The sequence below is a fragment of the Amycolatopsis sp. NPDC059027 genome (genome assembly GCF_042739735.1).
Lineage (GTDB): Bacteria > Actinomycetota > Actinomycetes > Mycobacteriales > Pseudonocardiaceae > Amycolatopsis.
In genome coordinates this window covers 1-49,120 of the sequence record NZ_JBHYIK010000021.1, presented here as the reverse complement: position 1 = coordinate 49,120, position 49,120 = coordinate 1, and the positions used below count along the sequence as shown (strand labels likewise).

51 protein-coding genes, 2 tRNA genes and 1 pseudogene are annotated in these 49,120 nt (G+C 69.0%); 31 read left to right on the top strand and 23 right to left on the bottom strand.

Translation table 11 applies throughout. The annotated features are described in order from the left end of the window. Positions 1-110: 110 nt before the first annotated feature. Positions 111-1,211: a S1 family peptidase gene (locus ACFWY9_RS16670; protein WP_378327453.1), complete on the bottom strand. Its 1,101-nt coding sequence runs from the start codon at positions 1,209-1,211 to the stop codon at positions 111-113. Between the two features lie 444 nt (positions 1,212-1,655). Between ACFWY9_RS16670 and ACFWY9_RS16665 the strand changes: the two genes are divergently transcribed. Further along, positions 1,656-4,475, top strand: coding sequence for an ATP-binding protein (locus ACFWY9_RS16665; RefSeq protein WP_378327454.1), 2,820 nt, complete (start codon positions 1,656-1,658; stop codon positions 4,473-4,475). Between the two features lie 85 nt (positions 4,476-4,560). Next, positions 4,561-5,169 (top strand): hypothetical protein, encoded by a 609-nt coding sequence (locus ACFWY9_RS16660; protein WP_378327484.1) that lies wholly within the window; start codon positions 4,561-4,563, stop codon positions 5,167-5,169. Here the strand turns inward: ACFWY9_RS16660 and ACFWY9_RS16655 are convergent. From ACFWY9_RS16655 to ACFWY9_RS16635, 5 genes are all read right to left on the bottom strand, one after another. Beyond that, entirely contained in the window at positions 5,162-6,352 is a 1,191-nt protein-coding gene (locus ACFWY9_RS16655; protein ID WP_378327455.1) for a diguanylate cyclase, read from the bottom strand. The two genes, ACFWY9_RS16660 and ACFWY9_RS16655, sit on opposite strands and share 8 nt — an antisense overlap. Positions 6,353-6,588: 236 nt before the next feature. Then, positions 6,589-7,845 carry an MFS transporter gene (locus ACFWY9_RS16650; protein WP_378339197.1) on the bottom strand — a complete coding sequence of 419 codons (1,257 nt, stop codon included), beginning with the start codon at positions 7,843-7,845 and terminating at the stop codon, positions 6,589-6,591. 173 nt (positions 7,846-8,018) lie between these two features. Continuing rightward, positions 8,019-9,074: an ABC transporter substrate-binding protein gene (locus tag ACFWY9_RS16645; protein WP_378339196.1), complete on the bottom strand. Its 1,056-nt coding sequence runs from the start codon at positions 9,072-9,074 to the stop codon at positions 8,019-8,021. A 1-nt stretch (position 9,075) separates the two neighbouring features. After that, positions 9,076-9,963 (bottom strand): ABC transporter permease, encoded by an 888-nt coding sequence (locus tag ACFWY9_RS16640; RefSeq protein WP_378327458.1) that lies wholly within the window; start codon positions 9,961-9,963, stop codon positions 9,076-9,078. Then, positions 9,953-10,762 carry an ABC transporter ATP-binding protein gene (locus ACFWY9_RS16635; RefSeq protein WP_378327459.1) on the bottom strand — a complete coding sequence of 270 codons (810 nt, stop codon included), beginning with the start codon at positions 10,760-10,762 and terminating at the stop codon, positions 9,953-9,955. The genes ACFWY9_RS16640 and ACFWY9_RS16635 overlap by 11 nt, the downstream gene beginning before the upstream one ends. A gap of 221 nt (positions 10,763-10,983) precedes the next feature. On the opposite strand from ACFWY9_RS16635, the gene ACFWY9_RS16630 reads away from it, so the two are divergent. Further along, positions 10,984-12,573 (top strand): ATP-binding protein, encoded by a 1,590-nt coding sequence (locus ACFWY9_RS16630; protein WP_378339195.1) that lies wholly within the window; start codon positions 10,984-10,986, stop codon positions 12,571-12,573. Then, positions 12,570-13,226 (top strand): response regulator, encoded by a 657-nt coding sequence (locus ACFWY9_RS16625; RefSeq protein ID WP_378327461.1) that lies wholly within the window; start codon positions 12,570-12,572, stop codon positions 13,224-13,226. The genes ACFWY9_RS16630 and ACFWY9_RS16625 overlap by 4 nt, the downstream gene beginning before the upstream one ends. A gap of 173 nt (positions 13,227-13,399) precedes the next feature. Here ACFWY9_RS16625 and ACFWY9_RS16620 read toward each other — a convergent pair whose 3' ends face one another. Beyond that, positions 13,400-14,023 carry a hypothetical protein gene (locus ACFWY9_RS16620; RefSeq protein WP_378339194.1) on the bottom strand — a complete coding sequence of 208 codons (624 nt, stop codon included), beginning with the start codon at positions 14,021-14,023 and terminating at the stop codon, positions 13,400-13,402. A 203-nt stretch (positions 14,024-14,226) separates the two neighbouring features. Continuing rightward, entirely contained in the window at positions 14,227-15,051 is an 825-nt protein-coding gene (locus ACFWY9_RS16615; protein WP_378327463.1) for an SDR family NAD(P)-dependent oxidoreductase, read from the bottom strand. 165 nt (positions 15,052-15,216) lie between these two features. Here ACFWY9_RS16615 and ACFWY9_RS16610 point away from each other — a divergent pair, with 165 nt between their 5' ends. Continuing rightward, complete coding sequence (locus tag ACFWY9_RS16610) at positions 15,217-16,017, top strand: trypsin-like serine peptidase (protein ID WP_378339193.1); 801 nt, start codon at positions 15,217-15,219, stop codon at positions 16,015-16,017. Here ACFWY9_RS16610 and ACFWY9_RS16605 read toward each other — a convergent pair. After that, positions 16,014-16,964 carry an Ldh family oxidoreductase gene (locus tag ACFWY9_RS16605; RefSeq protein ID WP_378327465.1) on the bottom strand — a complete coding sequence of 317 codons (951 nt, stop codon included), beginning with the start codon at positions 16,962-16,964 and terminating at the stop codon, positions 16,014-16,016. The genes ACFWY9_RS16610 and ACFWY9_RS16605 overlap by 4 nt on opposite strands. Before the next feature lie 114 nt (positions 16,965-17,078). On the opposite strand from ACFWY9_RS16605, the gene ACFWY9_RS16600 reads away from it, so the two are divergent. Then, positions 17,079-17,360 carry a DUF2277 domain-containing protein gene (locus ACFWY9_RS16600; protein ID WP_378327466.1) on the top strand — a complete coding sequence of 94 codons (282 nt, stop codon included), beginning with the start codon at positions 17,079-17,081 and terminating at the stop codon, positions 17,358-17,360. A gap of 3 nt (positions 17,361-17,363) precedes the next feature. Here ACFWY9_RS16600 and ACFWY9_RS16595 read toward each other — a convergent pair whose 3' ends face one another. Both ACFWY9_RS16595 and ACFWY9_RS16590 read right to left on the bottom strand, forming a co-directional pair. Continuing rightward, complete coding sequence (locus ACFWY9_RS16595) at positions 17,364-18,215, bottom strand: hypothetical protein (RefSeq protein WP_378327467.1); 852 nt, start codon at positions 18,213-18,215, stop codon at positions 17,364-17,366. Positions 18,216-18,600: 385 nt separating this feature from the next. After that, a tRNA-OTHER gene (locus ACFWY9_RS16590) sits at positions 18,601-18,680 on the bottom strand. A 146-nt stretch (positions 18,681-18,826) separates the two neighbouring features. Here ACFWY9_RS16590 and ACFWY9_RS16585 point away from each other — a divergent pair. Next, positions 18,827-19,123, top strand: coding sequence for a hypothetical protein (locus tag ACFWY9_RS16585; RefSeq protein WP_378339192.1), 297 nt, complete (start codon positions 18,827-18,829; stop codon positions 19,121-19,123). Position 19,124: 1 nt separating this feature from the next. Here ACFWY9_RS16585 and ACFWY9_RS16580 read toward each other — a convergent pair whose 3' ends face one another. Both ACFWY9_RS16580 and ACFWY9_RS16575 read right to left on the bottom strand, forming a co-directional pair. Continuing rightward, complete coding sequence (locus ACFWY9_RS16580; protein WP_378339191.1) at positions 19,125-20,063, bottom strand: NAD(P)-dependent oxidoreductase; 939 nt, start codon at positions 20,061-20,063, stop codon at positions 19,125-19,127. After that, the gene (locus ACFWY9_RS16575; RefSeq protein ID WP_378339190.1) at positions 20,063-20,920 is read right to left on the bottom strand and encodes a GntR family transcriptional regulator; all 858 of its coding nucleotides are present in this window, start codon (positions 20,918-20,920) and stop codon (positions 20,063-20,065) included. Before ACFWY9_RS16575 ends, ACFWY9_RS16580 begins: the two co-directional genes overlap by 1 nt. A gap of 191 nt (positions 20,921-21,111) precedes the next feature. On the opposite strand from ACFWY9_RS16575, the gene ACFWY9_RS16570 reads away from it, so the two are divergent. The 17 genes from ACFWY9_RS16570 to ACFWY9_RS16490 all read left to right on the top strand — a co-directional run bounded on the left by ACFWY9_RS16570 (position 21,112) and on the right by ACFWY9_RS16490 (position 33,262). Further along, entirely contained in the window at positions 21,112-21,429 is a 318-nt protein-coding gene (locus ACFWY9_RS16570) for a hypothetical protein (RefSeq protein WP_378339189.1), read from the top strand. Continuing rightward, on the top strand, positions 21,426-21,689 hold the full coding sequence (locus ACFWY9_RS16565; protein WP_378339188.1) for a hypothetical protein: 264 nt from the start codon (positions 21,426-21,428) through the stop codon (positions 21,687-21,689). The genes ACFWY9_RS16570 and ACFWY9_RS16565 overlap by 4 nt, the downstream gene beginning before the upstream one ends. Positions 21,690-21,870: 181 nt before the next feature. Beyond that, positions 21,871-22,590 (top strand): NUDIX domain-containing protein, encoded by a 720-nt coding sequence (locus tag ACFWY9_RS16560; RefSeq protein ID WP_378339187.1) that lies wholly within the window; start codon positions 21,871-21,873, stop codon positions 22,588-22,590. A gap of 1 nt (position 22,591) precedes the next feature. Then, the gene (locus ACFWY9_RS16555; RefSeq protein ID WP_378339186.1) at positions 22,592-22,765 is read left to right on the top strand and encodes a hypothetical protein; all 174 of its coding nucleotides are present in this window, start codon (positions 22,592-22,594) and stop codon (positions 22,763-22,765) included. Between the two features lie 166 nt (positions 22,766-22,931). After that, entirely contained in the window at positions 22,932-23,357 is a 426-nt protein-coding gene (locus ACFWY9_RS16550) for an RRQRL motif-containing zinc-binding protein (protein ID WP_378339185.1), read from the top strand. Continuing rightward, positions 23,354-23,602, top strand: coding sequence for a hypothetical protein (locus ACFWY9_RS16545; RefSeq protein WP_378339184.1), 249 nt, complete (start codon positions 23,354-23,356; stop codon positions 23,600-23,602). The genes ACFWY9_RS16550 and ACFWY9_RS16545 overlap by 4 nt, the downstream gene beginning before the upstream one ends. Beyond that, the gene (locus tag ACFWY9_RS16540) at positions 23,595-23,867 is read left to right on the top strand and encodes a hypothetical protein (protein WP_378339183.1); all 273 of its coding nucleotides are present in this window, start codon (positions 23,595-23,597) and stop codon (positions 23,865-23,867) included. Before ACFWY9_RS16545 ends, ACFWY9_RS16540 begins: the two co-directional genes overlap by 8 nt. Beyond that, positions 23,867-24,178, top strand: coding sequence for a hypothetical protein (locus tag ACFWY9_RS16535; protein ID WP_378339182.1), 312 nt, complete (start codon positions 23,867-23,869; stop codon positions 24,176-24,178). Before ACFWY9_RS16540 ends, ACFWY9_RS16535 begins: the two co-directional genes overlap by 1 nt. Next, positions 24,175-25,332 carry a hypothetical protein gene (locus ACFWY9_RS16530; RefSeq protein WP_378339181.1) on the top strand — a complete coding sequence of 386 codons (1,158 nt, stop codon included), beginning with the start codon at positions 24,175-24,177 and terminating at the stop codon, positions 25,330-25,332. The genes ACFWY9_RS16535 and ACFWY9_RS16530 overlap by 4 nt, the downstream gene beginning before the upstream one ends. Before the next feature lie 98 nt (positions 25,333-25,430). After that, complete coding sequence (locus ACFWY9_RS16525; RefSeq protein WP_378339180.1) at positions 25,431-27,662, top strand: FtsK/SpoIIIE domain-containing protein; 2,232 nt, start codon at positions 25,431-25,433, stop codon at positions 27,660-27,662. A 263-nt stretch (positions 27,663-27,925) separates the two neighbouring features. Beyond that, the gene (locus ACFWY9_RS16520; RefSeq protein ID WP_378339179.1) at positions 27,926-28,198 is read left to right on the top strand and encodes a hypothetical protein; all 273 of its coding nucleotides are present in this window, start codon (positions 27,926-27,928) and stop codon (positions 28,196-28,198) included. A gap of 69 nt (positions 28,199-28,267) precedes the next feature. Further along, on the top strand, positions 28,268-28,465 hold the full coding sequence (locus ACFWY9_RS16515; protein WP_378339178.1) for a hypothetical protein: 198 nt from the start codon (positions 28,268-28,270) through the stop codon (positions 28,463-28,465). A 114-nt stretch (positions 28,466-28,579) separates the two neighbouring features. Continuing rightward, complete coding sequence (locus tag ACFWY9_RS16510; protein ID WP_378339177.1) at positions 28,580-28,966, top strand: hypothetical protein; 387 nt, start codon at positions 28,580-28,582, stop codon at positions 28,964-28,966. Between the two features lie 101 nt (positions 28,967-29,067). Next, complete coding sequence (locus ACFWY9_RS16505) at positions 29,068-29,988, top strand: bifunctional DNA primase/polymerase (protein ID WP_378339176.1); 921 nt, start codon at positions 29,068-29,070, stop codon at positions 29,986-29,988. Continuing rightward, positions 29,988-31,376 carry a DUF3631 domain-containing protein gene (locus ACFWY9_RS16500; protein ID WP_378339175.1) on the top strand — a complete coding sequence of 463 codons (1,389 nt, stop codon included), beginning with the start codon at positions 29,988-29,990 and terminating at the stop codon, positions 31,374-31,376. Before ACFWY9_RS16505 ends, ACFWY9_RS16500 begins: the two co-directional genes overlap by 1 nt. A gap of 179 nt (positions 31,377-31,555) precedes the next feature. After that, the gene (locus ACFWY9_RS16495) at positions 31,556-31,846 is read left to right on the top strand and encodes an excisionase family DNA-binding protein (RefSeq protein ID WP_378339174.1); all 291 of its coding nucleotides are present in this window, start codon (positions 31,556-31,558) and stop codon (positions 31,844-31,846) included. Positions 31,847-31,855: 9 nt separating this feature from the next. Next, on the top strand, positions 31,856-33,262 hold the full coding sequence (locus ACFWY9_RS16490; protein ID WP_378339173.1) for a tyrosine-type recombinase/integrase: 1,407 nt from the start codon (positions 31,856-31,858) through the stop codon (positions 33,260-33,262). Between the two features lie 77 nt (positions 33,263-33,339). On the opposite strand, the gene ACFWY9_RS16485 is transcribed toward ACFWY9_RS16490, so the two are convergent. Continuing rightward, positions 33,340-33,424: transfer RNA gene (locus ACFWY9_RS16485), tRNA-Ser, on the bottom strand. Further along, entirely contained in the window at positions 33,425-33,922 is a 498-nt protein-coding gene (locus ACFWY9_RS16480; protein WP_378327468.1) for a MarR family winged helix-turn-helix transcriptional regulator, read from the bottom strand. Between the two features lie 528 nt (positions 33,923-34,450). On the opposite strand from ACFWY9_RS16480, the gene ACFWY9_RS16475 reads away from it, so the two are divergent. Next, positions 34,451-35,389, top strand: coding sequence for a neutral zinc metallopeptidase (locus ACFWY9_RS16475; RefSeq protein ID WP_378339172.1), 939 nt, complete (start codon positions 34,451-34,453; stop codon positions 35,387-35,389). Between the two features lie 87 nt (positions 35,390-35,476). On the opposite strand, the gene ACFWY9_RS16470 is transcribed toward ACFWY9_RS16475, so the two are convergent. After that, entirely contained in the window at positions 35,477-36,988 is a 1,512-nt protein-coding gene (locus ACFWY9_RS16470) for a M28 family metallopeptidase (protein ID WP_378339171.1), read from the bottom strand. Between the two features lie 81 nt (positions 36,989-37,069). Here ACFWY9_RS16470 and ACFWY9_RS16465 point away from each other — a divergent pair, with 81 nt between their 5' ends. Then, on the top strand, positions 37,070-38,047 hold the full coding sequence (locus tag ACFWY9_RS16465) for an NAD(P)H-quinone oxidoreductase (RefSeq protein ID WP_378327471.1): 978 nt from the start codon (positions 37,070-37,072) through the stop codon (positions 38,045-38,047). A gap of 548 nt (positions 38,048-38,595) precedes the next feature. Here the strand turns inward: ACFWY9_RS16465 and ACFWY9_RS16460 are convergent. Beyond that, complete coding sequence (locus ACFWY9_RS16460; RefSeq protein WP_378327472.1) at positions 38,596-39,795, bottom strand: cysteine desulfurase-like protein; 1,200 nt, start codon at positions 39,793-39,795, stop codon at positions 38,596-38,598. 134 nt (positions 39,796-39,929) lie between these two features. Here ACFWY9_RS16460 and ACFWY9_RS16455 point away from each other — a divergent pair, with 134 nt between their 5' ends. Next, on the top strand, positions 39,930-40,514 hold the full coding sequence (locus ACFWY9_RS16455; protein WP_378327473.1) for a bacterial proteasome activator family protein: 585 nt from the start codon (positions 39,930-39,932) through the stop codon (positions 40,512-40,514). A 102-nt stretch (positions 40,515-40,616) separates the two neighbouring features. On the opposite strand, the gene ACFWY9_RS16450 is transcribed toward ACFWY9_RS16455, so the two are convergent. Next, a complete protein-coding gene (locus ACFWY9_RS16450; protein WP_378339170.1) occupies positions 40,617-41,780 on the bottom strand; it encodes an epoxide hydrolase family protein in 1,164 nt (387 codons plus the stop codon). A gap of 175 nt (positions 41,781-41,955) precedes the next feature. Between ACFWY9_RS16450 and ACFWY9_RS16445 the strand changes: the two genes are divergently transcribed. Genes ACFWY9_RS16445 through ACFWY9_RS16435 form a run of 3 tightly spaced genes read left to right on the top strand, consistent with a single transcriptional unit; the run spans position 41,956 to position 44,633 of the window. Continuing rightward, on the top strand, positions 41,956-42,906 hold the full coding sequence (locus ACFWY9_RS16445) for an ABC transporter permease (protein ID WP_378327475.1): 951 nt from the start codon (positions 41,956-41,958) through the stop codon (positions 42,904-42,906). 3 nt (positions 42,907-42,909) lie between these two features. Next, on the top strand, positions 42,910-43,725 hold the full coding sequence (locus tag ACFWY9_RS16440; RefSeq protein ID WP_378327476.1) for an ABC transporter ATP-binding protein: 816 nt from the start codon (positions 42,910-42,912) through the stop codon (positions 43,723-43,725). Beyond that, a complete protein-coding gene (locus tag ACFWY9_RS16435; RefSeq protein WP_378327477.1) occupies positions 43,725-44,633 on the top strand; it encodes a glycosyltransferase in 909 nt (302 codons plus the stop codon). Before ACFWY9_RS16440 ends, ACFWY9_RS16435 begins: the two co-directional genes overlap by 1 nt. A 93-nt stretch (positions 44,634-44,726) precedes the next feature. Here ACFWY9_RS16435 and ACFWY9_RS16430 read toward each other — a convergent pair whose 3' ends face one another. From ACFWY9_RS16430 to ACFWY9_RS16415, 4 genes are all read right to left on the bottom strand, one after another. Then, positions 44,727-46,214, bottom strand: a complete 1,488-nt coding sequence (locus ACFWY9_RS16430; RefSeq protein ID WP_378327478.1) for a hypothetical protein — start codon at positions 46,212-46,214, stop codon at positions 44,727-44,729. Positions 46,215-46,226: 12 nt separating this feature from the next. Beyond that, on the bottom strand, positions 46,227-46,796 hold the full coding sequence (locus ACFWY9_RS16425) for a DUF3558 domain-containing protein (RefSeq protein WP_378339169.1): 570 nt from the start codon (positions 46,794-46,796) through the stop codon (positions 46,227-46,229). A gap of 5 nt (positions 46,797-46,801) precedes the next feature. Then, positions 46,802-47,278 (bottom strand): hypothetical protein, encoded by a 477-nt coding sequence (locus ACFWY9_RS16420; protein ID WP_378327480.1) that lies wholly within the window; start codon positions 47,276-47,278, stop codon positions 46,802-46,804. A gap of 146 nt (positions 47,279-47,424) precedes the next feature. Continuing rightward, positions 47,425-48,201: an ESX secretion-associated protein EspG gene (locus ACFWY9_RS16415; RefSeq protein WP_378327481.1), complete on the bottom strand. Its 777-nt coding sequence runs from the start codon at positions 48,199-48,201 to the stop codon at positions 47,425-47,427. A gap of 141 nt (positions 48,202-48,342) precedes the next feature. Here ACFWY9_RS16415 and ACFWY9_RS16410 point away from each other — a divergent pair, with 141 nt between their 5' ends. Continuing rightward, positions 48,343-48,588 (top strand): hypothetical protein, encoded by a 246-nt coding sequence (locus ACFWY9_RS16410; RefSeq protein WP_378327482.1) that lies wholly within the window; start codon positions 48,343-48,345, stop codon positions 48,586-48,588. A 99-nt stretch (positions 48,589-48,687) separates the two neighbouring features. Here the strand turns inward: ACFWY9_RS16410 and ACFWY9_RS16405 are convergent. Next, a pseudogene (locus ACFWY9_RS16405) lies at positions 48,688-49,120 on the bottom strand (glycosyltransferase family 2 protein); the annotation flags it as partial.

Below are 49,120 nucleotides of genomic sequence, written 5' to 3'. Positions count from 1 at the left end.
TCTCCCGCCGCCCCCCCCCGGCGCGGCGGGGGTGTGGGATGGGGGGGGGGGGGGTGTTGGGGGCCCCCACCCCACCCCCCCCCCCCCCCTTCGGTGTTCCGCGGGAGGGATCAGCCGAGGACGATCGACGTGCCCGTTGCCGAGATCGCCTTGTTCACCAGGTAGAAGTAGGTCGTCGAGGAGTCGCCGCCCGAGGTGAGCCCCTGCGCCTGGTTGCCACTGATGAACGACCCACCGGAGTCACCGCCCTCGGCGTGCGCGCTGGTCTGCGTCATCCCGCGCACGGAGCCCTGCGGGTACCGCACCGTCTGGTTCTTGGCCTGGATCGTGCCGCAGGTCCAGCCGGTGGTCGAGCCCGCCTTGCACACCGAGGCGCCGACCGCGGCCTCGGTGGTCCCGGACACCCGCGTGCCGTTGTTGATCTGCCCCACCGGCGTCCAGTTGCTGTTGACGGTCGCCGAAGCGTAGTCCTCGCCGGGGAACACGTACTTCCCGAACCGGCCCATCGCGACGTGGTTGTATCCGCTCAGCGCGCCGCCGCCGGTCAGCGCGGCACAGTGCCCGGCGGTGAGGAATCCGCCGCGGACCGAGAAACCCACCGAGCATCGCGAAGAACTGCCGATGTAGTACGCGTCGCCACCGCGGACGTCGTAGAACGGCATCGGTTTCGCGGCGACCTCGGCGATCGTGACCGCTGAGCGGTCGACGCCGGATTTCGCCACATACGACTCGGCGACCTCACGTTGCCCGCGGAGCACCGAGAGCGTTACCCGGTTGGCGGCCGTGTCGACGCCCCATCCGGTCACGGCATCCGGTGCGGACCGTTCGTTCGTGTTCAAAATGTCCACAGTGGAATCCAGTTGCCGTGCACTGAACCGGACCAGCTCGGCCTCCGCGCCGCCCGCGCGTACCCGGTCGAGCAACGCCGGATCGGTCACGCCGATGTGCGCTTTGCCGGTCGCTGCGTGATAGCTGACGCCGCCCAGCCGATCTCCGAGCGCGCCGACGATCGACCGCGCGACCCGGCCGGCGGCCTCCTCGCTGCCGAGCCGGGCGAGCGCCTGGCCTTCGCTCAGCCCCAGATCGCGTTGGAGGGCGGGAACCATACCGGGGTTCAGCGGAGTGAGTTCCGCGGCGGCCGGAGTGGCCGCCAGTACGCCGGTCGCCAGTACCGCGACGGCCACACCACCGAAGGACTTCGTGATCTTCATACTTCTCCCTCGCCGACTGGCACGCGGCCGGAGTGGCCACGTGGGCCGAACGCGAGCCTTCGCGTAGCGGACGGCACGCACAATCCGGGCTCCGCGCAGATAGGTATACGCATTCCCCCGCGGACCAACCCATTGCTCCACCTGCCGCCGTCCCACTGCTCTTCACCCGGACGGCCAAGTCCTTAAGTAGGGTTTCTTACCAACACGACGCGTAGCGCCCGCCTGCCTCCAAGCGTGTCCGTCCGTGCTGCATTCGGGGAAATCGCCGACATTTCGTACGCATCGTGATTTTCCACCCGCTCGCGGTCTGCCAACCGGTGCCGAGGACGCGCAGACGTGTGAGCGCACCAACCCGCACGGCCGACGACGTCCGGTTTACGGCTACGTGAAGCACTGCTTACGCTCCCCGCACACCGGACGCAGCCGCTTGCCGAGGAGGCCGTCATGTGGCCGGCCATCCCCCGTTCGACCTCGATCTCCGTCCGTACCGGTCCGCCCGCGTTCGTCGGCAGGGAGCCCGAGCTGGACGCCGTCGTCGAGGTCCTTCGCCATCGCCCCGCCGCCGTCCTGATCGAGGGCGAACCCGGGATGGGCCGTACCCGGTTGCTGGCCGAGCTGGCGCGCCACCGGGAGTTCGCGGGCGGAAGGGTGCTCGCCGGGGCCTGCCAGCGCTTCCGCGAACCCTTCCCGTACGGCCCCGTGCTGGAAGCGCTGCGCTCCGCGGCCGACCATGCGGTCGGCCCGCTCAGCCCGGTCGCCGGAGTGCTGCGGCCGCTCCTGCCGGAGCTGGCGGAAATCCTTCCCCCGCAACCGGATTCACTTCCTTCCCCCGGCGCGGAGCGGCACCGCGTGTTCCGCGCGATTCGCGAGTTGCTGGGCGCCTGCGGTCCTGCGCTCCTGCTCGTCGACGACCTGCACTGGGCCGATGAGGACACCTGTGACCTGCTGCGGTTCCTGGCCACCGCCATGCCCGCCGAGCTCGCCCTCGTCGTCGCCTACCGGTCGCCGCTACGGGCACCGATCCGTGTCGCGCCCACCGTCCACACGGCACGCGTGTCCCTCGGCCCGCTCGACGCCCGCGCGGTTCGCCAGCTGGCCGCCGAGCTGCTCGAAAACCCCGGTGTCACCGAGGAATTCGCGACACGGCTGCGCGAATGCACCACCGGAATTCCGTTCGTCGTCGAGGAAACGCTGCGCGCGCTGCACGACACCGAGGACAGGCCGCCGACCGGCGAACTCGTGCTGGACAGCCTCGAAGTGCCCGCCGCGCTACGCGAGACGATCACCGAACGGCTGGCCGCGTTGCCCGGCGCGGCGGCTCGGCTGGTGCGCGCCGCCGCGGTGCTCGGCATCGAGGCCGAGGCCCCGTTGCTGGGCGAACTGGCCGGACTCACCGGAGAAACGCTCCGCCCGGCACTGCTCGCCGCACTGACCGGCGACCTCCTTGCCGATCTCGGCGAGGGACGTTACGGATTCCGGCACCCGCTGGCACGCAAGGCCGTCCGGGACACTGTGGACAGTCCGGAAAGGACGATCCTGCACACGGAGTCGGTACGGCTGCTCGCGACCCGGCCCGCACCGCCGCTCAGGCTGCTCGCACAGCACGCGCGGGCGGCAGGCGACGTCGGCCGGTGGCGAAGATACGCCGAGGCGGCCGCCGGCGAGGCGATCGCACACGGCGAGCCGGTGGCGGCGGTCGAGCTGCTGCGTGACGTGCTGGCCGACCCGGGCGAAAGCGCTTCCGGGCTCGCGCGGACCGCCACGAAACTGAGTGAGGTCACCCGGCGGGGCTTCCATCCCGGTGCCATCACCACCTTGGACCGGGTCCTCCGAAGACCGCTCGACACCGACGTCCGTGGCGTCGTCCGGCTGAGCCTCGGCGCGCTGCTCGCCCGAACCACCGGCGGTCTGTGCCGTGGCCGCGCCGAGCTGGAACGCGCGGTCGCCGAACTCGGTGACAGGCCGGACCTCGCCGCCCACGCCGCGCTTCTGCTCGCCCGGCCGCACGACGGGCTGACCCCGCTGTCCTGGCACGAAGAATGGCGACGGCGGGCGGAGGAACTCGCCGCCGGAACGAGCAACCCCGAACTGCTCCGCGAACTCACCGCCGCACGGATCGCCACGGCGGCCTGCCTCGGGGACCCCGCCGCGTGGCCGGAGTTCCAGCGGCTCCCGGCGACCGACGCGGATCATCTCCGAGGTGACCTCACCGACGCCATGATCTGGGCCGGACACCTCCAGCGCGCGGAACGGCTGCCCGCCGGGCAGAGCGCGGAAACGCACAGCATCCGGCTCCGGCTGGACTGGCTGCTCGGCCGCTGGTCCGGACTCACCGAAAAGGCCGGGAAACTCCTGAGTGGCAACACCGAACTCGCCCCTGTCGTGGCCGAAACCGCGCTCGTGCTCGGCAACCTGGCCGCCGTGCGCGGCGAATTCGTCACCGCGCGACAGCATCTCGCGGCGACCAAGGTGCACGAGCCCAGCCAGGGCCGGATCCCGCTCGTGCTGGCCGCGGCCGCCACACTGGTCGCCGTCCTGCTCGCCACGGACGACGTCGACGCCGCGTGCCGCACCGCCGACGACGCGATGGACTCGGCCCGCCACAAGGGAATCTGGGTCTGGGCCGCGGCGTTGGTGCCCACGGCCGCGGAGGCCTACACCCGGGCCGGCCGGTGGCCGGACGCGGACACCGTGGTCGAGGAGTTCGCCCGCGGTGTCGGCACCCTGGACGCGCCGATCGCGACCGCCGCACTGGCTGCGGGTCGCGCGACCCTGCTCAGCGCTCGCGGCAAGTATCCCGCTGCCGCGGTGTTGTTCGACGAGGCCGCGGCGGCGTACGAGCGGCTGCCGATGCCCTACCTCGCCACCGGGGCCCGCGAACGCGCCGCGCTGAACCGGCTGAAGGCGGGCCACCGCGACACCGTCGCCGATCTGGCCGCCACCGCGACGACGTACGAATGTCTCGGCGCGACCCGTGACGCCGGGCGTTGCCGGCACGTCCTCCGCGAACACGGCGCGTGGGCGCCGTCGCAACGCGGACGGCGTGGCTACGGCCGCGAGCTGTCACCACGCGAGCGCGAAGTCGCCGGAATGCTGGCGGAAGGCCGGACGAACCGGGAAATCGCGGACGGTTTGTTCCTTTCGCCACGCACCGTGGAACAGCATGTCGCGAAGGTGCTCCGCAAGCTCGGCGCCCGGTCACGCACCGACGTGGCCCGCCGGCTGACGGCCACTGGCGGCGCCGCGGCGGACGCCCTACCGTGACGCGGTGAACTCAGCAGCCGCAGCGGAGCCGGAGGAGATCCCGGCCTGGCGACGCGCCACGACCGGCGAATCCCGCTGGCCCGCGATGATCGTCGTGGTCGCGACACTCGCCTTGCAGCTGGCGTTGCCTGGCGAAATGGTGCTGCGGCCGTGGTGGCTGCTGCCCGCGGTGTCCGCGCTGCTGGTGGTCGCACTGCTGCTGATCAACCCGCGCCGGGTGGACGACTTCAGCCGCCTCGAACGCGGCCTCTCCCTGGCCATGGTCGCGCTGGTGTCCGTCGCCAACGGCGCTTCGGCCGTCCGGCTGGTGATCGGGATCGGCACCGGGACCGTTGGCGGTCATCCGGCGCAGGTGCTGATCACCGGTGGCATCGTGTACTGGACCAATATCGTGGTGTTCTCCTTGTGGTACTGGGAATTCGACCGCGGCGGGCCGGGCCGGCGCGCGCTCGGCACCGCGCAGCACGCCGACCTGCTGTTCCCGCAGATGGACCTGCCGAGCCGCGCGGCCAGGAGCTGGGAGCCGCGCTATCTCGACTACCTCTACATGTCGTTCACGAACGCCGCCGCCTTCAGCCCCACCGACGTCATGCCGCTGCGGATCTGGGCGAAGATGACGATGATGCTGCAGGCGGCGATCTCGCTCATGCTGGCGCTGATGGTGGTCGCCTGGGCCGTCGGCGGCCTCAAGTAGCCGCCGCCACGGCCATGCTCACCACCTGGTTGCGGCCGGTGTTCTTCGCTTGGTACAGCGCGGAATCCGCGACATGCAGCAGCCGCTCGACGGCGTGCCCCGCCGCCGGGTACATGGCCACCCCGATCGACGCCGACAGCCCGCGGATCTCCTGCGACGGCTCCGTGCCCGGCACGTCGACCACGAGTTCCTGTACCGCGTGGCGAATCCGTTCCGCCACGGTGAGCACATCCGGTTCCGGCGCCCCCGGCAGCAGCACGACGAACTCCTCGCCGCCGAACCGGCCGACCGAGTCGTAGTCGCGGACCTGCTCGGAGATCGTGGTCGCGACCGCCTTCAGCACCATGTCCCCGGCGAGATGACCGTAGGTGTCGTTGACCCGCTTGAAGTGGTCGAGGTCGAGCATCAGCACGCCGAACGTGCCCTTCGCGCCCGCCGCCTCGGCGAACTCCCGCTGCGTCAGCTCGTGCCACGCCCGCGCGTTGAGCACCCCGGTCTTGGTGTCGGTGCTCGCCGCGACCTCCAGCTGCCGCACCAGGACGCTGCGATGCAGCACCAGCACGGGCAGCAGCACGAACGGCACCAGGAACGGCTCGTACAGCAGCCCCAGCGCCGTCATCCCGCCGAGCACCAGCGTGGCGAACTCCAGCAGGTTGTCCTCGACACCCCCGAACAACGACCGCGGCGAGCGGCCATCGGTGTGCAGATACACCGAGATCGCGATGATCCCGGCGTTGGTCACGGTGTACACCAGCGCCGCACCGACGACGAGCACCGATCCGCCCAGCCCGGTCTCGAGCCGGTCGCCGACGAGCTCTCCCGCCGCCAGCGCCGAGAGCACCACCGCGGCCGCGCAGTAGACCACCCGGTACGTCGGCCGGTTCGGCATGTCGCGCCACAACCGCAACCACAGGTGCCCGTAGACGAGCACCGCCAGCAGCGCGGCGAGCCCCGCGGGCAGCACCAGCGCGCCGCCGAACGTCCACACCGAGGTCATGTTGATGTGCGGGGCGTCGGCGATCGTGCGCCGGATGCGCTCGACGTTCCTCGACAGCTCCGCCTGCACCACCGCCAGCGCCAGCAGTGCCGCGAAGTAACCGAAATCCGAGATCCGATAGTCCGAACGGGTCAGTGCCCACGCCGTCAGCGCGAGCGCTATCCCTTCCACCCCAAGAAAAGTCATCCAGACCGCTCGTGGTCCGGACCGGTTTGACCAGCGCGTGGAACGAGCTACCATCCCTGCGCTGGGTACTCCGGCTGGTTCTGAATCCCCCAGATTCATATGACCGGCCCCCTTCCGCTCACGACTCAGGGTATCCCCGGTCGCACGGTGAGTGGCCCGGCGGCAAGAGCGAACACTCGAATGGAGCAGTGGAGGGGAGACACCATGTACAGCCGGGAGGACTGAGCCAGCGACCATCAGCCCGCCCGTTCGGGCGGGAACCAGACGTCGGGCCGCGCCGTGGTGACGCGTTGCCACGCGACCGCGAGCGGCACGGCCAGCAGGACACCGGCCGCGCCCGCCAGCCCCAGGGTGAGAGCGGGCGCGGTCAGCTGGGCGACCAGCCCGGCCAGCATGATCCCGACCCCCTGCACCGTCACCAGGCTCGTCGACATCAGGCCCATGACCTGCGCACGTACCCGGTCCGGCACCGTACGGGCGGTCAGCGCGACGGCCTGCATGTGGTACGGCGCCGAACAGGCCCCGCTCAGCGCGACGAGCGCGAGACTCACCGGCAGCGGCGGACGCAGCACGAGGAACACCAGCGGCACCAGCGAAGCGACGGCCAGCAACCCGATCGACGACGTCTTGCGTGGCGCGGGCACCCAGCGCGTGAAGACCCACGCGCCCACCACCGAACCGACCGGATCACTCGCCAGCAACAGCCCGACCGCGAACGAACCCACCCCGAGCTCGGCGGTGAACGGCGCCGCCACCCCCTCCGGCGCGACCGCGAGCCCCGCCAGCATCTTGAGCGCGAAAAGCACGCGAATTCCCTGATCGCGCATGAGAATCCGGGCCCCGTCCGGGCTGAAAGCACGGCGCAGCCGGGTTTTCGCCGATGATTCGGCGGTGTCCGCCGCGGGCCGGTGCCGGACCCCGGACCACACCAGCGCCGCGGAAGCCACGAAGGTGACGGCGTCGGCGAACAGGCCCCAGTACGGGTTGATGATCCCCACGACCAGCCCACCACCGGCGAATCCGGCCAGCTGCGCGGTCTGGATCGTGATGTTCCGGACGGCCAGCCCGGCGACGTACCGCTCGCCCTCCAGCACGTCCGGCAGCAGCGCGAGCTGTGCGGCGCGGAACGGGCCGCCCGCGATGGTCAGCGCGACCAGCAGTGCGCACAGCACCGGCAGCGGAGTGCCCGGGATCGCCATCACCGCGGCGATCACCGCACGCAGGAGGTCGCAGGCGATCATCACCGCGCGGCGCGGGAACCGGTCGGCGAGCCCCGCCAGCAACGTGCCGCCGAGCAGTGTCGGCAGATACGTCAGGCCGTAGGTGAGCCCGGTGAGCCCCGCCGACGACGTCCTTTCCCAGACCAGCAGCGACAGCGCGACCCTGGCCAGCTGGTCCCCTGCCTGCGAAAACGCCTCGGCCGCCCACAGCGCGCGGAACTCCCCCACCGCGAGCGCCTGGCGAAACTCGATCCCCGTCCCCCGTTGCCCCATGTCGCTCCACGGTAGCCATCCGGCTCCGTTCTGTCAGCGGCCGGACGGACCCGTTCGGTGAACGCGGGGCTGCCCGAAAAGCCCGTGGAGGACCCCTTCCCGGCGGGGGGGGACTCGGAAGGGATCCTCCACGGAACCGCGCTCATCCGCCGCCCGGACGGATGAGCAGGTCCTTACCGCGCGACCTGGGCGTGTGCCGTGTCGACGAACCGGGTCGTGTAGGTCTGCGACAGGTCGATCCGGTCCTTGTGCGGCTTCACGTTGCTGGACGATTCGCCGAGCACCTTGAGCACGTTCTTCGCGCCGTCGGGGTCCATCCGGCCGTCCTTGGTGAACATGCCGATGCTGTCCTTGAGCGACTTCACGTAGAGCGGTTTGTCCCCGCCCGCGAACGACTTCGGCATGATGTCGGCGATCTGTTCCGGGGTGTGCGAGGAAATCCACGAAAGCGTTTCGACGAACGCGTTGGCCAATTTCTGCACGATATCCGGATAGCGCTTCACGATCTCGCAACTCATGTACAGCGAACTCGCCGGATACAGGCCACCGAGCGCCGCGCGGGTGCCTTCCTCGTTGCGCATGTCGTAGAGCACCTTGGCCTGCCCGGTGTTCGTCAGCTGCGCGATGGTCGGGTCGGTCGTCATCCCGGCGTCGATGGATCCCTGTTGCAGTGCCGAAATGAACGTCTGCCCGGCCCCGACCTTCACCGGCGTGTACTGCTTGGAGCTCACTCCGCCACGCGCTGCCAGCGCCTTGGTCAGGAAGTCCGTCGACGAACCGAGCGACGTGACGCCGAGGTTCCGGCCCTTGAAGTCCGCACCGCTCCGGATCTGCCCCGCCTTGTTGGTGGCGACCATTTCCGCCTCACCCGGCACATTCGCGAACTGCACCACGCTCGTGATGCACTGTTCCTTCGCCTGCAGATCGATGGTGTGGTCGTAGAACCCGATCACCGCCTGCACCTCGCCCGCCAGCAACGACGTCTCGGCGTTCGCCCCGGACGGCTGATCGAACAGCTCGACGTCGAGCCCCTGCTTCTGGTACGCGCCGATCTGCTGGGCCAGCTGCCCCGGCAGGTAGATCACCTTCGACAGGCCGCCGACCATGAGCTTGACGTGCGGCTTGCCCGAGTTCCCGAGATCGATGACCCGCGAGTCACGGCAGGCGGTGAGCCCGGTCATCGCGACGGCGGCCGCGACCACGATTCCGACTGTCCTTTTGAGACGCATGTCAGATGTCCCCGCGGCCGTGGTCCGTCGACATCGCCGGGCGCCAGCGCAGCAGGCGGCCTTCGAGGGTGCTGATGCCCCATTCGGCCAGCAACGCGACCACGGTGATGATCAGCATGCCCGCGTAGACACCCGCGGTGTCGAACGTTCCCTGCGCGTTGGCGATCAGGAATCCCATCCCCGCCTTGGCACCGGTGTACTCACCGACGACCGCGCCGATCAGCGCGAAACCGAACGCGACGTGCAGCGAGGACAGGATCCACGACGTCGCGCTGGGCAGCACGATCGACTTGAGCACCTGGCCACGGGTGGCGCCGAGGATGCGCGCGTTGTCGATCAGGTTGCGGTCGACCTCGCGGGCACCGGTGAAGGCGTTGAAGAACACCGCGAAGAACACGAGCACGAACACCGTCGCGACCTTTGAGGACAGTCCGAGACCGAACCAGATCACGAACAACGCGGCGAGCACGATCCGTGGCAAAGCGTTGGCGGCCTTGATGAACGGCGCGAGCACCTCGGCGAGATAGGCGCTCCGGCCGAGGATCACGCCGACCACGACGCCCGCGATGGCGCCGAGCACGAAGCCGATCACCGCCTCTTCGACGGTCACCAGGATCTGGTACCAGATGGACCCGAAATCGGTGCCCTTGCCGATCCACTCGACCAGCCGGTGCCAGATCAGCGACGGCTTCGAGTAGAAGAACGGGTCGATCCAGTACGTCGCGGCCAGTTCCCACGCGCCGAGCAGCACCACGACGATCGCCGCGCGCAGCGCCCAGATGTTGCGCTTGCGCCGGATACCGGCCTTTTTGGCCCGTGCGAGGATGTCCTGCTCGGTTTCCAGGACCGGCAAGGGGGCGGACGTGGCCGCCGGGGTCTCAAGCGACACGGTTCGCTCCCTTCTCGCGGGCCTTGTCGACCTCGCCGCGAAGCGACTCCCAGATATTCGAGTACAGCACACGGAACTCCTCCGTGATCCGTAGTTCCTCGACCTTGCGCGGCCGTTCCAGCGGAATGTCGAAGGTGTCCTTCACGGTGGCGGGACTCGCGGTCATCACGACCACCTTGTCCGCCAACGCGATTGCTTCGTCGAGGTCGTGCGTCACGAAGATCACCGCGGCGCCGCTCCCGGACCAGAGGCGCAGCAGCTCGTCCTGCATGAGCGCCCTGGTCTGCACGTCGAGCGCGGAGAACGGCTCGTCCATCAGCAGGATCTTGGGCTGGGTGACCAGTGTCTGCGCCAGCGCGACCCGCTTGCGCATCCCGCCGGAAAGCTGGTGCGGGTAGTACTTCTCGAACCCGGCGAGCCCGACCCTGGCGATCCAGTCCGTCGCCAGCGCGCGAGCGTCCGCTTTGGACACTCCACGGAACCGCGGCCCGGACGCGACGTTGTCCAGCACCGACCGCCACGGCATCACCGCGTCGGTCTGGAACATGTAGCCGACACCGTCCGGAATGGACCTGACGTCCTGGCCGTTGACGCGCACCCGTCCCGCCGACGGCGGCTGGAGGCCGGAGACGAGCGACAACGTGGTCGACTTGCCACAGCCGGTCGGGCCGACGACGGCTACGAACTCGCCCGGCTGGACGGTCATGGTGAGGTCACGGACGGCGGTGTGGACCGAACCGGATCCGCTCGGGAACCTTTTGGTGGCTCCGGTGAGTTCGATGAGTGGTGGGGACGTCATCGGGGGTGACTCCTTCGTCACGGTGGTGCTGGCGGCGACCGGCTGTTGCTGGGGTCACAGTGCTGCCGGTCACGGGGACGTTAAGTCGACTCGCCGGCGAGGTGAAGCTTGTCGACGTTCTGCGTGCGCTTCGTGCGTTCTCCGCGTTTTGCTCATTTTGCTCATGGCGCTGACCTGGGCGTATCGTCCCAGCCATGCCAACGCGGGCCAGATTTCCGAGGATGCGGTTCAGCCGCCAGATCCTGCTGCTGCAGATCGGCGTCGTCGTGTTGGTCGTCGGCCTCGGCGTCGCACTGGTGGGCGTGATGCTGCGGGGCACGCTCACCGAGCAGTACGGCCAGCGCGCGCTCGCCATCGCCCGCTCGTTCGCCACCGACCCCCAGGTCGTCGCGGCCGCCGCAGCGCGGAAGCCCAACGACAACCTCGAACAATGGGTCCGGAGCTACACCGATCCCGCGGTCAAGGACAACCCGTTGTTCGTGGTGGTCACCGACGACAAGGGCATCCGGATCGCGCATCCGACACCGAGTGAAGTAGGCAAACGGGTCCTCACTTCGCCGGACGAAGCCTTGGCGGGCAACAACGTCATCAGCGCGGTACAGGCCGGAACACTCGGGCTTTCGGTGCGAAGCAAAACGCCTATCCGGCAAGGAGATCGCGTCGTCGGCGAGGTCAGTGTCGGCTTCGAGATCGCCGACCTGACCGGCGACTTCGACAAGCTGCTCCTGAGCATCCTGGGCTTCGCCGGTGGCGCGCTGCTGCTCGGTGCCGGGGCGTCCGCGCTGCTCAACCGGCGGCTGCGGCGCCTGACCCACGGCCTGGAACCGCACGAACTCACCGAACTGCTCTACGAGCGCGAGGCCGTGCTGCACGGGATCGGCGAGGGCATGGTCGCCGTCGACGCGGACAACAAGGTCACCGTGCGCAACGACGAGGCCGAACGCCTGCTGGGCACCGAACTCCCGGTCGGCGCGCGACTGTCCGAACTGGAGCTTTCCCCGCGCGTGCACAAGGCCGTCCACGAAGGACGCCCGGTGGACAATCTCCTCGCCGTGGCGGGCAATCGCGTGCTGGTGATCAACTCGCGGGCGGTGCGCCGCGACGACCGCGACATCGGCACCGTGCTGACCTTCCGCGACCGCACCGACCTCGACACCCTGACCCGCGAACTCGACGGCATCCGCGCGCTGTCCGACGGCCTGCGCGCGCAACGTCACGAGTACGCCAACCGGCTGCACACGCTGTCCGGTCTGTTGCAGCTCGGGCACCACGCCGAGGCCGTCGACTACCTCCAGACGCTGACCGAGACGACGTCGGCGCGGCCGAGCGACGTGAGCGACACCGTCGCCGATCCGTACCTGCAAGCGCTGCTGCTGGCGAAAACCGAGCAGGCGCAGGAAAAGGGCATGACACTCACGCTGTCCGACGACTCGTGGGTGCCGGGCACGGTGACCGATCCGATCGCCGCGAACACCGTCATCGGCAACCTCGTCGACAACGCATTGCACGCCGCGCGAATGGGCCCGCGACGTCCGGCCACTGTCGAGGTCGGCCTGCTGGCCGAGGGAACCACGCTGCACGTGTCCGTTGTGGACAGTGGCGCCGGAGTACCCGGCGAGTTGCGCGACACGGTGTTCGACGAGGGCGTCAGCACCAAAATCGCGCCGGGGCACGGGCTGGGCCTGGCGCTGACCCGGCAGGCGGCGCGCGCCCGCGGCGGGGACGTCTGGCTGGCCGGCGCCGGGAACGCCGAGGGCGGCGCGCTGTTCGTCGCGAAACTGCCGAACATCCTGCGGGAGGGACACGCATGATCCGCACGCTCATCGTCGACGACGATTTCCGGGTCGCCGGGGTGCACGCGGGTTTCGTCGAGGAGGTGGCGGGGTTCGCCGTGGTCGGCACCGCGCACACCGCGGCGGAGGCCCGCGCCCGCGTGCGCGAGCTGTCCCCCGACCTCGTCCTGCTCGACGTCTACCTGCCGGACGAATCGGGCCTGTCCGTGCTGCCGGAGCTTCAGGCCGACACGATCGTGCTGTCCGCGGCGACGGACGCGGCCTCGATCCGCACGGCGATCCGGGCCGGCGCGCTGAACTACCTGATCAAGCCGTTCACCACGCGCCAGCTCGCGGACAGGCTGACCAGCTACGCGCGCTACCGCGGCCTGCTCGCCGAGGACCGCGCGCTCGGCCAGGACGACGTCGACCGCGCGTTCCGCGTCCTGCACGAACAGGACCGGACGGCCGCGCCGAAAGGCCAGTCGACGGCGACGTCACGACTGGTGTCCGAGCTGCTGCGGAAGGCGGACGGCCCGCTGTCCGCCGCGGAGGTGGCCGGAGAGCTGGGCATGGCGCGAGCGACCGCGCAGCGCTACCTCACCGCGCTGGCGGAATCCGGTGCGGTCCGGATGCGGCTGCGGTACGGCGCGACCGGCCGCCCGGAACACGAGTATCACTGGACGGAGTGAGCTACCGAGGGACGCCTTCGGTGCGCTCGACGCACCGAGGGACGCCCTCGTCGCAGCCAACGCACCCAGGGCGTCCCTCGGCACCGGCCCGCACCGGACGTCTCCATGACGCGGGTGGGACAGTGGGCGACACCGGTGCGGCCCGGCCGCTACGGACAGGACCTCGGGGAAACTCAGCGCTGGCCGAACATCATCTTGTCCATGCCGTCCATGAACGGCTTCACGAAATCCTGGACCGGGTTGGCCTTCGGCTTGGGACTGCTCGTCGAGGGCGGCACCTCGGCGCGCGGCTCCTCGGACCGGATCGGCGCGGGACGCGGCTGCAGCTTCGCGACCGGGACCTGCCGGGGCGCCGGTGCCGGGACCGGGACGTAGACGGTGACCGGCGGCGCGTGCTCGACGCGCGGCTCCGGCTGGACGACAGGCGCGGCGGGCGGCGCCGGTGCCGGCGCGGGCTGAGTGGCGACAGCGGGACGCGAGTCGAGCGACGCGGCGTCCTCCGACGAGGACAGCCCGCCGAGCATCCCGCCGCCGAGCCAGCCGATGGCGAGCAGGGTGAAGGCGGCGGCCCCGCCCAGCCACAACCGCGAGCGGCGGCGCCGGATCACCACCGACTTCGGGCGCAGATCCTGATCGCACACCGGCTGGCGCGTGTAGATCGGTGCGGGCTCCGGTTCGTTCTCGGGGCTGCGCCTGCGCTTGGGCAGGCTCGCCGCGAGGATCCCGGTCCGGTCGATCAGTTCCGCGGCGTCGGCGGGCGCGGGGCGGGCCGCACTGCGCTGCGCGGTACGCGACATCGGGGGACCTCCGGGGGAAACACGGCAATGCTCGGCGCGGACGTCAGCATTCTGGTGCCTTTCCACCGAAAACGTCGGAAACGTAACTCCATCGTGTGACGTCGTGGCCGTCCATCATGACCCCGCGTGCCGTTCTTGGCTACCCACCCGACCACGCGGGGACAACTGCCGTTACCTATTTCCCGTATACGACGGGGCGCGTGTCAATGACCACCCATCTGCTTGAGTCCCAACCTCGCCAGCATCGCCGCGGGCCGCTGGTAGGCCGAGCCGAGCACCCGCGGGATCGCGTCCAGCACATAGGCGTCCGGCCCGATGAGAATCCGCGCGGAACGGCGTTCGATCCCTCGGACGATGGTCAGCGCCGCCTTCTCCGGCGACGTCCGCGCGATCTTCTCGAATCCCGCCGCGGCCTGCTCGGGATCCTCGCCGCCGGCATTCCGGGAATCGCGGACGATGTTGGTCTTGATCCCGCCGGGATGCACACAACTGACGCCCACCCGGTGTCCGGCAATGAGCATTTCCTGGCGCAGCGATTCGGTGAATCCGCGCACGGCGAACTTGGCGGCGTTGTACGCGCTCTGCGTCGGCACGCCGATGAAGCCGAAGACGCTGGAGATGTTCACGATGTGCCCGTCGCCGGAGGCGATCAGGTGCGGCAGGAACGCCTTGGTCCCGTTGACCACGCCGCCGAGGTTGATGCCCATCAGCCAGTCGTAGTCCGCCCAGGACATCTCCTCGACGGTCGCGCCGAGCGCCACCCCCGCGTTGTTCACCACGAGGTTGACCTGGCCGAAGTCACCGGCGACCTCCTCGGCGTGCGCGAGCACCGCGGCGCGGTCGGAGACGTCGAGCCGGTAGGACCGCGCGGCGGCGCCCGCCTGCTCCGCGGTGGCCGCCGCCCTGTCGGCGTCCACATCGGAGAGGGCGAGCCTGGCGCCGCGGCGGGACAGCTCCAGCGCGAGCGCCCTCCCGATACCCGAACCCGCGCCGGTGATCACCGCGACCTTGCCCGTGAACCGCTTCATCGCCAACTCCCGTGCGTCAAAGGTGTTACTCCGTGGTTACAGATACTAGTGGTATGTCAACTGTGAGCTTCCTGTGGGTTCTCCGCGTTCGCTGTCGGAGCCGGGTCAGAATATGGTGATCTGGTTTCCACAGGGGGTAATCGTCGAGCAGGAGAGGGGGAGCAGGTGCGGCGTTCCGCGTTGCTGCTCGCTCTCGTCGTGGTGCTGGCGCTCGGCGCCGTGGTGGCCACGGTCGTGGTGACCTCCACCCCCGACAACCCGATAGCCGATGACGGCTCCGCGGTGGCCGCCGCACAGGCCGGGGGCGCGAAATCGCAGCTGCCGCCGGTGTCCAGCACCGCGGTCGGCGCGCTCTTCGTCGACGGCTCGCACTACTGCACCGCGAGCGTCGTCCACAGCGACCAGGGCGATGTCCTGATCACCGCCGCGCACTGCATCCACAACGGCGAGGGCGGCGACTACCTCTCCGGCGTCACCTTCGCCCCCGGCTTCCACAACGGCGTCGCGCCGTTCGGGTACTGGAACGTGAGCAACGAGCTGGTCGCGCCGGGCTGGGCGGCTTCGTCCGATCCGGACCTCGACGTCGGCTTCGCGACCGCGCATCAGCCGGGCAACCCGAAGACGCTGGAGAGCGTGGCCGGCGCGAACAAGCTGGCCACCAGCGGCGCCTTCGTCCAGCCGATCACCCTGACCGGCTACCCGGACGATTCGGACGTCCCGGCTGTCTGCCAGAACACCACGACCCAGCAGGACACCTACCAGCTGCGGGTCGACTGCGTCGGCTTCCCGAACGGGACCAGCGGCGGCCCATGGGTCACCCAGCAGGACCCGAAAACCCGGCTGGGCACGGTGATCGGTGTGATCGGTGGCTTCCAGTACGGCGGCGACGACCCCGACACGTCCTACAGCAGCTACTTCGACACCGACGTCGCGGCGCTGTACCGCCAGACGACGTCGCGCCCCTAGCCGACGCTGGTCAGCGGCGGCAGCCCGAGCGACGTGGCGAGCTTGTCGAGGTCCCGGCGGACCGGAGCACTCAACGGCACCCCGAGCGCCCGGCACTGTTCGAGGTACTGCGCCTCGCGCCAGCCCGGATAGCGGATCGGCGCGCCGCCCTCCCAGCCGAGCAGGCTGCCGAAGAGCGCGCTGGCGGCGCGGTAGAAGCCGTCGGCGCTGCGCAGGGTCGTCGGGGCGATCGCGAGCACCAGCAGCCCGGTGTCGTGGTCGTGGTCGGCGACGCCGGACAGCACGCCCGCGAGGACCTCGACGAGCAACGCGAACCCGGCCATCGCCGGATCGCCGCCGGTGGTCGGCGTCGGAGTGTCCATGTCGAACACGAACTCGGGGTACGCCCCGGCCGGGGCGGCCATGCCCAGCGGGTTGACCGGCAGTCCAGGATCGGTGCCCGCAGCGAGGACGAGACCGATCATCGCGTGCGGCAGTGCCCGCGCCGCGTGGTGGCCCGCCCGGCCGAACGGGCCGATTCCGCGCAGCGAAACCAGTCCGACGCCGAAGCGCCCGGCCCGTGTGACCGCGCGGTCCATGGCGTCGCCGACGGCCCACAGGCCCGGCGCGCGGCGATAGTCGATCAACGCCGCCGCGCCGCGGTCGGCGATCATCAGCGGTTCGGCACGTGGGCGAATGAAACCGTTGTCCAGCAAGGGAAGGTGCACCCGCAGGAGATCCGCGACGCCGTTTTCCGGGGTGCCGGTGAGATCGCCGTGGCACAGCGCTTCGGCGGCCATGCGGGCGCGGGGTTCGGGGAAGTCGTGTGCGGTGAAGACGTGGGCGACCAGGGTGAGCAGTTCGTCGGCCGGTACGCGGTGCCAGGCCTGTTCCGGGATCGGGGTGTCCGGGGTTTCCGACGTGGGTGCGGAGCGATTCAGGCGGAGGGAACGCGGTCTGAGAGGCACTTCTCCGAGAGTGCCTAACCGCGCGTCACGACGTCAACGAGGTCCGCAGGCCACAACCCGTCTGTGTGATCCGAAGGGCAAAAACCACGACATCGGACACGTACCCTGTTCGATATGTGCCGAAACATCACCACTTTGCGTGGTTTGCAGCCTGCGGCGACGAGTGAAGAGATCGAGGCGGCGGCGCGTCAGTACGTCCGCAAGGTGAGCGGTGTTCAGTCGCTCTCGGACGCGACCCGCGAGCCGTTCGAAGCCGCCGTCGCCCAGATCGCCGAGATCACCGCTCACCTGCTGGAGCACCTGCCCGAACGCCGTCAGCCGCCGGCGACGGTGCCACCGCTGCGCCGCCCCGAGGTCCGCGCGCGCATCGCGGCGAGGGAACTCAAAAAGGCCTGAGTTTCACGGTGCCTGGCGCTGTTCGCGCTCGGCCAGCGCGGCGACGACGTCGGTGAGCGGGCGGCCGTCGCCCGGGTCGACGCAGCCGGCGAACAACGCCATCGCGGCGACGCCGAGCACCGACTGCCGCTTGTCGTGGTCGAGGATCCGCGCCTCGGGTTCCGCGGAGACGCGCAGCGCGAGCCCCTCGGCCAGCGCGGTGAGCAGGACCGTGAGGTCCTCGAAGGTGACGCCGGGCCGGAGCTGGAGCCCGCGCGCGGTGAGCACGGACTCGCACATGGTGGCCCAGCGCGTCGTGATGTCGCGGTACACCGAGGTCATGGCCTCGCGGAGCTGCTCGTCCTGGCCGGTGAGGGCGGTGAGCAGGAACCGGAAGCGCAGCGCGGTGGCGCCGCCGCCGGCGATGGAGGCCATGTCGCGGTAGGCGATTTCCTCGACGGCGGCGACGAAATCGCCGTCGGACAGGGCGGGGGTGGCCTGGTCGGAGAGGTGGTGCGGGGACCAGCGCTGGATGCGCAGGGTGTAGCGGGCGAGGTCGGAGAGGTAGTCCGGGAAGTAGGCCCACCGGTCGCGGAACGAGCCGAGGGTGCCGTGGCGGGGCAGTTCGGCGGGCCCGTTGGCGACCTCGGCGATGACGTTCTCACGCGTCAGTGTCGACAGCGGCCGCGTGAACCCCTCCGCCGGCGCCTCCGCCGCGAAGAACTCCCGATCAAGCAGCCGGACCCCAGCCTCGAGATACGCCCGCGTCAGCGGATGATTCGCCAACCGGCTCCGCACCGCCTCCGTCCGCCGATGCACATTCCGCACCACGTCACTGAGGTCGTCGACCCGCTCGCCCTCGCGCTCCCGCGTCACCGCCCACGCCTCCCGCCCGCACTACCTCCCCTCCGGGAGGTCCCCGCCAGACCCTCCGCACACGCCCTAGCCACGACGCCTGCGGCCCCCGTACAACTCAAGACATGAAGCTCATTCTTACCAGCAAATCCGCCGCCAAGACCGCCCTCTACCTCTTCCTGGCAGGAGCCCTAGCAGCCCTGGTAATGACCTAGACAAGGCAAGAAGCAAGACGATGCACCAGGTCACCGACGCAACCAGGTCACCGACGCAAGAATCGAACCCAACGGCACCACCGTGGGGGGTCCAGGGGGCGAAGCCCTCCCTGGCGGGGGTCCGGGGGTCCGACCCCCGGGGCAAAGGCGGACGCCAAAGGTCCGCGCTCCCCGCGGACACACGTCCCCCATGGCGGAAGCGGAGGGATTTGAACCCCCGGTGGGTTGCCCCACGCTCGCTTTCAAGCAGAGCGTACGACTGTCCGCCCCCGTCCGCTGGGCTGTCGACCAGCAGGAACACCAGCTCTCCGAACTCACCCGGACCCCGGCGGACCGGGGCGAATGAGACCACGAATGAGACCACGGCGGGATGCCCCAGCTTGCCGCTCAGCCGTCGGCGGCCAGTAGGATCACGGCGTGGCGGACGACGAACTGACGCAGCGTGTGGCGCGCTTGGAACGGCTGGTGGCCGAGCTGAGTGAGCGGTCAGCCGACGGTGCCGCGGCCCGCGTACTAGCAGCAGGCGCGGACCGCGACGTCGCCGAAGTCCGCGCCGAACTGCGCGCCCATACCGGGGCGCTCAACGCGTTGCGCGAGGACCAGATTGACCTTCGCGAGGAGATGCGCCGGGGTTTCGCGACCGTGAACAGCTCACTGGGCCAAATCATCCAGCTTCTAGACCGCGAAACTGGCCCTGACCAGCCGGAACACTAACCTACCGGCGGATCACCGCGTTCGTCGGTTCACGCCCGTCCAAGAACGCCGCGATCTGCTCAGCCGCGACCGCGTAGACCAACGCGCTTGTGCCTGGAACCGTGCGAGCCGAGTGCGGGCTGATGATGGCACCTTGGCAGCTCCAGATCGGGTGATCGGCAGGGAGCGGTTCAGGATCCGTCACGTCCAACGCCGCTCGAAGACGACCGGAGCGCAGCTCACCCACCAAAGCGTCCGTGTCGACGATCTTGCCGCGCCCGACATTGACCAGCAACGCGCCGTCGTCCATCGCGGCGAGGAAATCCCTATCGACGAGTCGAAACGTTGCGTCGTTCAGCGGCGCGGTGATCACCACGATTTGATGCCCGCCAATGAGGCTTGGTAACTCGTCCGAGCCGTGGACATCGCCGCGCGCCCGACTAGCCACGAGAGTCGAATCCGCATCGAACGGGGCGAGCATACGGGAAACCGCGGTGCCGATACCTCCTGCTCCAATGATGAGCACTCGTTTACCTGCAAGAGTGTCCATCTCAAATTTGCGGTGCGCCCAAACGCTCTCATCCTGAGATCGCACCAAGGCTGGCCACTGCCTTAGCTGAGTTAGGATTGCCGAGAGAACCCATTCAGCGACCGGCCGGGAGTGCCCGCCACGTGAACCAGCAAGCAACAAATGCTTGGGCACGTCGTCAAGCCATTCATCGGTACCGGCGGCTGGCAACTGCACCATTCGCAGTGCGGGCAACTGCTGAAGATACGGCTTAGCTCGATGCGTACCGCGATATGGCGCCATCAGGATTTCGGCCTGTCGCTGCTGGTCCGACAATGTCGGGTTAGCTGGATCGTAGGTAATCAGCTCGACCCCTTCTAGCCGACTAAACAGCTCGTGGCCAATCTGATCATCAGTCTCATTGCTGACCAGAATTCGCACAACATCGGCCATTACTCAGCACTCCCCTCTTGCAGAACCTTCGCAACCAGAGCACGGGCCTGGTCCTGCAATGGCTCACTTGACGCCGAATTGTCGACGACAACATGCGGCGCCGGTGGCCGCAATTCGAGATCTATGCCGGACAGATAATCGTCCCAGTTTGCAAGCTTGTTCGCATCGCGGGCGGCGCCACGGTGACGCACGTACGCGTGCATTGAGTCTGCATCACAGTAAACCCAAACAAAGGTGAGATTCGCTCCCAGTGCATCACATGCAGCTTGGGTACGATTGACCCATGCGGGATCAGAGAACTCACGGATAAAAGGCGCCGTAACGATTGCACTGTTCCCGCACTCAACATTTTCCGTCATTGCACTCTTGAGTGCGTCGTATTCACGAGGACGGACCTTGTCCACGTACACGTCCGACTCTCGGTCATTGGGCGAGACGCCGAGCATTTCAAGGGCGGCTTCGACTACCGGACGCGTCAAGGTGTCCTTGTCGAGCATCGCCCAGCCGGTCTCTCGCGCGATGATGCGACCAAGCTCCGTCTTGCCGCTCCCGGCATAGCCACCCACAAGCAAGACCTGCGGAGATGTTGGGGCTGGACGCTTCTCGGTCGTCACGTGTGGCGCATGGACTACCCGCCCTGCCCGTGGCTTGCTCACGACCAACCCTTCCTTGATCAGAAGGGCCATCGCCTCGCTGATCACGAACCCGCTCACCTGCCACTCAGCCGCCAACTCACGCGTGGACGGCAGAGGTTGCCCGTCGCGGAGCCGTCCCGCCTCGATGTCGTTCCGGATGTTGCGGGCAACTTGCTGGTGCAACGGTTCGGACCGCTGGACACCAGAACGCGGCCGAGACATGCGCAGCTCCTTCGATGGTCGGAGGCCAGTCATCTGATAGGTCTACGGCTCAGAACATACCAGATGATTGGTCGCATTATCGCTGCTCAGCGGGCACAGCGCTAGGCCATTCGAGTGATACCAGTTGATATCTGAAAAAAACAACTGTTAGCTTCGTGGTGTTCCAAGACACACCAACTGAAGGGAACCCCATGAGGTCCACGCACATCAGCCGCCGAGCCGCCGAGGCCGCGTACGACGGCACCGACGAGTTCGATGTTTTGGCTGCTCAGGAGGACGCCGTGCTGGCGTTCGAGCGGCTGGAGGTCGCCGAAGAGTTGGACGCGGTGACCGAGGAGATCGAGCGGGAGTTGTCGGTGGCGTCGCAGTTGGAGCGGTACGCGTTCCTGTACGACTTCACCGACCAGACCCGGGCGTCGCGGACGCGGCGTCGTGCTGGTCGCCGGGCGCTGGCCGCGGTTCCGGCGCGGCTGAGCATCACCGCGTCGGCCGAGGGTGAGGCCGCGTGATACCCGCCGATCGGTTGTTCGTTCCGGCGGCGTTCGTCGGTCTGCTGGCGGACATGCCCGCCGTATCCGCCTCGTTGGAGGCGTGGGACGCGTGGCTCACGATCACGGAACGCCGCCTCTACCAGGCTATTGAGTCCGAGCACGGGTTGTCCGCGTTCGCGCTGCTCAAGGCCCTGCACGAGGTCCGCCGCGACCGGGACGACATGGTCGCCGAGGTCCTGTACGACCTGGCCTCCGACCGTCGGGCGGTGGCCGCGTGATGACCATGTCCTCGGAATCCGGCCGCATCCCGGTTGAGCAGGTCGTGTGCGTGCTGTGCCGCACCGCACCGTGCAAGTGCCCGCCAGTCAAGGACCAGCTCGACGCGTTCCGCCGGGGGCGCTGATGGCCCCCGACATGTTCCGTCCTTCCCCTGAATCCCGTCTTGAGGAGTTTCTGAGCATGAGCACCCCGAACATTCCGGCCTCGCCGTCGTCGCGCGTCTACCTGGCGGTGTCCGGCGAGTACGAGGACACGGCGACGCTGGCTGTGTTCGAGTCCAGCGCCGACGCGCAGGGCTACGTGCGGCGCTTCAACAACACCTTCCCGTGGTCACACGAGGACGCGAAGGCCCGGGTGGAACCGGTGCCGTTCTACGTGACCGGCACGGCCCCGCAGGTCCAGCCCGCCAAGGACGTCGACGACGTCGAGACGCCCTCGGCGATCTCCTACACCGCCGATGTGGTCCTGTTCGGCAGGTCCGGCGAGGGTCCCGGCGTGCCGCACGTGCTGGTGATCCGCCGGGAGTGGGACCCGTTCGCGGGCAAGTGGGCGCTGCCCGGCGGCTACGTCGAGGCCGGGGAGACCGCGGCGCAGGCGGCAGCGCGGGAACTGCGCGAGGAGACCGGGCTCTCCGGTGTCGAGCTGGCCCCGCTGGGCGTCTACGACGACCCGAACCGCGACCCCCGCGGCCGTGTGGTGTCGGTCGCGCACGTCGGGCACCTGCCGGAGCTGGCGGTCCCGACCGCCGGGGACGACGCCGCCGAGGCGAAGTGGGTTCCGCTGTTCCACCTGCTGCTGTTCCCGGGCGCGCTGGCGTTCGACCACCACCGCATCCTGCGCGACGCCGCCCCCGGCGTGTTCGGCCCGTACACCGACCGCGTGACCGGGGAGGAGTGCTGACATGGCCAAGGAACTGGTGCACGAGACGAAGTCGAAGGCGTTCTGGTCGGGCCGGGTCACCGCGTGGTGCGGGGCGACTGCGAAGGCCGGGGAGTACAGCACGACGTGGTTCGCGTCGGTGACCTGCCCCGGCTGCAAGGCCGCGCGAAAAGCACGGAAGGCGGGGAAGAAGTGATGGCCCGCGACCTGATCCTGACCGAGGACCCCGACACGGCGGCCCGAACCGCCAAGAACGCGCACGCCGCGTCGGGTCTCACCGTCCAGCCGCAAGACCGTTCGGAGAGGACCCCCATCGTAGGCACCCTGTCCGCGACCGACACCGCTGTGCGGGGTGAGGCTGCGTGAACCCCCGCAAGCTGCGCAAGCAGATCACGACGGTGTTCGACGGGCGCACGCACCACGTGTGCGAGTGCCGCGGCTTCCGGGACGGGCTGCCGGTGTTCGGGTGGGGCGAGGCTCCCTCGACCCTGCTCACGGTCTCGCAGCTGCGCGAGGTCGACATGCGGCCGAACGGGCAGGACCCGGTGGCGTTGCTGGTGTTCCGCCACCACAAGCCCTACGCCCGCGAGACCGTGGCCGAGCTGTTCTCGGTGGAACTGGCCGCCGAACGGCGCCAGCGTCCGGGGCAGACCGACGCAGCCAACCGCGCGCTGCGGACATGCGTGACGTGCACGGTCGAGCAGGACTACCGGTGCCCGACCAGCACGCGGCAGTGCTGGACCTGCTTCGAGATCGAGCAGGCCGACCGGCTGGGGGTGGCGGCGTGACCACCTTCGACGTTCTTGCGCGGTTCGGGACCGCGGCGCTGCTGCGCCACGTCGGGACGCTCGTGCTGTTCCTGCTCCTGCACCTGCTGCGCATCCCGTTCGTGCTGATCGAACGGGTGCTGGCCGAGGTGATGAAGCGGCTGGACCGCTACGCGGTCGAGCAGGCCAGCCGCCCGCCGAGCAGGCCAATCAACCAGTTCTTCCCCCACGACCACACGAGCCCCCAGGAGGCGAGCCATGGCTAAACCGCCGCTGTTGACCACCGACGAGGACACCCACGCCGCCGACGTGCGACGCCAGGACATCTACGACGCCGGGCACCAGCTGGGCGCAGGCGGAATCGGGGTGGCCGGAGTACTTGCGACCGCGGCCTACCTGCACAGCTGGACGTGGTGGTTGCTGGTTCTGCTCGGGGCTATCGGGGTGTCGGCCGCCGAGGCGGCGTGGGACCTGGTCGCTGCGCTGCTGCGCACGGCGCCGCGCGGTGGGGCCGGAGAGGGGCAGGACTGATGACCAGCGCGAACACGCCGACCGAGGGTGGGCGGACGCGGATTGATGCCGTTGTGGCGTGGACGGCCGCGCACGCCGCCGAGCTGGCCGGGATCGGTCTCCCGGGGATCGGTGCCCTGGTGTGGACGCCGTGGCTGGGCCTGGTGTCCGGGGCGGTGGCCGTGTGGTGGGCGCTCAACGAGTACCGCGACCACCGCGCGGTGGTGCAGCTGCGCGAGGGCAGCTCGGCGCCGCGGCAGCTGGAGGCCACGGGCGAGGGCAGGGAATCCGCCGGCGGATCCGGCGAGGGTGAACGGGAGGTGCGGGCATGAGCTGGGCCGACGAGCGTGCCGCGCGGCGGCGCGCGGACTGGGTCGCGCAGCAGGAGCAGGCACGCCTCAACACCGAGGCCGCGGCCGAGCAGGCTCGGAAGGACAAGCACGCGGCCGACACGCGGCGGGAGCAGCGCCGCAACACCCGCCGCGCGGCACGTGAGGCCGCGTGGGGCGCGGTGGGCAGGTGGTTGTCCGCGCATCGGGTGGATCTGCCGATCTACCTGCTCGCGCTGGCCTCGGCGGTGATGGCGGTCCCGGCGATGGCGCGGTTCGGGCTGGTCCTGTACGGCAACGCTTCGGGTGTGGTGCTGCCCATCCTGTCGGAGCTGGGTATGTGGGCGTTCGCGCTGGCGGTGCAGGTCACCCGCGCCCACCACCCCGGGCGGCCGGTGTGGGCGTTGCAGGCCGGGGTGGGCGTGTTCGCCGGGTACGGGTTCGCGCTCAACCTGCTGGACGGGCTTGGCCGCGGCTGGACCGCCGGGGTGGTCATGGGGCTGGTGAGTGTCGCCGGGGTCATCGCGCATCAGCTGGCGGTGGCCGCGCCGCCCCGGTCACGTGCCGAACGGACGGTGGCACGGCTGGAGCGTGCCGAGGCACGCAAGACGGCGCGCGTCCGCCGCACCGCCGTGCGGCACGCGGTGGCGCAGATCCGGGAGGACGGCACCGCTGCCCTGGTCTACACCCCGGGCCTGTTCGTCCTCACCCGACCGCGGGTGTGGCGGCGGGCGCGGCTGGTCGGGGCGATCGTGCCGGGTCGACCGGTCACTCCGGCGGACACCATCGCTGACGAGGCGGCGGCGTGGCTGGCCGGGCAGACCTCGACCGGTGCCCGCGGTGACGGGGGCGGCGTGGGCACGATCGACCAGCCCCGACCGGGCGCCGTCGACCCCGTCGACCCGGTGTCTCCGTCGACCCCCGATCGTGGCCCTGACCTGCGTGAGTCGACCCCCGATCGGGGCAAGCGCAAGCGGACGATCCGGGCGCCGAAACAGCGGTCGATGGACCAGTTGCGCGCGGAGTTTGCCGAGGCGCTGGCCGACCCGAACGTGGCGATGGACCCGACGTCGGCGGAGTCGATCCGCAAGACGCTGCGGTGCGGCATCGACCGGGCACGGATCTTGCGCGAGGACTACGAGGCCGACCGGAAGTGACCCGGGGTCGGGCGCCGCATTCGAGGGGGAGGGAGTGCGGCGCCCGACCACCCCGACCGTACCGACCAGCACAGCCGATCCGAGAGGACCCACGACCGGTGAGCACCCACGACGACACGAACGACACCACCACCACGACGACCGGCAGTGCCGAGCTGGCCACCGTGCACCGCCTGCCCGTACCCGCCGACACCGAGGTGATCGAGGGCGAACTGATCAGCGACGAGGAGTACCAGCGCCGCACGTCGCAGAAGGCGCGGATGCTGGCCCGGTACCAGGGCTACCGCCGTGACGTCGTCACCGTCGCCAAGGTCACCAAGACCGTCGCCACGCACGAGCGCACGAAGACGCTGGGCAAGGGCGCGGCGCGGCACGTGTCCTATGTGTTCGGTGGTGGGTATGTGCTGGCCAAACGGGCGTGGGAGGCCAAGACGAACTCCCGCTACGAACGGCAAATGCGGATCGCCGAGACCTCCGGCAACGCCGAGGAACTCAAGGAGTGGGAGCAGCGCGCGGAGATGGCCCGCGAACGCCGCCACCGCCGCCGGATGGACTGGGTCAACGGGTTCGGCAAGCTGCTCAAAGTCCTCGTGCTGGGCAGCCTCGCGCTGGTCGTGGCGCTGCTCGTGCTCGGCATCGTGCTGGCTATCAAGCACGAGGACATCGATGACGTGTTCGGCCCGATCGAGGGCCTGTTCTCCCTGATCGAATGGATCGCCTACGCCGTGACCGTGGCGTGGGGGCCGTTCCTGCTCGCCGCGCCGTGGCTGGCGGCCGGAACCCTGTGGTACATCGGGAAAAACGCCGACGCGGCACCGAAATGGATGCAGACCGGACGCGACGGCGCGGCCGAAGGCGGCATGGTCGTCACCGCCGACGGGATCGTGACCGCGCTGCGGTATCTGCCGATCGCCCGGCTCAAGGAAGCGTTCAAAAAGGAGGGCTGGAGCCCGCGGTTCGACCTCACCCCCACCCGTGAGGGATCGGGCGCGTTCAAGGGCTACAGCGCGATTTTCGACCTGCCGATGGGCGTTCCCCCGAAGGACATCGCCGACGTGGCACCGGTGCTGGCGAAGAACCTGCACCGCAACCCGGTCGAGGTGTGGGTGTCCGACTACGGCAAGGAAAAAGGCGGAAAACCGGGCTACGTGAAGCTCTATGTCGCCGACTCCGGCGTGATGGAGAAGCCCGTTCCGGACTATCCGCTGCTGTCCGAGGGCAAGGCGGACGTGTTCGAGGGTGTCCCGATGGGCATCACCCAGCGCGGCGACGGCGTCAAGATGCCGATCGTCGGGTCGAACGCCGTGTTCGGCGGGCAGCCGGGGCAGGGCAAGTCCAACGCCGTCCGCGTCGTGGTGCTCGGCTGCGCGCTGGACCCGTTGTGTGAGATCAGGGTGCACGTGTTCGCCATGAACGGCGATTTCGACGCCTACCAACCGCGGCTGGCCGTCTACGAAAAAGGCGCTACCAGCGAACATGTCGAGCTGGCCGTGGCGCACCTGCAAGCCCTCTACGACGAGGTCGGGCGCCGGGAGGAACGCCTCGCCGAGCTGGGCGCGAAGAAGCTGACCCGGCAGATTTCCGAGCAGCACCCGGACATGCGCCCGCTGCTCGTGGGGTTCTCCGAGTGCCACGAGCTGTTCGGCAACGGCACGCACGGGAAACTTGCCGCCGAGCTGGCGGTGAACGTGGTCAAGCGGGGCCGCAAGACCGGGGTCTCCCTGGTGTTCGACACGCAGTCCTCCCGCGCCGACGCGATCCCCTCTCAGCTGGTCGAAAACGTGGGGGCGAACGGGTGTTTCGCGGTCAAGACCTGGCGCTCCAACGACGGGTTCCTCGGCGACGGCTCGTTCGCGGCGGGCATCCGGGCGACCGAGCTGCGGTTCAACGTCGACCGCGGAACCATGGTCGCGACCGGCATGACCGACGAGATGTTCGAGATCGTGCGCACCTACTTCGTCAAGGTCGACGATGACGCCGGATGGGACCAGGCCACCGAGGTCATCGAACGCGCGATGGCGCAACTCGCGCCCGGCACCCCGGTCCGCGGCGACCGCCCCACCCCGCAACCCGAGGCGGACCGCGACCTGCTGGAGGATCTCGCCGAGGTCCTCGACGACGTCCCGGTCCCCGCCGGGCAGGTCATCGGCGCGCTGCGGACGCTGGCGCCGAAGTGGCGCCCGTACCAGGACCTGACCATCCCGAAACTGGTCGCCGCGCTCAAGAAGCTCGGCGTCAAGGTGCCCTCCACTCGCAACCAGTTCCCCATCGACCCGGTCACCGTGCGTGAAGCCCTCGCGCGGCAGGCCACCGCCGATCTCGACGAGTGAGTGACCACGCCGCGACCGTCCCGCCGGGTTGAAAACCCGGGGTTCCGGCGGGGCACCGCGGACCGGTCTCACTCGCTCACTTCCTAACTACCCGCTGATCAGCCCCCATGCAGGGGATCTCACTGCCCGAGTTAGAGAACTAACCCGAATCCGGGGATCTAACTGCCCCGCTAACCCGAAACGCGGCACTCGAACCGAGTGGCCGTGACGGCACTTCACACCCCAAAACAGTCACTCACCGTCACTGATCAGAGGAGAACGGTATGGACACGCACGCCCTCACCCACGCCGCCGGGCTCGTGCTCGACCGCGCCGCGCACCACGGCGGCGGACGCGGCGGTGGGTTCGGCGAGTTGCTCACCACCTTCGTGCACAGCATTGTCGCCTCCCTCGGCTGGCAGGCCGGAAAGACCATCGCGGACTTCCTCGGCGCGTGGCTGATCGTGCTGGCGGTTGTGGCTATCGGGTGGTGGTTGCTGCGCAACCGCAAGCCCCGCACCCGTTCCCGCCGAACCCGTCGCGGCAAGCGCCGCTGACACCCCCCAGACGCGGCGTGCCACGACCGGCACGCCGTACCGGAAAACCGAACACAGAAGGAGATCTCCATGGCAGCAGCAGTGATGTACCTCGGCGACGGCAACGTCTACGCGCTCGCACCCGACGCCCACCAGGCGCTGGCGGACATGCGGACGTTCCCGGTCGGCATCCCCATTCCCGACGCCCTCACCGAGGACGCACTCGACCTCGTAGCGATCGACGGCGTTTCGCTCTGGCGCTACCAGCCCCAGACCGAGCGCCACTAACCCGCTGAGCCCTGCCGGGTCGGTCGCGACTCACCGACTCCGACCGACCCGGCAGCGCTCAACCTCCTTGCCCCCTTACCGCTGTTGACCACCGTCGCGAAAGGACATCGCACCATGAGCACCGAAACCGAAGCCGTGACCACGCTGCCCCCGGGATTCACGCGCGAGTCCTGCCTGATCGTGACCTGCGGAGACTGCCACAACCCATTCGGCGAGATGGACGACGTCGGCGTCGTGCACTTCGCCACGCTGGACGAAGCCACCCGCGCGGTCACCGATGCCGGATGGCAGGTCACCCCCGACCACGTGCAGTGCTCGCCCTGCACACGCACGCAGACATGCCGCGACCACGGACACGCATGGCCGGGCTGGCGCCCCTGCGGATGCGGCTGCGCCATCGGCACCCCGAGCATCCCCGCCCACGCCGAACCGCACGAGTGGCGCTACTGCAAATCGTGCGGCGAGGGCGAAGATCGCGCCGCACGGACCTGCCGCCGCTGACCCCGCCTGCTCTGCCGGGTCGGTCGCGACATCGGCTCCGACCGACCCGGCAGCCCCCAACCCCTTCGCCGCCCCTTGTTCGTCTGATGTGGAAGGTCACCATGGACACCCACGACACCAACCCGACGCGGGAATGGGCGCTGTACGCCGCTGGAATGGGCTGGCACGTCTTCACCCTCCGCCCCCGCACGAAGATCCCGACCGGTCACCCCGAGGCACGCTGTCCCGGTACCGGGCGATGCGCCGAGGGGCACCTGACCCCGGAGATGCGCGCGACCGCGGACGCTGCCCGCGTCGGCGAGGTCTGGCAGCGGGACGCGTTCAACGTCGGCATTGCCGCCGGGCCGTCCGGGCTCGTGGTCGTCGACTGCGACCAGCCCAAGCCAGGGCAGGACGGACCGGACGGGGCAACCCGGCTCGCCGCGCTGGCCGCCGAACGCGGTGGGCCGCTGCCCGACACCTACACCGTGACCACCCCACGCGGCGGCGTGCACCGCTACTACCTTGCCCCGCCCGGGACCCGGTTGCGGCTGACGAAGGGCAAGATCTGCCCGCTCGTGGACACCCGGGCGTGGGGCGGATACGCCGTAGGACCGGGGTCGGTCACCGAGGAGGGCGCCTATGACCTCGTCGACGAGCGCGACCCCGTGGAACTGCCGGGCTGGTTAGTCCAAGCCATCGCGGAAAGTCCGTCTCCGGCCATCTCAGCGCCCGTTCAGATCCGCTCTGTCGCCCCGACCGTCTACGGGTCGGTGGCACTGGCCAACGAGTGTGGACGCGTGCGTACGGCACAGCTGGAACAGCACAACAACACCCTGTCATCCGCGGCCTACACCATCGGACGCAAAGTCGGCGCCGAGCTGATCGACCACGCCACCGCCCGCGCCGAGCTGATCGCCGCCGCCGCGCACATGGTCACCGCCTCCTGTGACTGCACCGACCGCGAGGTCGCCCGCGTCGTCGACGCCGGGCTGGCCGCCGGTGCCCGCAACCCCGTCGCCCGCCGAGGAAAGGCTGCCTGATGACCACAGTGGACAGCACCGTGTCCGCGACCGACGCGGCGATCGGTGCGACCGACACCGCAACCGGTGGCGGGATGTGCTGTCAGTGCGGCAGACCGCTCGGGGACTCCCCGTCGCCGGACTTCTGCACCGAGAACTGCCAGAACGTCTGGCGCGCCACCAACGCCACCACGGAGCCCGGACACCAGGTGCTGGACCGGGTGCGGGACTTCGTGGCGCGGTTCAACGTCTTCCCCTCGCAGCACTGCGCGCCGATGCTCGCGCTCTGGTACGCCCACACCCACGCCGTCGACCACTTCTACGTCACGCCCCGCCTGATCCTGTCCAGCGTGGAACCCGGCTCGGGCAAGACCCGGGTGCTCGAAGTGGCGCAGTTCCTTGTCCGGGCACCGGAGATGACCTTCTCCGCCACCACCCCGGCACTGTTCCGGATGGTCAACGACGGACCGATCACCATCCTGTTCGACGAAGTCGACACCATCTTCACCGCCAAGAGCGGCGGCAACAACGAAGACCTGCGCGGCCTGCTCAACGCCGGGTACAAGCGCTCAGCCACCGTCGCCCGCTGCGTCGGGGACGCCAAGGCCATGAAGGTGCAACGGTTCCCCGTCTTCGCTCCCGCGGCGCTGGCGGGGATCGCCGGGAATATGCCCGACACCATCACCACCCGCGCCATCACCGTCCACATGCAACGCCGACGCGACGACGAAGAGGTCGAAGAATTCTGGGAAGAGGACGTCGAAGCCGAGGCCGCCCCGCTACGCGAACAACTGGCCGCGTGGATCGAGACCGTCATGGACAAGATCAGCCGCGGGCGGCCGGACATGCCCGAAGGCGTGCGGGACCGCTCGGCGGAGATCTGGCGCCCGCTCATCGCAATCGCCGACGCCGCCGGGGACCACTGGCCCGCCACCGCCCGCGCCGCCTGCTCCCACTTCGTCGCCGTCGCCAACGTCGACCGCAACGGCGGCGGACTGCGCATCCGACTCCTGTCCGATCTCCGGGACCTGTTCACCACCCGCGGCGTGACCGAGCTGCCCACCGCCGAAATCCTGGCCGCGCTGTGCGACCTCGATGAAGCCCCCTGGGGCGACCTTGACGGACACGGCAAGACGCTCGACTCGCGGCGGCTGGCCAAGGAACTCAAGCCCTACGGCGTCACCTCGAAGAACGTCCGCATGCCCGGTGGTGGCGTTCCCAAGGGCTACCGCGTCGACGGGGACGGCGGGCTCGCCGACGCCTGGAGCCGCTACCTGCCCGCAAGCGCTACATCCGCTACAACCGCTGCATCGCAGGTCACGGGCGTAGCGGACGCCGAGCGTGTAGCGGATACGAACGCTACAACCGCTACCACCCACCCGCCGCCGCCGAGCGCCTGTAGCGGATAGAAGCGCTACAGCCACCGTATCCGCTACGCCCCTGACCAGGCATGTAGCGCCTGTAGCGGATGTAGCGGACCAGACCAGCCAGCATCCGTAGCGGCCAACCGCTACGCCAACCAAGGAGACACCCCCCGTGTTCATCGCGCGCGCCAACCACCTGCCGATCGTTGAAGGGCTCGCCGCCGATGACAACCGCCAACGACCTCTCCAAGCTCGCTGCCACCGTCGCCCAAATCGCCGAAGCACTTGCCACGCGTGAGACGACCATGGAGCCCGCACCACGCGCGTTGCCGCCGCGGCTCCTGCTCACGGTCGAGGAAGCTGCTGATTACCTCGGCATCGGTCGCACGCTCATGTTCGCGCTAATCAAGGACGGGGAGATTGAGACCGTTCAGATTCACCGACTCCGCCGTGTTCCACGAGAGGCAGTCGACGACTACGCCAGTCGACTTCGATCCACCCAGCACGCCGCTTAGGAGGACGCTTTGGCACGCTCGAAGAAAACCCGGAACGCCAACGACGAATCCTCCATTTACTTCAGCGATTACGACCAGCGCTGGCATGGTCGCGTCACGGTCGGCGTCAAGAACAACGGAGATAAGGACCGACGTCACGTTAGTAGCAAGAACCGCCCGGAAGTTGTCCGCAAGGTTCGCGACCTGGAAAAGAAGCGCGACGCGGGGAGTCTCGAACAAGCGGGAGCGAAGTGGACAGTAGAGCAGTGGTTGACACACTGGCTTTACAAAATCGCTCGCATGACCACTACGGAAAACGGCTGGGACGCGTACTACTACGCGGTCACGATTCACCTGATTCCCGGAATTGGCGCGCACAAGCTGAACGGACCAAACAAGCTCGCGCCCGATCACCTCGAAGCCCTGTATCGGAAGATGTTGGAGAATGGGTCCAAGCCTGGCACGGCTCACCAAGTCCACCGCACGATCCGCGCTGCACTTAACGACGCGTTCGAGCGTGACCACATCACGAAGAACCCCGCTCTCATCGCTAAGGCGCCGCCGGTTGATGAGGAAGAGATTGAGCCCTTGAATAAGGAGGAGATTCGAGCGCTCTTTGAGACGGCACGCAAGGGCCGTAACTCCACCCGCTGGGTAATTGCCATTGCACTCGGGCTCCGCCAAGGTGAAGCACTGGGACTCAAGTGGGAAGACGTCGACTTTGACGAAAAGACCCTCCGTATCCGCCGAAATCGCCTACGCCCAAAGTACAAGCACGGATGCGAACCGGCGTGCGGACGGAAACACGCCGGACATTGCCCGCAACGCGTGAATACGCGGCGGGAGACGAAACAAACGAAGTCAAAGGCGGGTAAGCGGACGATTGGCCTGCCCGACCCTCTTGTCGTAGAGCTGGCGCAGCACCGAGACGAGCAAGCTGCCGAGCGTGAGAAAGCCCGGGACCTGTGGAAGGAAGACGGCTGGGTGTTCACCAACGAACTTGGCGAGAAGCTGAACGCGAGGACTGATCAGTTCCGCTGGAAAGCCCTGCTGACGGAAGCAGGGGTTCGCGACGCGCGGTTGCACGACGCGCGGCACACCGCCGCGACGGTCCTTCTGGAGCTGGGCGTGAACCATCGGGCCACGATGGGCGTGATGGGCTGGTCCAGCGCCAATATGGCCCAGCGGTACCAGCACCTCACGACGACCGTACGGCGCACGATTGCCGATCAGGTCGGCGGGCACCTCTGGGAGACGAAGAAGGCGACTGAGGAGTCACAGGAGCTGACCGACGAACAGCGCGAGGCCATCAAGCAGCTCGCCGCGACGCTCCCCGGCTCGTGGGGACAGCAGTTCTGGGAACTGGCCACGGGCAAGCCTGGACCTCGGTCGGCCGACGAGGACGATGCAGAGCCGCCCACCGCAAGCGGCGAATGAGACCAGAAATGAGACCAGGGCAGACACCGGGCCACCCTCACGAGCGAGGTGGCCCGGTGTCTGCCCTGGTCAGAGGGCGGAAGCGGAGGGATTTGAACCCCCGGTGGGTTGCCCCACGCTCGCTTTCAAGGCGAGTGCATTCGGCCGCTCTGCCACGCTTCCCTAGGGGCTCAGGGTATCGCGCCTGCCTTCGAGGTCGTCCAGGTGTTCGAGGACGCGGGTGAAGGCGGCGCCGATGACGGCTTGTTCGTCGGGGGTGAGCTGGTCGATGAGGTGGTCGCGGACGCCTTCGACGTGGGTGGGGGCGGCGGTTTCGAGGAGCGCGGCGCCGGCGTCGGTGAGTTCGGTGACGACGCCGCGTTTGTCCTCGGGGTCGCGGGCGCGGCGGACGATGCCCTCGGTTTCGAGGCGGCCGATCTGGTGCGAGAGGCGGCTCTTGGTGGAGCCGAGCATGGCGGCGAGCTCGGTCATGCGGATGCGTTTGTCCGGCTGCAGGGAGATGCAGACCAGCACCTCGTAGTCGGTGAGGGAGATGTCGTGGCGTTCGGCGAGGTCGCGGTGCAGGCGGTGGCGCAGCCGGAGGGTGGCGACGATGTAGGAGCGCCAGGCGACCATTTCGGTGTCGCTCAGCCAGCGGACTGTCCGCTCGTCGTCGGTCATCAACGCAGGGTAGAACGTTGTTCAGGCGGCCTGTGGTCCGGTGTGGGACACGTCCTGATATCCCCCGAAGGGGGGTTACGAAAAGGTTGAGAGTCGGCCGGAAAAGGCGCATTCTGCTTTACAGCGGATGGTCGGTCCGGTACAGGGCACGCCGCCGGGGCGCGCCGGTGCCAGGCCTCCACCCGGGAGAGGTCAGGTGGTTGCGTGGTGGGTGATCCTCGCGGTTGACCGCCCGCTGTGTCCCCGCGGCCGGCACGGTGCTGTACCGGTTCGGTCGTGACTGTGAGCAGCTTGAGAGCGCGGGCTTCTTACATGCGCTCGGCATTCTTCTCGCGCATTCGGCGTCGTTCCGGCCTGGATCTCGCCGCGGTCTCGGCGTCCGCGGCGGCAGTGCCTGTGCGCCGGCCCGGGTGCGGTTAACCGACCCGAAGAGATGTGTGACAACAAACCTCGGTAGTCCTGGGTGCGGCCGGCAGCGTGTGGCCGCACCCAGGCGCATGTCCGGGGCGCCGCGACTACTCTTGTGCCGTGCGATTCGACGACGACGCGGGGCTGGACACCTCCGAGGTCCAGGATCTGCGGGGCAGTGGCGGTGGTGGCGGCGGGATCGGCGGCCGCTTGGCGATCGGCGGGGGCGGGGTCGGCCTGGTGGGGCTGGTCATCTACTTCCTGATCTCGCAGTTCGGCGGTGCGAGCCCCGGCCACGTCAGCAGTGGCGGCGGGGGTCTCGGCCTCGGTGACGTGCGGTCGGGCCAGCAGATCGACAACGGGAAGCTGGCGAGCCAGTGCAAGACGGGGGCGGACGCGAACCGCAACCACGACTGCGCGATCGTCGCGACGATCAACTCGATCCAGGATTTCTGGACGCAGGAGTTCTCGCGGTCCGGTCAGACCTACCGGAAGGCGCCGACGAACTTCTTCAGCGGCGGGGTGCGGACCGGCGGCTGCGGCAGCGCGACCTCGGACACCGGACCGTTCTACTGCCCCGCCGACTCCCAGGTCTACATCGACCTGACGTTCTTCAACGAGCTCCAGACGCGGTTCGGTGCGAAGGGCGGCCCGTTCCCCGAGGCCTACGTGCTCGCGCACGAGTACGGCCATCACGTGCAGAACCTGACGGGCGCGTCGAAGAAGGGCGGCGGCACCGGGCCGACGTCCGGTTCGGTGCGGCTGGAACTGCAGGCCGACTGCTACGCCGGGGTGTGGGCCAACCACGCGACGAAGACGCCGTCGCAGAGCGGCAAGCCGTTGATCTCCGACATCACGCAGGACGACATCAGCCGCGCGCTGGACACGGCGTCGCGGATCGGGGACGACTACATCCAGAGCAAGCTCGGCGGTGGCCAGGTGGACCGGTCGAAGTTCACGCACGGGTCGTCGAAGCAGCGGGAAAAGTGGTTCACGACCGGGTTCCAGACCGGCCAGCCCGCCCGCTGCGACACGTTCTCCGCCCGCGATCTGGGCTGACGCGAAAGAGCTGAAGGACGCTTTCAGTGCACTCAATGCACTGAAAGCGTCCTTCATTGCGTTCAACGCACTAAAGGCGTCCTTCAGCTACGCGGCGGTGTGGTGCGGGTCCATGGTGCCCGCGGGCGCCATGGAGTGCCGCTGCGCGCCGCGTTCGGCGGCCCGCTGGGCCTTGGCCTTGGCGGCCTTGCCCGGCGCGACGCCGTTGACGGTCTCCGTGCTGGTCGCGTAGACGCCGAGCGCCCACGCCACGCCATCGGCGTTGCGGTCCAGCGCGACCCGGTCGACGTTGCCCAGGTTGTCGCAGGCCTTGTGGTAGCAGTGGTCGTACGCGACGCCCGCCGTGCCGCCCCACTTCGCGGCCTGCGCGGCGGTCTTGAGGCCCTCCGCGCCGGTGTCGAGCCCGCCGGCCGGGATGCCGACGGCGATGAAGCCGCCGTAGTCGGACCGGCCGTTGAACTCGGTCTTCTCCACCGAAACGTCCTTCGTGGCCAGGTAGTCCACGAAGGTCTTCTCGATCTGCGCGGACCCGTACGGCCCGGCGGTGCCGTCGTAGGCGAAGTAGCCGGAGTTCGGGGAACCGATCATGTCGAAGTTCAGGTACAGCGCGAGGTCGAGCTGCTGTTCGAAGCTCAGCGAACCGACGTAGTACTTCGAGCCGACGAGGCCGAACTCCTCGGCGCTCCAGAACCCGAACCGGACCGCGTTGTTGACCTTCGGCTTGCTCCCGAGCTGCAGCGCGGTCTCGAGCAGGGTCGCCGAACCGGTCCCGTTGTCGTTGATGCCCGGCCCGGCCGGGACACTGTCGAGGTGGGCGCCGAGCATCACGACGTTGTCCTTGCGCCCGGTCTTGGTCTCGGCGACGACGTTGTAGCTGGTCCGCGCTTCCTGGAAGGCACGCAGCTCGAGCGTCACCGGCACGCCACCCTGCTTGGCAAGCGCTTCCCCTGCCGCCTGGGTGACCCCGCCGGTCGGGATCTTGGCGTTCTCCGGTCCGCCGAGCGTGCCGTTGAGGGCGCCGGCCTCGTTGTTGTAGACGATCGCGCCGATCGCGCCCGCCGCCGCGGCGGACTGCTGCTTCTGCGCGAACGAGCAGCCACCGCGCTTGATCAGGGCGATCTTGCCGGTGACGTCGGCGTAGTCCGTGGCCGCGCAGCCGGTCGCGGCGCTGACCGGGACGACCGCGAGCGGGGCCGTGATGCCGCCGACCGGCGTCGACTTCGTGTACTCCATCGCGATGACCGGCACGTCGCCGCCGGCGACGGTCAGCTTCTCGGCGAGGGTTTCGCTGTAGGTGAAGGGGAATTCCTGACGCGTGACGTCGTAACCCGCGGCCTCGAGCTTGGTCGCGATGTACTCCGCGGACTTCTTGTGCCCCTCGGTGCTGGCGGCGCGGGTGCCGTTGCTGGTGTCGGCGAACCGCTGGAACGCGACGAGGTGCCGGTTGATCCCGGCGACGCCGACCTTCTTGACGAGTTGCTTCGCGAGCGCGGGTCCGTCCGGTTCCCCGGTGGCCGCGGCCGGTGTCGCCCCCAGAGCGAGCGTGGCGCAGGCGGCGAGAGCCACCGGCGCGACGAATCTTCTTCGGTTATGTGACATGGTGACACCTTTGTTCCCGGTGTCCGCAACGTCAATGCGGCATTCGGCGCACTCCCCTGCCTCCGGGATACAGTCGACGGCATGTACGCGATCTCTATCCGTGAGCCCGGTGGACCCGAAGTTCTCGAATGGACCGAGGTGCCCGACCCGTCACCCGGCCCCGGCGAGGTCCTGCTGGACGTCACGGCGAGCGCGGTGAACCGGGCGGACCTGCTGCAGCGGATCGGCGTGTACCCACCGCCGCCGGGAGCCAGCGAAATCCTCGGTCTGGAGTGCTCGGGGACGATCGCCGAACTCGGTGAAGACGTCGAAGGCTGGCAGGTCGGCGACGAGGTGTGCGCGCTGCTCGCCGGTGGCGGCTACGCGGAGAAGGTCGTCGTCCCGGCGGGCCAGCTGCTGCCGATCCCCGGCGAGGTCGACACGATCGCCGCGGCCGGGCTGCCCGAGGTCGCCTGCACGGTGTGGGCGAACGTCGTGATGCACGGCAGGCTCGGCGAAGGTGACGTCCTGCTGGTGCACGGTGGTGCGGGCGGCATCGGCACGCACGCGATCCAGGTCGGCAAGGCCCTCGGCGCGACGGTCGCGGTCACCGCGGGTTCGGCCGAGCGGCTGGAGAGCTGCCGTCAGCTCGGTGCCGACATCACCGTCAACTACCGCGACGAGGACTTCGTCGAGGTGCTCAAGGCGCAGACCGACGGGGCGGACGTCATCCTCGACAACATGGGTGCGTCCTATGTGGACCGCAACATCAGCGCGCTGGCGATGGACGGGCGGCTGGTGATCATCGGGATGCAGGGTGGCGTCAAGGGCGAGCTGAACGTCGGGAAGCTGCTGGGCAAGCGCGCCAGCGTGTTCGCCGCCGGCCTGCGTGCCCGGCCGCTGGACCAGAAGGCCGCGATCGTCGCCGACGTGCGTGCCCGGCTGTGGCCGCTGGTGGAACAGGGCTCGGTCAAGCCGATCGTCGGCCAGGTAGTGCCGATGGCCGAGGCCGCCGACGCGCATCGCGCGCTGGAGGACGGCTCGGTGTTCGGCAAGGTCCTGCTCGCCGCGAAATCCTGATCGCGCAAGGGTTCCGGGGTCGTGCGCCCCAATGTGGCGTTCGGTGCGTTGGACGCACCCAATGCCACATTGGGGTTTCTCGGTAGGTGCGGGGGTGCGGCTTTGCTGGTGGGCGCTCCGGGGGCTTGGTGGTGTGGTGAAGGGGTCCTTCACGGCGCTGAGCGCCGGTAAGGAGGCCTTCACGGCATGCGGTGGGTCCGGGGCGTGTGTCGCGAACGGAGTCGACGAGCGCAGGGAAGTCCGAGGGACGCCCTGGGTGCATCCACCGCACCCAGGGACGCCCTTGTCACACCCCAGACCAGCGCACCGAAGGCTTCCTACAGCACCTCCAGCGGCACACACGGCCCCAGAACCCTTAGCGAGAAAACCTCATTGGGGCGCACGACGCCGCCCTGGAGGATCACCCCCGCCAGCGCGGGGAGCGTCGCCGGAATCGCGAGTGCGACACCGCGGATTCTGGCTCATCCCCGCAAGCGCGAGGAAGCACGTCGGCACCCAAGGTCTGGTGCACAGCGACCGCGGACCAACCCCGCGAGCACGGGGAACGCTTACCGCAGCTCTTCCAGGACACGCACGAGCTGGTTGATCTCGAAGACGTTGGAGTAGTGCGCGAGCCCGATCCGCACCGCGCCACCGACCTCGCCGACGCCGAGTGACGCGAAGACACCACTCGTGCCGTCGTCGGCGAAGGCACACAATCCCTGCGACGCCAGATACTCCGCGACCTCCGGCGCTTTGCGGCCCGCGATCGCGAACGCCAGCGCCGGAATGCGCCGCATCGCGTCGCCGATGACCATCACGTGCCGCATCGAGCGCAGCTCGGTGGCCAGCTGGGCGAGCAGGCCCGCGTGGTACGACTTCGCCGAGCCGAGCGAGGTGACCAGCCGCTCGCGCCGCGAGCCCGAGGCCGCGTCGTCGAGCCCGGCGAGGTAGTCGATCGAGGCGATGAGCCCGGCGAGCAACGGGTACGCGTGCGGGCCCAGTTCGAGGCGCGCGGCGCCGCGGGCGAGCGGGTCCAGCGACACCGACGAGATGCGCTCCAGCATCTCCGGATCGCGGAACACCAGCGCCCCCACCGACGGCCCGCCCCAGGCCTGCGCGGACACCACGAGCACGTCGGCGCCGAGCGCGTTGAGGTCGAGCGGGACGAACGGCGCGGCGTAGGTCGCGTCGACCACCACCAGCGCGCCGACGCGCTTGGCGAACTCGATCACCGTCGGCACGTCCGGCCGCGTCCCGACCGAACCCGACGCCAGGGTGACCGCCACGGCCTTGGTGCGCGCGGTGACCAGGTTCTCGTACTGCCACGCGGGCAGCTCGCAGGTTTCGATGTCGATCTCGCCCCAGCGCACGACCGCGCCAACCCGCTTCGCGGCGCGTTGCCACGGCGCCAGGTTCGCCTGTTCGTCGAGCCGGGACACGACGATCTCGTCCCCGATCGTCCAGCGTTCGGCGAGCGCGTCGACGAGACGGCGCAACAGCACGGGCGCGCTCGGCCCGAGCACGACGGCGTTCGGGTCCGCGCCGACCAGATCGGCCACCGCGCGGCGCGCCGCGGTGACGATGCTTTCCGCGCGCTGGGAGGCGGGGAAAGCGCCGCCCGGCCCGGAAACCGGGGCCCGCATCGCGGTGGAAACGGCCGAGGCGACCTGTTCCGGGACGAGCATTCCGGCGGCGCCGTCGAAATGAATCCAGCCGTCACCCAGTGCGGGGAACAACCCACGGATACGAGCGACGTCGAACGCCATGGGGACACCGTACGGACGTGCCGTTCCGCGTCGCGCCCGGGGTTGGGCAGAAGGCCACATCACGGCACGTTTGCCGCTACGCTCGGAGACGAACACGAGCACCCGATGCGCCGACGTATCGGCCGCACGCCAGGATGGAGCACATGACGGAGCCGAACCCCCGGGAAACGAGCACAGCCGGTGACGCCGGCGGCGAGGCCTCACCCCACGTGGTGGTCGTCGGCCCGGACGGGACACCGGTGGGCACCGCCCGGCTGTCCCCCGACGGCGGCGGCGCCGAAGCGGACGGCGTCGGCGAGCTCATCGAAGAACCCGCCAAGGTGATGCGGATCGGCACGATGATCAAGCAGCTGCTGGAGGAGGTCCGCGCCGCACCGCTCGACGACGCGAGCCGCAACCGGCTGCGCGAGATCCACCAGACCTCCGTCCGCGAGCTGGAACAGGCCCTGGCCCCGGAGCTGCAGGACGAGCTGGAGCGGCTGGTCCGCCCGTTCACCGAGGACTCCACGCCGTCGGACGCCGAGCTGCGGATCGCGCAGGCCCAGCTCGTCGGCTGGCTGGAGGGGCTGTTCTCCGGCATCCAGACCGCGTTGTTCGCACAGCAGATGGCCGCGCGGGTCCAGCTCGAGCAGATGCGCCGCGGGCTGCCCGCCGGTTCGTCGGGCGCGCCCGGCGAGGGCCACGGCCACGGCATCTCCGGCACCGGCCAGTACCTCTGACACCACATGCCGTCAAGGCCACCTTGCGGGCGTCTGATGCCCATAAGGTGGCCTTGACGGCATTTCGGGCCCGGGGCGCGGCGCGGGAGCGAGGGACCTTTGCTATCGCCGCGCGACCTCACCGAAGAAGGCCCGGAGGTCGCCGAGTAGCAGGTCCGGCTGTTCCAGGCCAGGGAAGTGGCCGCCGCGGTCGAACTCCGTCCAGCGCACGATCCGGTCGGTGCGCTCGGCCAGCGCCCGGACCGGCAGGGTCGTGTCGTCCGGGAAATGCGCGAGGGCGGTCGGCACCGTCGACGGCGGCTGCGCGCCCACGGCGGCGAGCGCGCTCTGGTAGATCCGCGCCGACGAGTTCGCGGTCGCGGTGAACCAGTAGATCGCGACGTTGGTGAGCAGCGTGTCGCGATCGACGACGTCAGCGCTGTCCGCGTCGACATTGGAGAACGTCCGGAACTTCTCGGCGATCCACGCGAGCTGCCCCGCCGGTGAGTCGGTCAGACCGTAGGAAAGCGTTTGTGCCCTGGTGCCCTGGATGAACACATGGCCCATGCCGTCCCGGGTGAACCGGCCGAACCTGGCCAGCGACAGCTCCGCGCGAGCTCGTTCGTCGCCAGTGAGCCCCTCCAGGTCGGCCGGGGTCTTCGCCACCGCGCCCAGCATGGTCGTCAGGTGCGCGCCGTGCAGCCGTTCCGGATGCCGCACCGCGAGCTGCCGCGTGATGATCGCGCCCCAGTCGCCGCCGTGCGCGCAGAAGCGCTCGTAGCCCAGCCCGCTCATCAGCTCGGCGAACGCGTCCGCGACCCGCTCGGGGCCCCAGTCGGGATCCGAGGGCGCCCCGGAGAAGCCGAACCCCGGGATCGAGGGCACGACGACGTGGAAGGCGTCGGCGGGATCACCGTCGTGCGCCCGCGGATCCGCCAGCGCCCCGGCGATGCCGAGGAATTCGACGAACGAGCCCGGCCAGCCATGGGTAAGCAGCAGCGGCACCGCGTCCGGCTCCGGCGAACGGAGGTGCGCGAAATGGACGTTCGCGCCATCGATCGTCGTCGTGAACTGCGGGAACCCGTTGAGCCATTGCTCACGTGCCCGCCAGTCGAAGTCCCGCCGCCAGTATTCGGCCAGCTCACGCACGTAATCGACCGGCGCGCCGAGCCGCCAGCCGAGGCCGGTGGGCTGATCGGGCCAGCGGGTGTTCGCCAGCCGCGCGGCGAGGTCGTCGAGCTGGGCTTGGGGAATGTCGACGTGGAACGGCCTGATCTCGGACGTCATTCGCCCACCCTAGGAAGATCGGCGCCCGATTCGACCGGCTCGCACCGGTCTCGCACCAAGGTACGCCCGGACGGACCGCACGAAACACGCTTCGTGTCGTTCCGGAGACGTACCGGTTACGACCAGAAGGCGGGGCGAACCCAGCGCCGCTCACCCCATCGGTACCCTCGTCCACGTGCATGCGACCAGCACGGTTCACACAGCCGAATCCAGCGTCGCGGCACCGGTTCACCCGGTGTCGGACAGCAAGACGTTCAAGCGTGCCTTCGCCGACATCAAGGCCGGGTTCCGTGCCCGCCAACTCTGGGGTCACCTGGGCTGGCAGGACATCAAGCAGCGCTACCGCCGCTCGGTGATCGGCCCGTTCTGGATCACCATTAGCCAGGCGGTCATCGCGCTCGGCCTCGGGCTGCTGTACTCGCAGCTGTTCGGGATGCCGGTCGAGGTCTTCCTGCCCTACATCTCCACCGGCTTCATCATCTGGGGTTTCATCAGCGGCTGCCTCGCCGAAGGCATGGAGACGTTCATCGCGAACGAGGGGCTCATCAAGCAGCTCCCGGCGCCGCTGAGCGTGTACGCGCTGCGGACGGTGTGGCGGCAGACGCTGCTGCTGGCCCACAACATGATCGTCTACGTCGGGGTGCTGGCGATTTACTTCACCGCGCTCGACGCGCCGTACTCTTTGAGCACCGGTGCCTGCACACCGCACAGCGCGATCTGCCACCCCGGCCTGAGCTGGAACATCCTGCTCGCCATCCCGGGCTTCCTGTTGCTGGCGCTCAACGCGGGCTGGGTGACACTGCTGCTCGGCATCGCCTCGACCCGGTTCCGCGACATCCCGCAGGTGATCAACTCCCTGATCCAGCTGATGTTCTACGGCACCCCGATCGTCTGGCCGGTCGACCAGCTGCTGCAGGGCGGAGCACGCGCGGGCATCTCCTGGATCCTGCCGATCGTCAAGGCGAACCCGCTGTATCACTTCATGCAGGTGGTCCGCGCACCATTGCTCGGCCAGGCCTTCACGATCGGCAACTGGATCGTGGTCGGCTCCATCACCATCGTCGGCTGGGCGCTCGCGCTCGTCGCCATGCGCAACTACCGCGCACGCGTCTCGTATTGGGTGTGACACATGGTCAGCATTGACGTTCACAACGCGTTCGTGGACTTCCCGATCTTCGACGCCAAGACGCGGTCGATGAAGAAGAAGGTCCTCGGCAAGGTCGGCGGCAAGATCGGCACCGACACCAAGGTGCCGATCATCGAGGCCCTGCACGACGTGAGCCTGACCCTGCGCGAGGGCGACCGGGTCGGGCTGGTCGGGCACAACGGCGCCGGGAAGTCGACCCTGCTGCGGCTGCTCGCCGGGATCTACGAGCCGACCCGCGGGTCGGCGAGGATCGTCGGCAAGATCGCGCCCGTCTTCGACCTCGGCATCGGGATGGACCCGGAGATCTCCGGCGAGGAGAACATCATCATCCGCGGCCTGTTCCTCGGCATGACTGCCAAGGAGATGGAGAAGCGGGTCGACGACATCGCCGAGTTCACCGAGCTGGGCGACTACCTGAAGATGCCGCTGCGGACGTATTCGACGGGTATGCGGGTCCGGCTCGCGCTCGGCGTGGTCACCTCGATCGACCCCGAGATCCTGATCCTCGACGAGGGCATCGGCGCGGTCGACGCGGCGTTCCTCAACAAGGCCCGCGACCGGCTCAAGGACCTGGTGAAGCGCTCCGGCATCCTGGTGTTCGCCAGCCACGCCGACGAGTTCCTCTTCGAGCTGTGCGACTCCGCGCTCTGGATGGACGAAGGCCACATCAAGCAACGCGGTTCGCTGCGAGACGTCCTCACCGGGTACAAGGGCCGTGACCCCTTCGAGGACATGGGCAAGGAAACCCTCGAGCGCCTGGGCATCGAACCGGTGGCGACGACGAACGGCGGAGAGTAATGACCAGCGAGACCCGGCAGCTGCCCGAAGGCGCCGTCGTCGGCGTGGTCGTCACGCGGCACCGGCGCGAACTGCTCGCGGACTCGCTCAAGGTCATCGCCGCCCAGACCCGCGCGGTCGATCATCTCGTGGTGGTCGACAACGGGCCGGACCAGTCCGCACGCGACGTCGTCGAGGGTTACCCGCTGCCCTTCACATACCTGCCGTCGCACCGGAACCTCGGTGGCGCCGGCGGGTTCGCGCTCGGCATGCTGCACGCGCTGTCGCTGGGCGCGGAGTGGATCTGGCTGGCGGACGACGACGGCCGCCCCGCCGACGAGCACGTCCTCGCGACGCTGCTGGAGGAAGCCGAAAAGCGCGGACTCGCCGAGATCTCGCCGGTGGTGGCGAACATCGACGCGCCCGCGAAGCTCGCCTTCCCGCTGCGCCGTGGACTCACCTGGAAACGCTCCTCGGCCGAGCTCGGCACCGACTTCCTGCCGGGCATCGCCTCGCTGATGAACGGCGCCCTGTTCCGGGCGTCCACTTTGGACGTCGTGGGCGTGCCGGATCTGCGGCTGTTCTTTCGCGGCGACGAGGTCGAGCTGCACCGGCGGCTGGCCAGGTCCGGACTGCCGTTCGGCACCTCGCTCAAGGCGACCTACCTGCACCCGGACGGCTCCGACGAGTTCAAGCCGATGCTGGGCGGCAAGTTCCACGCGCAGGATCCCGAGAACGAGGTCAAGCGCTACTACACCTACCGCAACCGGGGTTACCTGCTTTCCCAGCCGGGCATGCGCAAGATCGGCGCGCTCGAAGTGATCCGCTTCGGCCTCTACTTCGTCGGCGTGAAGCGGGATCCCAAAGCGTTCCTGCAGTGGCTGAAGCTGGTCCGCCAGGGCCGGCAGGAGAAGTTCTTCCGCTACTGATCACTGTTCCGTCCACTGTGGACGAACACGCACTCTGCAACACGAAAGCCGCCCCGTCCCCTTTCCGGGACGGGGCAGCTTTCGTGGAAAACGCTATTCGCCGATGACCGGAGGCGCGGTCCGCATGTCGGTACCGAAGACCTCGTCCGGGTCGCCCTCGACGAGGTAGGTCGGACGCTGGTGCTCGGTGTCCTCGTCGCCCTCCCCGTGCTGACCACGAGCGCCGCCCATGCCGCCGGGGCCCATGCCGCCGCGACCACCCGCGCCGGAGCCGAGGCCCCCCATGCCGCGGCCCGCGGCGGTCTCGGCCGCGCCGATGCCGCCGGGCCGGGCGGCACCCGAACCAGCGCCGGCGCCCGGAGTGGAACCCGAACCACCACCGGGGCCGAAGCCGCCGCCACGGCCGACCTTGCTGTTGTACTCGTTCTCCCCGCCCATGCCGCCCATCGGTCCCATGCCCATCGGCATCGGGCCCATCCCCATGGGCATCGCGGTGTTGGCGTTGTTCGGCGCCGGCAGCGAGGGGCTCGGCGGCACGTAGCCGGACGGCGCCGTGCCGCTGCCCACCGGCAGGTGACCCGAACCGGTGATCGAACCGGGCGCGCTGGGGATCGACGAACCGCCGCCAGGAATGTTGACCGACCCGCCCGGGATCGACGAGCCGCCCCCGCCGGAGCCACCGCCACCGGTGTTGCCGCTGAAGTTGTTGCCGCCGGGGATGTTGATGTTGCCGTTGTTGTTCCCGCCGCCCTTGTTCTTGTCGCTGTCGGACGGTTCGGTCTTGCCGCCCCCGCCGACGCTGAACTTCGGGGGCTCGGCGAACACCGGCTGCTTCGACGCGGCTTCGTAGAGCTGCTTGTCGTAGCTCGACATGACGCGGGCGGCGTCCTCGTGCGCCTTGTTGCTGTCCTGCTGCTTCTGGACCGACTTGTCGATGTTGTCGCCGAGGTTGAACGGGTTCGAGGTCATCCACGACTTGAACTCGTCGCCCCAGCTGAACGGGATCGGCTTGGGCATGCTGTTCTTCGCGGTGGCCGCCGCGGTGCCCTGGTCGTACGTGGTTTCCGAAGCCAGCTTCGCGTTCTGCGAGTTGGCGTCGGCCCATTTGCCGAGGCTGGTGAAGTAGGCCTGCGCGTTCCCCGCCGCGGCGCCCTCCCAGGTGCCCTTCGACTTGTTGACCGCCTCGGTCATCGTCGTGGCGAACTGTTCGAAGGCCTTGTGCACGTCGAAGTAGGCATTGGAGACGTTCGAGACCTGCTCGACGTTGAGGTTCTGGTCGAGGTAGCCCTTGAGCTGCGTGTGCTCGTGCCCGAGGTAGTCCGCGTCGGACGGCTTCAGGCCCTTGACGTACTCGACGTCCCGGCCGGTGGTGAGGTCCTTGACGTTCTTGTCCCCGACCTCGGTGGACTGCTGTTTCGCCTTGCCCGAGGCGAGCCAGGTCTGGATGACGCCGAAGAGCCAGTTGTCCTTGTCGACGCCTTCGTCCGCCTTGCGCTGGAAGTAGGCGTCGCGTTGGGCCGGGGACAACTCTGCGACCTGGCGCTGCGTCAGATCGGGTGTCTTGGTCGGTGGCGTGCTCATCTTGGTCCCCCTTTACGCCTTGGGAAGCTTGGGTTCGACGACGTCGGCGACCTTCGAGGCGATGTCGCAGGCCTTGGCCGAATCAGCGGACACGATCGAGACGTCGACCCGCGAGCCGGTGCCGACCGCGAGCGCGAGCACGCAGCCCTCCGGCGGCTGCGGCGCCTGGACGGCCTTGCGGCCGCTCGTCATGGTTCCGGGCTTCTTGCCGCCGCCGTTGTCCGGCAGCGCGTCCAGCCCGGCGTTGTCACGCACCGTGATGTCGACGGTCAGCGTGTCATCCGAGGCGTTCGCCCGCTGGCGCACGAGCTGACAGTCCCGCGCGCCCGCGCCGACGTCCTGCTTCGCCGGCCCGTCGAAGGTGCCGTAGGTACTGAGATCCGAGCCGCTGACCAGCGTGCACGGGTCGAGTGAGGCCGTGCTGCCGCCAGGAGCGCCGCTCGCCGACGCCGGAGGTGACGAAGGCCCGTCGGACGCCGTACCCGCCGGAGAGGCGGTGCCGGACTGCTGGCTGGAGCAGCCCGCGAGCACGAACGCGCCCGCGGTCAGCGCGATTGCGGAGCGCAGGAGCAGGTTCCGCATCGGCCTCAGGCCTCGAGGGTCTTGACGGACTTGGAGAGGTCCGCGGCGCGCTGCTCGGTCTCCTTGTAGAGACCGGCGGCCCTGGCCAGCGCCTCGTCGGCCTGCTTGAGCACCGAACTGAACTGCTGCAGCACCTGCTGGGCCGACCCGGTGGCCTCGGCAGCGCCCTTCTGGTCGTGCGCGGCGACGGTGTGCCCGTACGGGTGACTGCCGAGCTGCGGTGCCTGGGACAGCACCTGCGTCTTGCCCTTGAGGCTGTCGAGCTTGGTGGCCATCTCGTTCAGCGCCTTGCGCAGCGGCTCGACCCCGGCGGCGGTGATCTTGAACCCGCCGCTCTTGGCCGCGTTGACGAGCTTCTGCGTCTCGTCGGTGACGGCCTTGACGGCCTGCATGTTCATCCCGCCGGCGGTGAACGCGGCCGATGCCGCGGCCATGACCCCCTGGCCGACCGTCCCGCCGCCCGAATCAGCCTGGAAACTCATCGCCGCCCCATATCCTCGCCCATGCGTCTGCGCCCCGCAGTCTACTAGCCGGGCACACTGTGCAACGGGCTTTCGTCCGATTCACCTGAGCACCGCTCAGTCGCCGTGCACTACGACGCGACCGGGCGACGGCCGGTTCCCGCGACTCAGAGATGACCCTCGAGCTGGGTGTAGAGCTGCTGGGCGATCCGCGCGTTGTCGGCGGGCGCGTAGGTGAGCCACCGCTGGCCGTCGGCTGCGTCGTTGCTGGTCATCAGGTAGCGGCCGGCCTCGGTGTCGAACCAGGCCAGCGACGGCAGGCTGGTGTCCTTGCCGTTGCCACCCCGGACGTAGGCGGTGAACTGGCCGATCCGCTTCTTCGGCTTCTCGAAGATCCGCTCGACCATGCGCAGCTGGGACCCACCGGACTGCGACCGCGGAGCGTTCACGCCCGCGAACGGATCGTAACCGTCGTCCTGACGCTGCGTGCGCTGCGGCTGCGGCGCGGGACGGGCGATGGTCACCGACTGTCCGGGCGCGGCCGGGGTCAGCGGCAGCAGGTCGACGATCGCGGCCACGATGCCGGTCGGCCTGGTCTCCTCGAACACCAGCAGGTTCTCGTCCTGGCGGACCAGCACCGCGAATCGCCCGTTCGAGGCGACCCTGGCGAACAGCTGACGGTCGTCGAGCTGGGCGGCGGCGGTGATGGCGAGGTCACCGCGGACGAACGTCGTCAGCGCCAGTTCGATGTCGGCGTCCAGCCTGCCCCGCTGGAGCATGCCGCGGCCGTCGAGATCACGCAGCACCGCCTCGCGGATCATCGCCCGCTGCTCGACCGTCGTCCCGACGTGGGGCACCTGGAACGGGATGGGTGCCCTGCCGAGATCGTGGAGCTCGGTCAGGATGTCCACCGCTGCCAGCGACAGCGAGAACGAATGCGGCATCGCCTTTGCCCCCTGCGGATCTGTCCGGTTCTCGGGGAAACGGTAGACCACGCCGCCCGGGCACCGCAGCCGGACGCCGGGACCACTCAGCTCTGCGCGAACCGCCTTGCCGGGGTGATCACGCGCTGGTGCGATGGACGTATGGCAGAACCCAAACCCGCGCTCGTGCTGCATCTGGCCACCGGTGGCGAACCACTCCTGTTCGCCCTCAAACAGGAGGATTCCGGGACTCTGGAAGAAAAACTGACTGGCCTCGTCAAGGAAGGCACGGTGACCACCGTGCGCACCAAGGACGGCTCGACCGTGGCGATCAACTTCGCCCATGTCGCGGCGGCCTACATCGACGACCTCAACCGCAAATCCACCGTGTTCGGCCTGCACAGCTGATTTCGCCGCGCGGCCTGGGTTCCCCGGACGCGCCGAAGGCCACCTCCGGGGGACGCGGAGTCCCTCGACGGTGGCCTGCGGCGTGACTGCGGCCTTGGCTCAGAGCCCGTAGAGACGGGTCCAGTTGTCGCGCGAGGTCAGCTCGGGCATGGCGCGCTTGTACTGCTCCTGGACAGCGGCGCCTTCCTTGCGGAGCCGGTTGATGACCTTGGCGCTCCGGCGGGCGAGGTCGATCATCTTCGCCTTGTCGTAGGAGCGGACCCGCACGCCCTCCTGGTTCGCATCCGTGACCACGGCGGTGTCGAACTGCGCGATGTGCCACCAGTGGGCCTCGTCGTTCGGGATCGCGCCGAGCGAGAACCGGGTACGGCCGAGCACCCGGTCGAGGATCCGCTTGATCAGCACCAGGCGCTGCAGGCTCGGCCGCGGCGCCGCGTTGATGATGCCGATGTCGTTGGAGGCGATGCCGGGGACGTCGGTGGCCTTGTGGCGTTTGGTCTCCGGGTAGGCGTCGCGGATGCGGCGGATCTCC

Excerpts from the sequence above, each read along its gene's own strand:
- ACFWY9_RS16670 (WP_378327453.1), bottom strand. The coding sequence starts at position 1,211 with ATGAAGATCACGAAGTCCTTCGGTGGTGTGGCCGTCGCGGTACTGGCG.
- ACFWY9_RS16665 (WP_378327454.1), top strand. The coding sequence starts at position 1,656 with ATGTGGCCGGCCATCCCCCGTTCGACCTCGATCTCCGTCCGTACCGGT.
- ACFWY9_RS16660 (WP_378327484.1), top strand. The coding sequence starts at position 4,561 with ATGATCGTCGTGGTCGCGACACTCGCCTTGCAGCTGGCGTTGCCTGGC.
- ACFWY9_RS16655 (WP_378327455.1), bottom strand. The coding sequence starts at position 6,352 with ATGACTTTTCTTGGGGTGGAAGGGATAGCGCTCGCGCTGACGGCGTGG.
- ACFWY9_RS16650 (WP_378339197.1), bottom strand. The coding sequence starts at position 7,845 with ATGGGGCAACGGGGGACGGGGATCGAGTTTCGCCAGGCGCTCGCGGTG.
- ACFWY9_RS16645 (WP_378339196.1), bottom strand. The coding sequence starts at position 9,074 with ATGCGTCTCAAAAGGACAGTCGGAATCGTGGTCGCGGCCGCCGTCGCG.
- ACFWY9_RS16635 (WP_378327459.1), bottom strand. The coding sequence starts at position 10,762 with ATGACGTCCCCACCACTCATCGAACTCACCGGAGCCACCAAAAGGTTC.
- ACFWY9_RS16630 (WP_378339195.1), top strand. The coding sequence starts at position 10,984 with ATGCGGTTCAGCCGCCAGATCCTGCTGCTGCAGATCGGCGTCGTCGTG.
- ACFWY9_RS16625 (WP_378327461.1), top strand. The coding sequence starts at position 12,570 with ATGATCCGCACGCTCATCGTCGACGACGATTTCCGGGTCGCCGGGGTG.
- ACFWY9_RS16620 (WP_378339194.1), bottom strand. The coding sequence starts at position 14,023 with ATGTCGCGTACCGCGCAGCGCAGTGCGGCCCGCCCCGCGCCCGCCGAC.
- ACFWY9_RS16615 (WP_378327463.1), bottom strand. The coding sequence starts at position 15,051 with ATGAAGCGGTTCACGGGCAAGGTCGCGGTGATCACCGGCGCGGGTTCG.
- ACFWY9_RS16600 (WP_378327466.1), top strand. The coding sequence starts at position 17,079 with ATGTGCCGAAACATCACCACTTTGCGTGGTTTGCAGCCTGCGGCGACG.
- ACFWY9_RS16580 (WP_378339191.1), bottom strand. The coding sequence starts at position 20,063 with ATGGCCGATGTTGTGCGAATTCTGGTCAGCAATGAGACTGATGATCAG.
- ACFWY9_RS16575 (WP_378339190.1), bottom strand. The coding sequence starts at position 20,920 with ATGTCTCGGCCGCGTTCTGGTGTCCAGCGGTCCGAACCGTTGCACCAG.
- ACFWY9_RS16570 (WP_378339189.1), top strand. The coding sequence starts at position 21,112 with ATGAGGTCCACGCACATCAGCCGCCGAGCCGCCGAGGCCGCGTACGAC.
- ACFWY9_RS16560 (WP_378339187.1), top strand. The coding sequence starts at position 21,871 with ATGAGCACCCCGAACATTCCGGCCTCGCCGTCGTCGCGCGTCTACCTG.
- ACFWY9_RS16555 (WP_378339186.1), top strand. The coding sequence starts at position 22,592 with ATGGCCAAGGAACTGGTGCACGAGACGAAGTCGAAGGCGTTCTGGTCG.
- ACFWY9_RS16540 (WP_378339183.1), top strand. The coding sequence starts at position 23,595 with ATGGCTAAACCGCCGCTGTTGACCACCGACGAGGACACCCACGCCGCC.
- ACFWY9_RS16535 (WP_378339182.1), top strand. The coding sequence starts at position 23,867 with ATGACCAGCGCGAACACGCCGACCGAGGGTGGGCGGACGCGGATTGAT.
- ACFWY9_RS16530 (WP_378339181.1), top strand. The coding sequence starts at position 24,175 with ATGAGCTGGGCCGACGAGCGTGCCGCGCGGCGGCGCGCGGACTGGGTC.
- ACFWY9_RS16520 (WP_378339179.1), top strand. The coding sequence starts at position 27,926 with ATGGACACGCACGCCCTCACCCACGCCGCCGGGCTCGTGCTCGACCGC.
- ACFWY9_RS16515 (WP_378339178.1), top strand. The coding sequence starts at position 28,268 with ATGGCAGCAGCAGTGATGTACCTCGGCGACGGCAACGTCTACGCGCTC.
- ACFWY9_RS16510 (WP_378339177.1), top strand. The coding sequence starts at position 28,580 with ATGAGCACCGAAACCGAAGCCGTGACCACGCTGCCCCCGGGATTCACG.
- ACFWY9_RS16505 (WP_378339176.1), top strand. The coding sequence starts at position 29,068 with ATGGACACCCACGACACCAACCCGACGCGGGAATGGGCGCTGTACGCC.
- ACFWY9_RS16500 (WP_378339175.1), top strand. The coding sequence starts at position 29,988 with ATGACCACAGTGGACAGCACCGTGTCCGCGACCGACGCGGCGATCGGT.
- ACFWY9_RS16495 (WP_378339174.1), top strand. The coding sequence starts at position 31,556 with ATGACAACCGCCAACGACCTCTCCAAGCTCGCTGCCACCGTCGCCCAA.
- ACFWY9_RS16480 (WP_378327468.1), bottom strand. The coding sequence starts at position 33,922 with ATGACCGACGACGAGCGGACAGTCCGCTGGCTGAGCGACACCGAAATG.
- ACFWY9_RS16470 (WP_378339171.1), bottom strand. The coding sequence starts at position 36,988 with ATGTCACATAACCGAAGAAGATTCGTCGCGCCGGTGGCTCTCGCCGCC.
- ACFWY9_RS16465 (WP_378327471.1), top strand. The coding sequence starts at position 37,070 with ATGTACGCGATCTCTATCCGTGAGCCCGGTGGACCCGAAGTTCTCGAA.
- ACFWY9_RS16460 (WP_378327472.1), bottom strand. The coding sequence starts at position 39,795 with ATGGCGTTCGACGTCGCTCGTATCCGTGGGTTGTTCCCCGCACTGGGT.
- ACFWY9_RS16455 (WP_378327473.1), top strand. The coding sequence starts at position 39,930 with ATGGAGCACATGACGGAGCCGAACCCCCGGGAAACGAGCACAGCCGGT.
- ACFWY9_RS16450 (WP_378339170.1), bottom strand. The coding sequence starts at position 41,780 with ATGACGTCCGAGATCAGGCCGTTCCACGTCGACATTCCCCAAGCCCAG.
- ACFWY9_RS16440 (WP_378327476.1), top strand. The coding sequence starts at position 42,910 with ATGGTCAGCATTGACGTTCACAACGCGTTCGTGGACTTCCCGATCTTC.
- ACFWY9_RS16435 (WP_378327477.1), top strand. The coding sequence starts at position 43,725 with ATGACCAGCGAGACCCGGCAGCTGCCCGAAGGCGCCGTCGTCGGCGTG.
- ACFWY9_RS16430 (WP_378327478.1), bottom strand. The coding sequence starts at position 46,214 with ATGAGCACGCCACCGACCAAGACACCCGATCTGACGCAGCGCCAGGTC.
- ACFWY9_RS16425 (WP_378339169.1), bottom strand. The coding sequence starts at position 46,796 with ATGCGGAACCTGCTCCTGCGCTCCGCAATCGCGCTGACCGCGGGCGCG.
- ACFWY9_RS16420 (WP_378327480.1), bottom strand. The coding sequence starts at position 47,278 with ATGAGTTTCCAGGCTGATTCGGGCGGCGGGACGGTCGGCCAGGGGGTC.
- ACFWY9_RS16415 (WP_378327481.1), bottom strand. The coding sequence starts at position 48,201 with ATGCCGCATTCGTTCTCGCTGTCGCTGGCAGCGGTGGACATCCTGACC.
- ACFWY9_RS16410 (WP_378327482.1), top strand. The coding sequence starts at position 48,343 with ATGGCAGAACCCAAACCCGCGCTCGTGCTGCATCTGGCCACCGGTGGC.